The sequence below is a fragment of the Polaromonas sp. AER18D-145 genome (genome assembly GCF_002379095.1).
In the GTDB taxonomy this organism is placed as follows: Bacteria; Pseudomonadota; Gammaproteobacteria; order Burkholderiales; family Burkholderiaceae_C; genus Polaromonas.
On the sequence record NZ_NBZV01000043.1, the window covers coordinates 1 to 41496 of the forward strand.

32 protein-coding genes are annotated in these 41496 nt (G+C 62.5%); 27 read left to right on the forward strand and 5 right to left on the reverse strand.

The genetic code is table 11. From position 1 onward, the window contains the following. Window positions 1–90 precede the first annotated feature (90 nt). From B7G52_RS18165 to hppD, 3 genes are all read right to left on the reverse strand, one after another. A complete protein-coding gene (locus B7G52_RS18165; RefSeq protein WP_170954801.1) occupies window positions 91–1842 on the reverse strand; it encodes an adenylate/guanylate cyclase domain-containing protein in 1752 nt (583 codons plus the stop codon). Between the two features lie 137 nt (window positions 1843–1979). Then, window positions 1980–2942 (reverse strand): phenylalanine 4-monooxygenase, encoded by a 963-nt coding sequence (gene phhA / locus B7G52_RS18170; RefSeq protein WP_205853085.1) that lies wholly within the window; start codon window positions 2940–2942, stop codon window positions 1980–1982. 8 nt (window positions 2943–2950) lie between these two features. Further along, on the reverse strand, window positions 2951–4087 hold the full coding sequence (gene hppD, locus B7G52_RS18175; protein ID WP_096698965.1) for a 4-hydroxyphenylpyruvate dioxygenase: 1137 nt from the start codon (window positions 4085–4087) through the stop codon (window positions 2951–2953). Between the two features lie 124 nt (window positions 4088–4211). On the opposite strand from hppD, the gene B7G52_RS18180 reads away from it, so the two are divergent. The 4 genes from B7G52_RS18180 to lnt all read left to right on the forward strand — a co-directional run bounded on the left by B7G52_RS18180 (window position 4212) and on the right by lnt (window position 8392). Next, window positions 4212–4685, forward strand: a complete 474-nt coding sequence (locus B7G52_RS18180) for an Lrp/AsnC family transcriptional regulator (RefSeq protein WP_096698939.1) — start codon at window positions 4212–4214, stop codon at window positions 4683–4685. A gap of 245 nt (window positions 4686–4930) precedes the next feature. Next, complete coding sequence (locus B7G52_RS18185; RefSeq protein WP_096698940.1) at window positions 4931–5656, forward strand: GNAT family N-acetyltransferase; 726 nt, start codon at window positions 4931–4933, stop codon at window positions 5654–5656. A gap of 301 nt (window positions 5657–5957) precedes the next feature. Beyond that, window positions 5958–6740, forward strand: coding sequence for an HlyC/CorC family transporter (locus B7G52_RS18190; RefSeq protein ID WP_370692371.1), 783 nt, complete (start codon window positions 5958–5960; stop codon window positions 6738–6740). Window positions 6741–6763: 23 nt separating this feature from the next. Then, window positions 6764–8392, forward strand: coding sequence for an apolipoprotein N-acyltransferase (gene lnt / locus B7G52_RS18195; RefSeq protein WP_096698942.1), 1629 nt, complete (start codon window positions 6764–6766; stop codon window positions 8390–8392). Here the strand turns inward: lnt and B7G52_RS18200 are convergent. Then, window positions 8372–10132 (reverse strand): amidohydrolase family protein, encoded by a 1761-nt coding sequence (locus tag B7G52_RS18200; protein ID WP_096698943.1) that lies wholly within the window; start codon window positions 10130–10132, stop codon window positions 8372–8374. The genes lnt and B7G52_RS18200 overlap by 21 nt on opposite strands. After that, window positions 10113–10988, reverse strand: a complete 876-nt coding sequence (locus tag B7G52_RS18205; RefSeq protein WP_096698944.1) for a bile acid:sodium symporter family protein — start codon at window positions 10986–10988, stop codon at window positions 10113–10115. The genes B7G52_RS18200 and B7G52_RS18205 overlap by 20 nt, the downstream gene beginning before the upstream one ends. A gap of 118 nt (window positions 10989–11106) precedes the next feature. Here B7G52_RS18205 and glyQ point away from each other — a divergent pair, with 118 nt between their 5' ends. The 23 genes from glyQ to B7G52_RS24500 form a co-directional block, all read left to right on the forward strand. Next, window positions 11107–12012 (forward strand): glycine--tRNA ligase subunit alpha, encoded by a 906-nt coding sequence (gene glyQ, locus B7G52_RS18210; protein WP_096698945.1) that lies wholly within the window; start codon window positions 11107–11109, stop codon window positions 12010–12012. Window positions 12013–12014: 2 nt separating this feature from the next. Further along, a complete protein-coding gene (gene glyS / locus B7G52_RS18215) occupies window positions 12015–14144 on the forward strand; it encodes a glycine--tRNA ligase subunit beta (RefSeq protein WP_096698946.1) in 2130 nt (709 codons plus the stop codon). A 10-nt stretch (window positions 14145–14154) separates the two neighbouring features. Next, complete coding sequence (gmhB, locus tag B7G52_RS18220) at window positions 14155–14712, forward strand: D-glycero-beta-D-manno-heptose 1,7-bisphosphate 7-phosphatase (protein ID WP_096698947.1); 558 nt, start codon at window positions 14155–14157, stop codon at window positions 14710–14712. A gap of 83 nt (window positions 14713–14795) precedes the next feature. After that, window positions 14796–15551, forward strand: coding sequence for a 1-acyl-sn-glycerol-3-phosphate acyltransferase (locus B7G52_RS18225; RefSeq protein WP_096698948.1), 756 nt, complete (start codon window positions 14796–14798; stop codon window positions 15549–15551). Window positions 15552–15592: 41 nt separating this feature from the next. Next, the gene (locus B7G52_RS18230) at window positions 15593–16606 is read left to right on the forward strand and encodes a M48 family metallopeptidase (protein ID WP_096698949.1); all 1014 of its coding nucleotides are present in this window, start codon (window positions 15593–15595) and stop codon (window positions 16604–16606) included. Window positions 16607–16771: 165 nt separating this feature from the next. Beyond that, the gene (locus B7G52_RS18235) at window positions 16772–17212 is read left to right on the forward strand and encodes a response regulator (protein ID WP_096698950.1); all 441 of its coding nucleotides are present in this window, start codon (window positions 16772–16774) and stop codon (window positions 17210–17212) included. Window positions 17213–17453: 241 nt separating this feature from the next. Further along, on the forward strand, window positions 17454–22139 hold the full coding sequence (locus B7G52_RS18240; protein WP_096698951.1) for a PAS domain S-box protein: 4686 nt from the start codon (window positions 17454–17456) through the stop codon (window positions 22137–22139). 115 nt (window positions 22140–22254) lie between these two features. Continuing rightward, window positions 22255–22896 (forward strand): response regulator, encoded by a 642-nt coding sequence (locus B7G52_RS18245; protein ID WP_096698952.1) that lies wholly within the window; start codon window positions 22255–22257, stop codon window positions 22894–22896. Window positions 22897–23193: 297 nt separating this feature from the next. Further along, the gene (locus tag B7G52_RS18250) at window positions 23194–24669 is read left to right on the forward strand and encodes an ATP-binding protein (protein ID WP_240523518.1); all 1476 of its coding nucleotides are present in this window, start codon (window positions 23194–23196) and stop codon (window positions 24667–24669) included. A gap of 149 nt (window positions 24670–24818) precedes the next feature. Further along, window positions 24819–26021, forward strand: coding sequence for an EAL and HDOD domain-containing protein (locus tag B7G52_RS18255; RefSeq protein ID WP_096698953.1), 1203 nt, complete (start codon window positions 24819–24821; stop codon window positions 26019–26021). Between the two features lie 293 nt (window positions 26022–26314). Then, the gene (locus B7G52_RS18260) at window positions 26315–27514 is read left to right on the forward strand and encodes an EAL and HDOD domain-containing protein (RefSeq protein ID WP_096698954.1); all 1200 of its coding nucleotides are present in this window, start codon (window positions 26315–26317) and stop codon (window positions 27512–27514) included. Window positions 27515–27789: 275 nt separating this feature from the next. After that, window positions 27790–28986 (forward strand): EAL and HDOD domain-containing protein, encoded by a 1197-nt coding sequence (locus tag B7G52_RS18265; RefSeq protein WP_096698955.1) that lies wholly within the window; start codon window positions 27790–27792, stop codon window positions 28984–28986. 193 nt (window positions 28987–29179) lie between these two features. After that, entirely contained in the window at window positions 29180–30049 is an 870-nt protein-coding gene (locus B7G52_RS18270; protein ID WP_096698956.1) for a CheR family methyltransferase, read from the forward strand. Then, window positions 30046–30705 carry a chemoreceptor glutamine deamidase CheD gene (gene cheD, locus B7G52_RS18275; protein WP_096698957.1) on the forward strand — a complete coding sequence of 220 codons (660 nt, stop codon included), beginning with the start codon at window positions 30046–30048 and terminating at the stop codon, window positions 30703–30705. Before B7G52_RS18270 ends, cheD begins: the two co-directional genes overlap by 4 nt. Beyond that, window positions 30702–31787 carry a chemotaxis response regulator protein-glutamate methylesterase gene (locus B7G52_RS18280; protein ID WP_096698958.1) on the forward strand — a complete coding sequence of 362 codons (1086 nt, stop codon included), beginning with the start codon at window positions 30702–30704 and terminating at the stop codon, window positions 31785–31787. Before cheD ends, B7G52_RS18280 begins: the two co-directional genes overlap by 4 nt. Window positions 31788–31865: 78 nt before the next feature. Next, window positions 31866–32264, forward strand: coding sequence for a chemotaxis response regulator CheY (gene cheY / locus B7G52_RS18285; protein ID WP_096698967.1), 399 nt, complete (start codon window positions 31866–31868; stop codon window positions 32262–32264). A gap of 1 nt (window position 32265) precedes the next feature. Further along, a complete protein-coding gene (gene cheZ, locus B7G52_RS18290) occupies window positions 32266–32907 on the forward strand; it encodes a protein phosphatase CheZ (RefSeq protein ID WP_096698959.1) in 642 nt (213 codons plus the stop codon). Between the two features lie 129 nt (window positions 32908–33036). Beyond that, on the forward strand, window positions 33037–34179 hold the full coding sequence (gene flhB, locus B7G52_RS18295; RefSeq protein ID WP_096698960.1) for a flagellar biosynthesis protein FlhB: 1143 nt from the start codon (window positions 33037–33039) through the stop codon (window positions 34177–34179). Further along, a complete protein-coding gene (gene flhA, locus B7G52_RS18300) occupies window positions 34176–36266 on the forward strand; it encodes a flagellar biosynthesis protein FlhA (protein WP_096698961.1) in 2091 nt (696 codons plus the stop codon). The genes flhB and flhA overlap by 4 nt, the downstream gene beginning before the upstream one ends. Then, complete coding sequence (gene flhF / locus B7G52_RS18305; RefSeq protein WP_096698962.1) at window positions 36263–38668, forward strand: flagellar biosynthesis protein FlhF; 2406 nt, start codon at window positions 36263–36265, stop codon at window positions 38666–38668. Before flhA ends, flhF begins: the two co-directional genes overlap by 4 nt. Before the next feature lie 10 nt (window positions 38669–38678). Continuing rightward, window positions 38679–39377, forward strand: a complete 699-nt coding sequence (locus B7G52_RS18310; RefSeq protein ID WP_205853086.1) for a hypothetical protein — start codon at window positions 38679–38681, stop codon at window positions 39375–39377. A gap of 55 nt (window positions 39378–39432) precedes the next feature. Further along, a complete protein-coding gene (locus B7G52_RS18315) occupies window positions 39433–40188 on the forward strand; it encodes an RNA polymerase sigma factor FliA (RefSeq protein WP_096698968.1) in 756 nt (251 codons plus the stop codon). Between the two features lie 91 nt (window positions 40189–40279). After that, on the forward strand, window positions 40280–41496 hold a 1217-nt coding region (locus B7G52_RS24500), incomplete at its 3' end, for a methyl-accepting chemotaxis protein (RefSeq protein ID WP_141397493.1).

A 41496-nucleotide genomic window follows, 5' to 3' on the forward strand; every position in this document is an offset into this window, starting at 1 on the left:
CCCCCGCCGAACCCGCCACCAAACCCGCCACCGAATCCGCCACCATAAGCACTCATTTCTCTCTCTCTTTCTTCATGTTGAATCGAGGTATTACTCTTCAGGTAAGCCAAGTTTGCGAAGCGCGGCAGCACAACGTTGACGCGTCACGCTGCTAGAGCTACCCATTGACAAATATGCGGAGACAGTCAGGTGCGGCTCTTCTTTATGTAGTGCTCGCAAGGTATCTCCTGCCTCCGCGAGGAGGCCAACTTCCGTCTGCGCCGTCAATAGGACGCGTAGCGTTGGTGAGTGATGTCTATTCAATTTCAATGACCTTTTCGCATAGTCGATAGCACGTTCATGTGCGTTGTCTGCTAACAGCGCAGCAGCCGTGAGCAGATCAAAGTAGTACCCCAATGGGTCTATCGGCGAAAGTGCACGCGCATACTCCGCTTCATTCACAGAGTCTGGTGCTGAACCCCACATAGAAGAAGCTACGCTCTTGAATAACCAAGCCATTGGTTCGTTTGGATTTGCTTGAATAGCGCGAGCCAACCTAGAATTCGTTTCCTCGACATTACCTAGAAGTTGGCAATGCGCATAACCTTCTACTGCCAGCGTCAACGCATTTTCCGGTTCGCTATCGAGGGCTTTCTTCGTCTGCTCAAGGGCGAGCTGAGTGTCGCGGTGCGGAGAATCGCTTAACCCCCGGATGATGCGCATGATGTACCACTTGGCCAGCCAGGCGCGCGGAGTAGCTATTCGACCATGCCTCTCTATCAGGGCATCAAGGGCCTGCCGGCTGCGGTCGAAGTCGCGGACCGAGGACCGGTGCATCATCGAAATTCCACCGAGCAGCAACGAGCTGCTATCCAGCCGTGGCATGGGTTGCACCAAAGACTGCTGGATTTCAGCATCGATCAGTGCGCGAGATGTTGACGCTGCCAAGCTGTTAAGTAACTCACTTTGGGCTTGTAGCAAGTCGTCCGTATCGCCGGACACACGTTCAGCCCAGACGATTTGAGTAGTCCGCGCATCTGCTAACTCGGCAATGATCAGAATCTTGCCGCCGCTAGCGATGTAGCTACCAGACAGAACAAACGAAGCGCCCAATCGCGATTCCACATCCTGCATGACGCTGGCCCGTCCTCTGAACGCAGTGGTAGACAGACGAGAGATGACGCGGATATCGGGGCTGCGCGAAAGTTGCGCGATGACTCCATCGGCAATGAGTTCTCCGATAACGAAATGTTCTGGCTCGTTGCTGCGTGCTTCGAATGGGATGACCGCGATGGTCGGTCGGAAGTCGGGCGGCAACGCATGGGGTGCGGGAATAATGGGCGCGTGGCCAACAGGGCCGACCCGATAGGCGCGCACTGGCTTTTCAACATGCTTGAGATGGCAGTCACCCAAGTCTTCGACGTCGGCGTCCAGTCCGACTGCGAGTTCATCGCGTAGCTCGGAGGAAACCACCATTTCCCCCGGTCCGGCCAGCGTGCTCACGCGCGAGGTCAGGTTGACGTCGGTGCCGTAGATGTCGTGCTGGTCGGTCACGAAGCTGGCGAGGTGGCCGCCCATGCGCAGGTGCATCTGATGCTCGGGCCGCAAGCCGCTATTGGCCTGCCGCGTGAAACTGTGCAGGGCAAAGGCGGCTTTGACGCAACTTTGGGCGTTGGAAAATTCGAGCATCAGGCCATCACCCAGGCTTTTGACGATGCGGCCGCCATGCAGCGGCAGCACGTTCTGCTCCGCTTCTTCCACGAGTTGTTGCCACCGCCGTACAAAGCCATCCTGGTCCTGCTCCATGATCCTGACCGACTCCACCACGTCCATGACCAGCAACACTTTCGTGCTTCTTGTCATGTTGGCAGGTAGTTCAATCAACGGGAGCCTCATCGTAGACGGTGTAACAAAATTTTACCTCCTCATTTTGTAGGAGGAAACCGTCCCGCCGTCCATTCAATGGCTGTGGCGCCCCTGTTGCGCCCCGCGATGTTGTTTCAGTGTTGAACGATTTCTTCTTCTTCAGCCGGCCTTGCTCCGGTGGCGATGTCGGGCAAGCCCTGGAGGCGCTGGTAGATGGATGTGAAATCCGGCGCGGTTTTGTCGAATAGCTCCTGGAAACTGTTGATGACGAAGTAGGTCTGCTGGTAGCTGTCGATCTTGTAGCGGGTGCGCATCACGCGTTCAATGTCCAGCGGCAGGCGCTGCGGTTCTGGGCTTTGGACCGCATGCTGCAGCTCGCCGGATGAACTCAGGATGCCGGCACCGTAGGCGCGCAGGCCGCCTTTCTGCTGGATCAGGCCGAACTCGACGGTGTACCAGTAGAGCCGGCTCAGTTGTTCGCAGGCGCCCAGGCCGTGCGCCTTGAGCCCGCCCTTGCCGTATTCCTGCATGTGGTCGGCAAAAATGGGGTTGAACAGCAGCGGCACATGGCCGAACAGGTCATGAAAGACGTCGGGCTCGACGATGTAGTCGAACTCTTCCGGCTTGCGTATCCAGTCGGTCACCGGAAACTTGCGATTCGCCAGCAGCGTGAAGAAGGGCACCTCGGGGATCAGCCCGGGCACCGTGACAATTTCCCAACCGGTGGCTTGGCGCAGGCGCTGGTTGATGTCCTCAAAACGAGGAATGTGGTCGCTGGCACCCAGCGAGGGCAGGGCAGCAATGAATTCGTCGCAGGCCAGGCCCGGCAGCAGCGCGGCCTGGCGCGCGTACAGGCGCCGGTAGGTGTCGTGGTCGGCTGCCGTGTAAGCCGCGTAGTTTTGCGGGCAGGTGTAGTCTGCGCCGGCGCGCGTGTAATCGCCGCGCGGCGGGCGCTCGCTGGCGCCGTAAACAACCGGTGGAGCAGCCCCCACGCTCCCCACTGCGTGTGGTTCGCTGCCCCCCGAGGGGGCCGTCGCTTGCTCGGGGCGGCCCTTCTCGGCGCGGGCTGCGTCACCGCTGATCGCTGCGTGTGACATGGTGGTTGTCAGGCTGTCTGCAGCACGCCGCGGCGCATCTGGTCCAGCTCCATGGTTTCAAACAGCGCCTTGAAGTTGCCTTCGCCAAAACCCTGGTTGCCCTTGCGCTGGATGAACTCGAAGAAGATCGGGCCGAGCTGGTTTTCGCTGAAGATCTGCAGCAGCAGCTCGCCGGGCGTGCCGTCCACCAGGATGTTGCGCGCTCTCAGCTCGGCTACGTTTTCGCCGTGGCCCGGAATGCGTTTGTCGAGCAGCTCGTAGTAGGTCTCGCTGGTGTTGAGCAGCTTGATGCCGCTCAGCTGCAGCGCATCCACCGTGGCGTACAGGTTGTCCGAGCCCATCGCAATGTGCTGGATGCCTTCACCCTGGTAGCGGTCCAGGTACTCCTGGATCTGGCCGGCTTTTTCATTGCCTTCCTCGTTGATCGGGATGCGGATCTTGCCGCAGGGGCTGGTCATGGCCTTGCTCTTGACGCCGGTGGCCTGGCCTTCGATGTCGAAGTAACGCACCTCACGGAAGTTGAACAGGCGCTCGTAAAAGCCCGACCACTCGGCCATGCGGCCGCGGTGCACGTTGTGCGTGAGGTGGTCGATGTAGGTCAGCCCATGGCCGACCGGGTTGAGTTCCGCACCCGGCAGGGGTTCGAAGTCCACATCAAAGAAACCGATGTTGCCGATGTCGCCTTCCCTGGCGCCGTTTTTGCCGCGCCAGCGGTCGATGAAATAGATGATGGAGTCGCCAATGCCCTTGATCGCCGGGATGTTCAGCTCGCCGGGGCCGGCGGTGTGGGCATAACCCCAGGCGCCCAGGGAAATGGCGCGTTCGTAGGCGGCTTTGGCGTCCTGCACGCGGAAGGCGATGGCGCAGACGCTGGGGCCGTGCTGGCGCGCAAAACGCTGGGCAAAGGAGTCGGGCTCGGCGTTGATGATGAAGTTGATGCCGCCCTGGCGGTACAGCGTCACGTTTTTGTGGCGGTGTTTGGCAATCGGCTTGAAGCCCATGCGCTCGAACAAGGCGCCCATGGCGGCCGGCTCCGGCGCGGCGTATTCAATGAACTCGAAGCCGTCCGTGCCCATGGGGTTGTCCCAGGCAGCTGCGGCGGGCGGCGCTGAAGAAGGGGCGGGTTGGGTAATGGCGGCGTTCATGCGTGTCTCCATGCGGTTCAGAAAAATAGCGGCACATCCACTTTAAACGCGGCGCGCATCAATTTTTATGCAAAACACGGCGCCAAACTTCATAAGCACGCATCAAACCTGCATAATACGAGTCATGGAAGCACTCGACAAGCTGGACAAGCTCATACTGCGCAGCCTTCAAGCCGACGGACGGGCGACTTACGAGCTGATCGCCGAGCAGGTCAGCCTGTCGCCCAGCGCCGTGCTGCGGCGGGTCAAGCGGCTGGAGGAAAGCGGCGTGATCGACCGCTATGTGGCGCTGGTCAAGCCCGAGTCGGTCGGGCTGGGGCTGACCGCCTACATCAACGTGCGGCTGGAAAAACACACGGAATCGCACAAGCGCAACCCCATGGACCTGTTTCGCGCGAGTGTGCAGACCTGGCCCGAGGTGGTGGAATGTGCGGCGCTGACCGGCGAGATGGATTACCTGCTGCGTGTGGTGGTGGCCGACATGGGCCACTACAGCCGCTTCATCATGGACACGCTGCTCAAACACCCCAGCGTGCAGGACTGCAAGACCAGTTTTGTGCTGGACCGCGTGAAGTCGACCACGGCGGTGCCGGTTTGATGCGGGGTCGCCAAAGCGGGCCAGGTCAGGGGCTGATTTAGGGGTTGGCCCCCCTTTCGATGTCGATTCATGCCGGTTCGGCAGGCGCCTGGCGGGGGAAATTGCTACCGTATTCATAGCTGCTGGCGCCCATTTCTAAAGGGCAAAAAGCCTTTTTGACTATAAACTTGAGCGACTCCCCCGGTCTGTCGGATTAAATAGCCTTCAGGGCTGGACATTCTAGGGAAAACCCTTATATTGAACCCATGGTTACCCCCGGCACATTGATCAAGGCGTCCCTTTCTGCGGGCAAGGAGTTTTTCCGCCCACCGGTGGACGATGCAACGCGCGCGCCGCACAGGCCGCCTGTGCTGGTGCCCATCCGCTCCATCGGTCCCACCCACGGCGAACGCATCGAAAAACATCTGCTGGCGCTGGATCCGCATGACCGTTACCTGCGGTTTGGTTACGCCGCCAGCGACGAGCAGATCCGCCGTTACGTGGCCGGCCTGAACTTTGAGCGCGACGAGATTTTCGGCATCTACAACCGCAAGCTCGAGCTGATCGCCATGGCGCACCTGGCGCTGTCGATCGACCCGGAGTTGAAAAGCTGCGCGGAGTTTGGCGTCTCGGTGCTCAAGCACGCACGCGGGCGCGGCTACGGCGCGCGCCTGTTCGACCGCGCCGTGATCCATTCACGCAATGAGGGGGTGAGCATGATGTTCATCCACGCGCTCAGTGAAAACACCGCCATGCTCAACATCGCCCGCAAGGCCGGCGCCGTGATCGAGCGTGACGGCTCGGAAAGCGAGGCCTACCTCAAGCTGCCACCGGCCGACCTGGACTCGCGCATGACCGAGATGGTCGAGGAGCAGATCGCCCAGACCGACTACCGCCTGAAAGTCCAGGCCAAGCAGTTCTGGGACATCCTGGCCGTGGTCCAGGAGGTGCGGCAGGGCGTGCGTGACAGCCGCGAGCGCAGGCCGATGTGAGTGTGGCCCCCACGGTCGCTCACTGCGTGTAGCTCTCTGCCTCCCGCCGGGGCGCTGGGCCTGCGGTCTGGCAAAGCCAGTCCCGCGACCCCCTGCTTGAACATAGATGCCTTCACGGCCGCCCTGTTAACCCGTTCATCCTGAGCCTGTCGAAGGATGCGCCCGAGCGGCTGCATCGCCTGATTGAATTACGTTATCCTTGGCAACTTGCCAACTACCGAACACCTCCGTGTCCGACACCCCTCCCAGTAGACCGCCCAAGCCCGAAGACAAACGTGGCTTCCTCCAGAAGCTGGCTGAAATGCTTCACCCCGGGCCCGATTCCAAAGACGAGCTGATTGAAACCCTGGTCGAGGCGCAGGACAACGATGTCATCGGCGCGCAAAGCCGGGAAATGCTCGAAGGCGTGATCCGCATGGCCGACATGACGGCCGGCGACGTGATGGTGGCAACGCCCCGCATGGACGTCATCAACATCGATGCGCCGTTTGACGAGTTGCTGCACCTGGTGATCGACACCGCTCACTCGCGTTTTCCCGTTTACGAAAACGAAAAAGAAAACATCATTGGCATTCTGATGGCCAAGGACCTGCTCAAGCTGCAGCGTGCGCCCGAACTCAACATCCGCGCGCTGCTGCGGCCGGCGGTGTTTGTGCCCGAGAGCAAGGGCCTGAACGACCTGCTGCGCGAATTCCGTGGCAACCGCAACCACCTGGCCATCGTCATCGACGAGTTTGGCCGGGTCGCCGGACTCATCACGATTGAAGACGTGCTCGAGCAGATCGTCGGCGAGATCGAGGACGAGTTCGACATCGCCGAGGACGAGGGCGACATCTTCGGCCTGACCGACCACACCTACCGCGTCAGCGGCGACACCTCGATCGAGCGTGTGAACGAGGCCTTTGGTGTGCTGCTGCCCGAAACCGACTTCGAAACCATAGGCGGTCTGGTGGCTCACGAGATGGGCCATGTGCCCAAACGCGGCGAACTCTACGCGCTGGCCGGCCTGCAGTTCACCGTGCTGCACACCAAAGGGGGCGCCGTGCGCTGGTTCAAGGTTTCGCCCGTCGCCACGGGCACCTGAGGCGCGGCGGGCAGAAGCAACGGATGGCACGGAACTCGCTCCACAGCATGATCTCGGTGCTGCCGACGCTGCCAGCCCTGCTGGAGCATATCGGGCACCCGCAAGCGCGCCGGGGCCTTTCCTTTCTCGACATTGCTATTGTTTTAATAGCTGGCTGCGCCCACGCCTTGAGCGTTGCGTGGCCTTTTTCTTCTGGATTGGCGCAGGGCCAGCCGGTCTGGTGGCTGCAGCTGCTGGCCCTTGCCGCGCTGGTCCGCTCGCTGGACCGTTGCGCCCGCTTCAAGCAGGGGCTGCTGCTGGGCTGGCTGTTTGGCGGCGCCTGGCTGTGCGGCATTTTCTGGTGGCTGTTCATCTCGCTGCATGTGTACGGCGGCCTGGCCGCGCCGCTGACGGTGCTGGCCGTGGGCGGTCTGGCGATTTTTTTGGCCACCTATTACGCCGTGGCCTGCGCGGCCTACGTCTCCCTGGCCCCCGCAGGGCGAACGCGCCGGGCGATTGTTTTTGCGGCTCTCTGGCTGCTGGCCGAGCTGGCCCGGGTGGAGTTTTTCACCGGCTTTCCGTGGGGCGCGGCCGGTTACGCGCACCTGGACGGCTGGCTGGACGGTTATGCGCGCTGGATCGGGGTGCACGGCATCACCTTCCTGGCCGCTTTCTTGGCTGCCAGCCTGGCCGGCCTGGGCCGGTCACGGCGCCAGCTGGCCGTGTTCCCGGTGTTGGTGGCGCTGATCGTGGCGGGGGCGCTGGCGGCGGGAAAGCAGACCTCCACCTCGGCCGGCAGCCTGCAGGTGACGCTGCTCCAGGGCAACATTCCCCAGGATGAAAAATTCCAGCCCGGCACCGGTCTGCCCACGGCGCTGCGCTGGTACGGCGAGCAGCTGCAGGGCGCTAAAACCGCGCTGGTGGTGGCGCCGGAAACTTCGCTTCCCCTGCTGCCGCAGCAACTGCCCGACGGTTACTGGCGCGCCGTGCAGGCACGTTTTGCCTCGGGCCAGCAGGCGGCGCTGATCGGCATGCCGCTGGGCAGCTACAGCGCGGGTTACGCCAATTCGGCGGTGGGGCTCAAGCCGGGGGAGGCCCAGGCCTTCCGTTTCGACAAGCACCACCTGGTGCCCTTTGGCGAGTTTGTCCCGCCGGGCTTTCGCTGGTTCATCAACCTCATGAACATCCCGCTCGGCGACTTCAAGCGCGGCCCGCTGGGCCAGCCTTCGTTTGACTGGCAGGGCCAGCGGCTGGCGCCCAACATCTGCTACGAAGACCTGTTTGGCGAAGAGCTGGGCGTCAGTTTCACCAACGCAGCCACGGCGCCCACGGTGCTCGTCAACCTCAGCAACATCGGCTGGTTCGGCAACACCATCGCCATCGACCAGCACTTGGCCATCTCGCGCATGCGGGCGCTGGAGTTCGAGCGGCCCATGCTGCGCGCCACCAACACCGGCGCCACGGTGATCATCGACCACCGCGGCAAGGTCACCCACGAACTGCCGCGCCACACGCGCGGTGTGCTGGTCGGCGAGGTGGAAGGCCGCAACGGCATTACGCCTTACGCCTGGTGGGTGTCGCGTTACGGCCTGTGGCCGCTGTGGACCCTGGGCCTGGGTGTGGCGGGGCTGGCGCTGGCCTTTCGCCTGCGTTCAGGCCGTTCCCTGGCCTGAACGCACGAGCCGGCCCGGCCGCGCGGCCGTGACCTCGCCCTCGCGGGCCACACATTCGCCCGCGACCCAAGTGCCGAGGTAACCCTGCGCCTTTTGCAGAAAACGTTTGCCGCCGGCGGGCAGATCGCGCACCAGCTGCGGCAGGCCGACGCTCAATCGCGAGGGGTCGATGACGTTGATGTCGGCACGCAGGCCGGGCGCCAGCAACCCGCGGTCGCCCAGCCCCAGGTAGCGCGCATTGCGCGAGCTCATCATTTCCACCGCCTGCTCCAGCGGCAGGCGGCCTTGCGCCCGGCCCTGCACCCAGTGCGTGAGCATGAAGGTGGAAAAACTCGCGTCGCACACGGTACCCACATGCGCGCCGGCATCGCCCAGGCCGAACAGCGCGCGCGGGTGGCCCAGCATCTGGCGCACGGTGTCGAGCGAGCCCTGGTTGTAGTTGAAGATCGGGAAGTAGACGAGTTGGCTGCCGTCGCCTTCGCTGAAGTAGTCGTACAGCGCCTCCAGCGCGGTGACGCCGCGCTGTTTGGCGCGCACCAGAAAACTCTGCATCACGTTGGGTTCATAGTTGAGCGCGGCGTCCAGCGGGAACATGCGCCCGGCGATCATTTCGATCCGTGCCAGCAGCATGTCCACCAGCGGAGGGATCGGTGTGCCGTCGCCCGCCAGGCGTTCGGACTTCTCGCTCAGTATGCGGGATTTTCGTGCTGGTTCCCTCATGGCGGCTGCGCGGTCTGCTACTGAAAGCGTAGCAATTTCCTTGTAGCCGGGAAACCCCATGAAGGGGTGAAAACTCGCGTCCAGCCCGTTGATGACGCCGATGCCGCGCGCGGCGGTCTGCAGGTACAGCGGCAGGCCGCGCGCCACGGCCGCTTCCACGCGGGCCTGCATGGCCAGGTACTGCTCGCCGCCAGGGTCGCGCTGCAGCCAGCTCATCGAGAGTGGTCGCCCGCTGGCCGCTGCCAGCTGCTCGACCAGGTCGAACTCGGCATCGAAGTTCTGCGGTCCCTGCATCAGGTCGAAATCGCTGACCACCTGCACCACGCCGTGGCTCAGTCCTTCAAAGGCGCGGGCAATGCCGGTCAGCTCGGCCGCGCTGGCAATCGAGGCCGGCGTGTCATGCCCCTCGGCCGTGCGATGGTTGTCCGAGCGGCCGGTGGAAAAACCCACCGCTCCGGCGGCCAACGCCGTGCGCAGGTGGCCGCGCATGGCGGCAATGTCTTGCTCGTTGGCAGCTTCACGTGCCTCGGCGCGTTCGCCCATCACCAGCATGCGCAGCGGGTCGTGCGGCACCATGGCCATGAAGTCCAGGCTGTGTGGCATGGCGTCGAGCGCGTTCATGTAGTCGCCAAAACTCTCCCATGAAAATTTCACGCCTTCGGTCAGGGCCACGCCGGGGATGTCTTCCACGCCCTCCATCAGCTTGATCAGGCGGTCCTCGCTGCCCGGTCGCAGCGGCGCGAAACCGACGCCGCAGTTGCCCATGACCACGGTCGTCACGCCGTGGTGGATGCTGGGGCTGAAGGTCTCGTCCCAGGTGGCCTGCCCGTCGTAATGGGTGTGGATGTCCACAAAGCCCGGCGTGACCCAGGCGCCGCTGGCGTCCACCGTGTCGCGCGCCGCCGTGGTGATGGGGCCGATGGCCACGATGCGGCCATCCTGCACGCCGACGTCGGCCACAAAGGGCGCGGCGCCGCTGCCGTCGATCACGGTGCCGCCTTTAATGAGCAAGTCGAGCATCTTTTTTCCTCCAGAAGTAGGCCAGCGACAGGCCGCTGACGATGTGCCACATGCCCCACAGGCTGGCAATGAGGACCATGCCGAGGTCCGAATTGAACTGCACGGCAATGATGCCCAGGGCCAGGCCCGAGTTCTGCATGCCGCCCTCGATCATCACGGCGCGGCGGTCGCGTTCGCTCACGCCCATGGCCTTGCTGGTGGCCCAGCCGAACAACAGGCCGCTGGCGTTGTGCGCGATCACGATGGCCAGCATGGGCAGCAGGCCCAGCGTCAGCAGCTGGCGCTCCTTGATCAGCCCCAGCACGATGAAGGCCAGCAGTGCCAGCAGCGAAAAGTTGCCCAGCGGCTTCTGGATACGCGCCGTCAGCGCAGGCAACTGGTGCGAGAACACCAGGCCCAAGGCCATAGGCAGGGCCAGCAGCAAAAACAGGCTGATCCAGATGCCCGAGGGGTCGATGTCCAGGGTCTTGAGCCAGCCGGCCGTGGCCGGGTTGGCCGCCACCATCCAGCTGAAGTTGAAGGGTGTGGCAACCAGCGCAATGATGCTGGCCACGGCTGACACGCTGACCGACAGCGCCGTGTTGCCGCGGCCCAGGTGGGTGACCACGTTGCTCAGGCTGCCGCCGGGGCAGGCCGCCACCAGGATCATCGCGGCCTCGACGTTGGGTGGCAGGTCCAGCGCCAGGGTGGCCAGCCAGGTGCCCACGGGCAGCAGGATGAACTGCGGGATCAGCCCGCAGACCACCGCCTTGGGCGTTTGCGCGACGCGCCTGAAGTCGCTCACCTTGAGCTCCAGCGCGACCGAAAACACCATGGTGGCCAGCACCAGGCTCAAAATCCATTGTTGGGTTGTCATGACACTTTCCTTGTGTCTCAGGGTAACCCGGTGAAAGCTCCGTAAAATCAAGGGTTTTCGCGGGTTCAGGCCCGTGCGGTCCCTTACCCGCGGCCCTGCGTCGCCGCACACCCTATTTATGTTGACCTTTCAGCAAATCATCTTGAAGCTCCAGTCCTACTGGGATGCCCAGGGCTGCGCACTGTTGCAGCCTTATGACATGGAAGTGGGCGCCGGGACGTCGCACACTGCTACGTTTTTAAGAGCGCTGGGCCCGGAGCCGTGGAAGGCCGCCTATGTGCAGCCGAGCCGCCGGCCGAAGGACGGCCGTTACGGCGAGAACCCGAACCGCCTGCAGCACTACTACCAGTACCAGGTCGTGCTCAAGCCCGCGCCCAGCAACATCCTGGCGCTCTACCTCGGCTCGCTCGAGGCGCTGGGGTTTGACCTGAAGAAAAACGACATCCGCTTCGTGGAAGACGATTGGGAGAATCCGACGCTGGGCGCCTGGGGCCTGGGCTGGGAGGTCTGGCTCAACGGCATGGAAGTCACGCAGTTCACCTACTTCCAGCAGGTCGGCGGCATCGACTGCCGGCCCATCACCGGCGAGATCACCTACGGCCTGGAGCGTCTGGCCATGTACCTGCAGGGGGTGGACAACGTCTACAACCTGCAGTGGACAGACAGCATGAGTTATGGCGACGTCTACCTGCAAAACGAAAAGGAACAGTCGGCCTACAACTTTGAACACAGCGACGCCGATTTCCTGTTCACCGCCTTCACCGCGTACGAGAAGCAGGCCAAACACCTGATCGACGTGCAGCTGGCGTTGCCGGCCTACGAGCAGGTGCTCAAGGCCGCGCACAGCTTCAACCTGCTGGATGCGCGTGGCGCCATCAGCGTGACCGAACGCGCCGCCTACATCGGCCGCATCCGCAACCTGGCGCGCGCCGTCGCGCAGAGTTATTACGAATCCAGAGAGCGCCTGGGCTTTCCGATGGCGCCGCGCGAGTGGGTGGAACAGATGACGAAGAAGGCCGCATAACCATGACAACGCAAAACCTTCTGGTCGAACTGTTTGTGGAAGAGCTGCCGCCCAAGGCGCTCAAAAAACTGGGCGATGCCTTTGCCGGCGTCTTGTTCGAGCAGCTCAAGGCCCAGGGCCTGGCCAGCGCCGACGTCTCGGTGGTGACGGCGTATGCCTCGCCGCGCCGCCTGGCTGCGCATGTCACGCATGTCTGGCGCAAGGCCGCCGACAAGGCGGTGCAGCAAAAACTCATGCCGGTCTCGGTGGGGCTGGACGCTTCCGGCAACGCCACGCCTGCGTTGCTGAAAAAGCTGCAGGCCCTCGGTGCTGACGTGTCCGACCCGGCCGTGGCCGTGGCCGCCCTCAAGCGCGCGCCCGACGGCAAGGCCGAGGCGCTGTTCTACGACAGCCTGGTGACGGGTGCTGCGCTGGATACCGGCCTGCAGAAAGCGCTCGAAGAAGCCATCGCGAAGCTGCCGATTCCCAAGGTCATGAGTTACCAGCTCGAGACCGACTGCGCCTTGCCCGGCTGGAGCAGCGTGAACTTCGTGCGTCCGGCGCACGGCCTGGTGGCGCTGCACGGCAGCACGGTGGTACCGGTCACGGCGCTGGGCCTGAAGGCGGGCAACACCACGCAGGGCCACCGCTTTGAAGCCAGAGTGTCGCCGGTGGTGATCAAGGATGCCGACGCATACGCCCAGACCCTGCTGGGCGACGGCGCGGTGATTGCCAGCTTCAACGACCGCCGTTTTGCCATCGTGCAGCAACTCGCGCAGGCGGCCGAGCGTCTGGGTCCGGGCTACGAGGTGCTGATGGACGAGGACCTGCTGAGCGAGGTGACCGGGCTGGTCGAGCACCCCAATGTGCTGGTGTGTGCGTTCGAGTCGCAATTCCTCGACGTGCCGCAGGAGTGCCTGATCCTCACGATGAAGGCCAACCAGAAATATTTCCCGCTGGTCGACGCGAAGGGCAAGCTCACCAACAAATTTCTGGTGGTCAGCAACATCAGCCCGGATGACGCGAGCGCGGTGATCGGCGGCAACGAACGCGTGGTGCGGCCACGCCTGGCCGACGCCAAGTTCTTTTTTGACCAGGACCGCAAGAAGACGCTGGCCTCGCGCGTGGCGGGGCTGGACAAGGTGGTTTATCACAACAAGCTGGGCTCCCAGGGTGAACGCGTCAAACGCGTGCGCGCGATTGCCGAAACGATTGCCAATCGGCTGGGTGCCGATGTGGCCGACGTGCAGCGCGCTGCCGAACTGGCCAAGACCGATCTGGTGACCGACATGGTGGGCGAATTCCCCGAGTTGCAGGGCATCATGGGCCGTTATTACGCGCTCAACGATGGCCTGAGCCAGGACGTGGCCGACGCGATTGAAGATCACTACAAACCGCGTTTTGCCGGCGACGAGCTGCCGCGCAACACCATCGGCGTGATCGTGACGCTGGCCGACAAGCTCGAAACCCTGGTGGGCATGTTCGGCATCGGCAATGTGCCGACCGGTGACAAGGACCCGTTTGCGTTGCGGCGCCACGCACTGGGCGTGATCCGCATGCTGGTCGAGAAAGACCTGCCTCTGAAGCTGGCCGAACTGGTCGAGGACGCGATGCCGGTCTTTGGAGACAAGATCACCAACGCTTCCACCGCATTGGTCGATTTTATTTACGACCGCCTGGCCGGTTCGCTGCGCGAACAGGGCTTCAGCGCGCAGGAGGTTGATGCCGTGCTGGCGCTTCAACCCCAGCGCCTCGGCGATGTCGCCAAACGTCTGTCGGCCGTGCGCGCCTTCGCCGCGCTGCCCGAAGCCCCGGCCCTGGCCGCCGCCAACAAACGCATCGCCAACATCCTCAAGAAGGCTGGCGACGTCGATGCCCATGTCAGCGAGGTGCTGCTCCAGGAGCCCGCTGAAGTCGCCCTGTACGCCGCCATGAAAGAGGTGGCACCCAAGGCCAACACCCAGTTCGAGGCCGGCGACTACACCGCTTCGCTGCAGACGCTGGCCGCGCTGCGTGCGCCGGTCGATGCCTTTTTCGACGGCGTGATGGTCAACGCCGAAGAGATGGACTTGCGCCTGAACCGGCAGGGCTTGCTCAAGAGCCTGCACGATGCCATGAACCGCGTCGCCGACCTGTCCAGACTCGCCAGCTAGGCGACATGTCATGAAACTCGTCATTCTTGACCGCGACGGCACCATCAACAGCGACAGCGAGGATTTCGTCAAGACGCCTGACGAGTGGGTGCCGCTGCCCGGTGCGCTGGAGGCGATTGCGCGGCTGACCCACGCCGGCTGGCATGTGGTGATTGCGTCCAACCAGTCGGGGCTGGGGCGCGGCCTGTTTGATGTGGCTTCGCTCAACGCCATGCATGCCAAGATGCACAAGATGCTGGCCGCTGTGGGCGGGCGCGTCGATGCGGTGTTTTATTGCCCGCACAGCCCGGAAGAAACCTGCACCTGCCGCAAGCCCCTGCCCGGGTTGTTCGAGCAGATAGGCACGCGTTTTGGCGTGCCGCTCAAGGGTGTGCCGACCGCCGGTGATTCGGTGCGTGATCTGCTGGCGGGTGCTGCCGCGGGTTGCGAGCCGCACCTGGTGCTGACCGGAAAATCGGCAAGGTACCGGGACGGCGGCCAGCCGGAAGGCTTGCCGCCCGGCGCGCAGCTGCATGCCGACCTGCCGGCCTTTGTGGAGTTCCTGCTGGCGCGCAGTGCCTCCGCCTGATGCTATAGAAAAAGTAGCTCCCTGCGTCCTGTTTAAAAGGGATGTGGCCATGTGTTGCTTGAAAATCGACTGAAAAACACACCATGCCCCTGATTCGCTCCGTCCTGCATCTTCTGTGGATGATCGTTACCGTGATTCCCTGGGGGCTGGCTGTCCTGTTTTTTTCGCTGTTCGGCAGCAGCACGCAGATCTACTGGATGTGTGCCGGCTGGCTGCGCCTGGCTGTCAGCGGTGGCACGGTGATCCTCGGCATCCGCAACCGCGTGACCGGCATGGAAAACCTGCCGACCGGCGAGACCAGCGCGGCCGTCCTGCTGCTCAAGCACCAGAGCACCTGGGAGACGTTTTCAATGCCGACATTGATGCCGCACCCGCTGGCCTATGTCTTCAAGAAGGAGCTTTTGTACGTGCCCTTTTTCGGCTGGGCCATGGCGCGCATGGACATGATTCATATCGACCGCAGCCAGCGCACGCAGGCCTTCAACAAGGTGGTCGAGCAGGGCCGCCGGCTGATGCGCCAGGGGGTCTGGGTCATCATGTTTCCCGAGGGGACGCGGATCGAGCGCGGAAAAAAAGGCGTCTACAAGTCCGGTGGCACGCGGCTGGCCATCGAGACGGGCGCGCCGGTGATTCCGGTGGCCGTGACATCGGCCAAGTGCTGGCCGCGCAAGGCCTTCATCAAGAAACCGGGCATCGTCGACATCTCGATCGGCAAGCCCATCAGCAGCGTGGGCCGCAAGCCCGAGGAACTGATGCGTGAGGTCGAGACCTGGATCGAAGCGGAAATGCGCCGGCTCGACCCCGAGGCCTATCCGGAAACCGCCGGCGCCAGCGCGTAGGGCCCGCCCCGGGCAAGCCGTCACAGCGCTAAACTGTTTGCATGCAACGGCTTCTCCAGTTCACGCTTGACCTTTTTGACCTGGAGCCTGCCAGGCCTGCGGCAACTCCTCCTGGAAAGCGTGCCGGACCAAGGTCAAATCAGCCTCCAGCCCATGCCGGTCCTGCGGGTGTCGCTATAAAAATAGTAGCAAATGACGCGCCGGACGCGTTAGCGCCCCAAACCCTGGCGCAAGTGCTGGCGCCGGCCACCTACCGCCACCCTGCGGCCACACGCGAGGCCCTGCTGGAGGGCGCCGTGGTGGCTTACCAGTTCCGGCGCGGCAAGCGGCGCACCATCGGGTTTTCAGTCGGAGCCGAAGGGCTGGTCGTCAGCGCGCCCAAATGGGTGCCGCTGTATGACATCGACAAGGCCGTACAGGAAAAATCCGGCTGGATCGTGCGCAAGCTGCAGGAAACCCGCGCCCGTCATGTCCGGCTCGAGTCGGCGCGCATCGAATGGAAAGACGGGGCTACCCTGCCTTTTCTCGGTGAGCCCGTGACGGTGGTGATTGACCCGCGGCATGCCTTTGGTGCGGTGGGCGGTGAACTCAAGAGCCTCGCTGGGCCCGGGTCTGTACTGCACACCGGCGCCGACGCGCCCGACAGCAGCCTGCCAGGCGAGGTGGGTCTGAGCTTGCACATCGCCTTGGCGCACGATGCGACGCCGGAGCAGATCCGCGACTCCGTGCAGGCCTGGCTGATGCGCCAGGCCAAGCGCCTCTTCACCGAACGCCTCAACCACTTTGCGCCCCACCTGGGTGTGCAGTGGCGAAAGCTGAGCCTGAGCAGCGCCGGAACGCGCTGGGGCAGCGCCAGCGCCGATGGTGCGATCCGGCTGAACTGGCGGCTGATTCACTTCAAGCAGTCGGTGATCGACTATGTGGTGGTGCACGAGCTGAGCCATTTGCGGGTGATGGACCACAGTCCGCGTTTTTGGGACACTGTGCGTACGGTGGTTCCTGACTATGCCGAGCTGCGCAGCCAGTTGAAGGAAGAGGCGGTCCCGAGGTGGTAGCAATGCAAGGGCGGACCAATGCGTCCCTCAGGGCGCTTTGGGAGCATCGAAAAAACGGTCACAAGATGCTGGACAAATATGTAAATTTCTGTAATATATCAAATATATCAAATATATCAAATATGATAAAAACACCAAAGAATGCGATGAACATAAAGGTTTTTTATGCATGACAAACCCATTCTCGTGGTGGAGGACAACCCCGACCACCTGGAGCTCACTGTCCTGACCTTGCAGGAGCAGGGTGCGGACACGGCCATCGTGACCGCGCGCGATGGCGCCGAGGCGCTGGATTACCTGTTTGGCCAGGGCGCCCACGCAGGGCGAGATACACAGAAGCAGCCAGCCTTTGTCCTGCTCGACATGAAGCTGCCCAAGCTGTCTGGCCTGGATGTTTTGCGCAGCCTGCGCAGCAACCCGTTGACGGCGCTGGTTCCGGTGGTCATGCTGACCTCGTCGAGCGAGCAGTCCGACATCATTGCCTGCTACCAGAGCGGCGCCAACGGCTTTGTGCGCAAGCCGGTCGATTTCGGCGACTTCACGGAAAAGCTCAATCGTCTGCAGGACTACTGGCTGCGGGTCAACGAGTCCATCGCCGCCGCTTGACCGCCGCTTGGCCAGCCCTTGCGACCAGGCGGGTCCCGTCGGTGGAACAAGGCGGGAGGGCTGTCGCAGATGACTTACAGTCGGGTGAGTCCATCTGAAAGCGGCCGCTGGCGGCCTGCTTCAGCAACACCGACCGAATGAACACCGACCTGATTCCTTTTCAAGCCCTTCAGCCCCGTCTCATGTGCGCCTGTCCGGGCGCGTCCCGCCCCCGTTGGCCCATGCCGCAGCGGGTCACCGCATGAAAGTGAACGTCAGCCTGCGCACGCGCATTGTCGTGCTGGTGCTGGTGGCGATTGTCCCGCTGTTCGGCCTGTCGATGTTCAAGGCGCTGCATAACGCTGACGCTGAGGTGGAACGCGCCAAGGCCAACCTGCAGTTCGCCGCTTCGCTCGCCGCTGCGAGCCAGGAGCGGGTGGCCGACTCCGCCCGGCAGGTGCTGACCCTGCTTGCTTCGCTGCCGGAAGTGCAGGACGGTAACAACGCCGACTGCGACCACCGTTTTTCAAGCCTGACCCGCCATCTTCCCGAGTACGCCAATCTGGGCGTTCTGGGGCTGGACGGACAAACCCGCTGCCACGCGCTGGGGAGCACCAAGAAAGTCTTTTTGGGTGATCGCACCTATTTCCGCGATGCCATCGCCCAGCGCCGCTTTGTGGTCGGCACCTATGCGATCGGACGGCTGACCGGCACGCCGGTCCTGACATTTGCACTGCCGGTCATGGGGGCTGATGACAAGGTAACCGGGGTGGTGTACGCCTCCTTCGATCTGGCCCGGATGGCCGACACGATTGCGGGCATACAGCTGCCGTCGGGGGCTGCACTGGGCGTTCAGGACCGCGAGGGTGCCCTGCTGGCGGGCAGACCGGCCCTGCCTATCCGCGTGGGCGAAAAGGTTCGCAGCCCTGTCTTGCAGGAAGCAGTCAAGTCCATGAGCACCGGGGTGCGCGAAGGCCCGGATGGCGGGGGCCATGAACGTTTGTGGGCGTTCATGCCGAGCAGTCCGTACACGGAAGCCGCGGTTTTTGTGTCGGTCAGCATGGACCGCGACCTGATCGTCGCGCCTGTCCGGCGCCAGCTGTGGCTGGAGCTGGCGGCGCTTGCGCTGGTGGCGCTTCTTGGCGGGGGACTTGCCTGGTTGATTGCCAGCCGTTCGATTGTGGCGCCGGCCCGCCAGCTTCTTCACGCCACGCGGGAGCTGGAAAAGGGCTTCCTGGACGCGCGTGTACCCATGCGACCGGGTGAGGTCCAGAGTGAATTCTCCAGAATCGCGGCGGGCTTCAACCTGATGGCTGACTCGCTGCAGCATCGCGAAAGGGCTCTGGAAAATGAACTGACGCGAAACCGGCAGGCGTATGCCGCGCTGGAGCTGACCATTAACAGCATGCAGGAAGGCCTGCTGGCGGTGGACGCTGCCGGACGGGTGATCCTGGTCAATCAGACCGCCTCCCAGTTGTTCGGCATTGATGACACCTCCATGGTGCTGGCGCCGCTGTGGCCCCAGCGCCAGGGGCTGTTTGTCCCGGACACGCAGCGCCTGTATGGTTTCGAGGACCTGCCCCTGCACAAGGCCCTGAGCGGCGAGAGGGGCGGCCCCCTGCCCATGCTGGTGCGCAACGAGCGCGAGCCGGTGGGCCGCCTGATCAGCTGCACCTACCGTCCGATGCAGGGCGCGGACGGCATTGTGGGCGCCCTGATGGTGTTTTCAGACATCACCCAGATGCAGGAGTTGCAGCTGGAGCAGATGCGCAGTTACGAGCAGCTCAGCGAGGTCCAGCGCAAGCTGCTCAACGCCCAGCGGCTGGGGCGGATCGGCAACTGGGAACTGAACCTGGTCACCGGCCGGCTCTGGTGGTCCGACGAGGTGTACGAACTCTTCGGGTTGACCCGGGCGGGCTTTGACGGGCGACCGGACACCGTGATTGCGATGATCCATCCGGAAGACCGTGACGGCTACATCCGCGTGCGGGAGGCTGCCATGCAGGAGGGCCAGCGCATGGACGTGGAGTACCGCATCCGCACCGTGGACGGCCAGATCCGCTGGATACACCAGCTCGGGGAGTCCCATGCCGACGGCAGCGGCCAGATCGTGTGGCGTGCCGGCGTGGTTCAGGACATCACGGCCCGCAAGCAGGCGGAACTGGCCGTGGCCCGCCACACGGAGTTGCTGCAGCAGACCGGCGAGATGGCGCGCATCGGGGGGTGGGAGTTCACCGTCGAGACCATGACACCTTACTGGTCCGCAGAGGTGTACCGGATTCTTGACCTCGATCCGTCCGTGCCACTGGGAACGGCGCAGGTACTCGAGTTTCACCCGCCGGACATGCAGCCCCTGGCGCGCGCCGCGCTGGCCGCGGCGCTGGCCCACGGCACGCCCTGGGACATGGAGGTGCCGTTGGTCACGGCGCGGGGACGCCGCATCTGGGTGCGCACGCGGGGACATGCCATGTTGAGGGACGGCAAGGTCGTGCGCCTCATGGGGGTGCTCCAGGACATCACCGACCAGCATGAATCCCAGGCGCAACTCCGGTTGCTGGAGACTGCCATCTCCCGGCTGAACGACATCGTGCTGATCACAGAAGCCGATCCGCTGGATGAGCCGGGGCCGCGCATCGTGTTTGTCAACAACGCGTTCGAGCGGCGCACCGGCTACAGCCGCGAGGAAGCGCTGGGCCGGTCACCACGTTTTCTGCAGGGCCCGCAAACCCAGCGCGCCGAGCTGGATCGCATCGGTTCGGCGTTGCGCAAGGGAGAGTCCGTGCGTGCGGAATTGATCAACTACAAGAAGAGCGGTGAAGCGATCTGGCTGGACCTGGACATGGTGCCCATTGCAGACACGCAGGGGCGGGTGACCCACATCGTCGCCGTCGAGCGCGACATCACCCGGCGCAAACTCGCCGAGCAGGCCATGATCGACAGCGAGCAACGTTATGCGGCCCTGTTCAAGGCTGCGCCGGTACCAATGTGGATCGTCGACGCCGAGACCTCCCGGTTTCTCGCGGTCAACGAGGCTGCGGTCGCGAACTATGGCCACTCCCGCGAAGAGTTTTTGCAGCTGACGCTATTCGACATCCGGTCCGAGGGGGAGCAGGCCCGGTTGAGGCAGCATCTTGCCCTGGGCGTCATCGGCCAGCCTGGCCGCTGGCTGCATCTGCGCAAGGACGGCATTGAGTTTCCCGTGGAGACCGTGGCCCGGGCCATCACCTACATGGGACGCGATGCGCGGTTCGCGGTCGCTCTGGACATCACCGCACAGGTCAGGGCCGAAAAAGAAGTACAGGATTACCTGTTCACGCTGCAGCGTGCCGCCGACGCGACCCACGCGATCACGCGCCACCGCACCGTCGAGGCAACGATGCAGGAAACCGTGGACCAGGTCCGGGCCGTGGTGGGCGCCCACCAGGCCGTGGTAAGCCTGACGGTTTCCGGAGAGCAGGCGCGGACTGTCAACGCCGTGTCGCATTCGGACAAATATGCACACTGCCGCGACCTGGTGCGATTGACTCATGCCTGTGGCCTGGATACGGCCGTCTGCGAGACCAACCGGCCGATGCGCTTGACCCAGTCCGGGCTGGAGGCGGATCCGCGCTGGATCGGTGCTGGCGATGGCACCGGGGCAGGCCTGTCCGGCTGGCTGGCTGTTCCGCTGACCGGCCAGAGTGGCGAGAACATCGGGCTGCTGCAATTGAGCGATAAATACGACGGGGAGTTCACCCTGCAGGACGAGTATGTGGGTGTCGAGCTCGCGCAACTGGCGTCCATCGCCATTGAAAACAGCCAGCTTTTTGAGCAGGTTCAGCAGCTCAACCAGGGGCTGGAGGAAAAAGTCGTGGAAAGGACCGCCGCCCTGGCGCGACAGGAGGCCCTGTTTCGGGCACTGGCCGAACAGGCTCCGCAGATCATCTGGAATGTCGATGACGACGGCAAGGTGACCTACCTGAACCGCAAGTGGTATGAGTTGATGGGTGGGACACCGGCTGACTGGCTCGGATACAAGTGGGTCGCCGTGGTGCACCCCGATGACCTCGCTGACATGTCTGCCAAATGGAAGATGTCCCGCCAGAGCCTGACGGCTTACGTGGGGATGCGGCGACTGCGTGCGGCGGACGGCACTTACCACACCATGTCTTACCGGGCTTCCCCGGTGCTGGACGATCAGGCTAACGTGATGTTCTGGGTCGGCATCGACGCAGACGTGACCGAAATCAAGGACATTGAGTCAGCCCTGCGCCTGTCCAACCAGGAACTAGAAGCCTTTTCCTACTCGGTTTCGCATGATCTGCGTTCACCCTTGAACACGGTGGACGGCTTCAGCCGCCTGTTGGCCAAGCAGCTCAACGCCGGCCGCCCGAACGAAAAAATCCAGCACTACCTGTCGCGTATCCATGCGGGTGTGGCCCAGATGGGGCGGCTGATCGAGGACCTGTTGTCCCTGGCGCAGGTTTCGCGCATGCAGTTGCGCCATGAAACGGTGGATTTGAGCGTGATGGCGCGGGAAATTGCCGATGAATGCCAGGGACGCAACCCGGAGCGCGTGGCCAGCATCACCATCGAAGAGGGCTTGCAGGCCCAGGGCGACGGGCGACTGATCCACGTGGTGATGGAAAACCTGCTCGGCAACGCCTGGAAATTTTCTTCCGGGCGGTCACATACCGATATCCGGGTCGGACGAACGACCGACGCTGCCGGGCTGTCTGTGTTTTTCGTGCAGGACAACGGCGCGGGCTTTGACATGGCCTATGCCGACAAGCTATTCCATACTTTTCAGCGGCTGCATGCGGTGACCGAGTTTCCAGGCACCGGTGTGGGGCTGGCCACCGTCAGCCGGGTGATTGGCCGCCATGGTGGCATGGTCTGGGCTCAGGCTGAACCCGGCAAGGGCGCCACCTTCTTTTTTACCCTGCCCGGCAGCGGGGCCGTTGCGTGAGCAGGGCGCAGGCGCCAATTGTAAAAAGTGTGTATGAATTGATGGTTATTAAATCCAATTGCTTAAATTCATTAAATTGTTTAAATTGCAGATGTAGTATTCAATAGGTGTTTTTATGTCCCGCGAACCCCAAACTTTCGAAAAGACCATCACTGCGAGCGATTTTTCCAGCGATGACTATTGCGGAACCACCTATGCCGCCAAACTGCTGGGTTTGTCGGTAGCTACCGTGCAGTCACTGGTCGAGAAGGGCGAGATTGAGGCTTGGAAAACCCTGGGAGGCCACCGCCGGCTGTCCCTGCGTGCCATCAATGCCTACCTCCAGAAACACAGTCCGCAACGTGCCCAGGTGGACGCAGATCCCCGCAATCGCCTGAGCGTCCTGGTGGTGGAAGACGACGAGGCCACCTGCGAGCTTTACAAGGCCCATTTCGACGGATGGGACATGGCGGTGGATTGCAGCTTCATGCCGTCTGCGCTGGAGGCCTTGATGGACATTGCCAGCATGCGCCCGGACCTCCTGATCACCGACCTGAACATGCCTGGCGTGGACGGCATGGAAATGCTGCGGGCCCTCAAGCGCAACCAGCAGTTGCTGGCCATGCAGATCCTCGTCATCAGCGGCTTGCCCCGCGAATCCATCACGGAAAGAGGCGGCCTGCCACCCAACTCCTACTACCTTGAGAAGCCGATCAATTTCGACTGGCTGCATGGGTACGTCACGGCGCTGCTGGTGGCCAACCGCAAGTGGCGCTAGGACGCCGCCCGGACCTGTCGACACATGAAGGCGTACCCTCGCTCTTCCGTCCCTGGTAAATCCTGGCCAAGGCTGCGTCTGTGGTTGGCGTCTGACCCCGGGCGCGAATCAATCGGTTTCATCGTGTGCAGGTATTCCTGGAACGACGCACCAGGGCAGCATCCCCCCCGCGTTTGAAGAGGCCTGGTCTTGGCCCCGCTGACCCATTTCAAAGCATGGCTGAAGTCGCTGAGGGGAAGCCGACGGGCACTGCTTCCAGGAGCCCAATCCGGGCAGGCGTGCGCCAACGCGGAGGCCTTGCAGGCCGGCCTCGATCTGTCGTCCGACGGCATTGTCTTGCTGGACAACACCGGCCGGGTGGTGGCCTTCAACAGTTGTGCCCAGGTGCTCATGCACTCCGCGCTCGGCAATCTCCGGGGGATTGATTTCTGGGATGCGGTACCGGAAGAAATTGCAGATGAGTACCGCGGCGCCACCGAGCAGGCGCTGCTGGAAACCGGAAGCCACACCTTTGTCGTCTGGCATGCGTTTGAGGAGCAGTGGGTCGAGTACTGCCTGCGCCAGCATGACGACGGCTTGCTGGTAACGCTCAGGGATATCAGCGCCATCCAGCAGGCCTCGCGTTCGCTGCGATACAGCGAGTCCTGCAACCAGACCCTGTTCGACGCCCATCCGCAGGCGATGTGGTTGTTCGATGCCGGCTCACGGCACATTTTGGCTGCCAACAACGCTGCTGCCGTGCTGTATGGCATGGTGCCGGCAGCGCTGAAGGCGCTTTTCGTTGAAGCGCTTTCCCCCGAGGGTGAAGGGGCATCCCTGCTGGACTCGCTGCCGCCGGGTGACTTTCAGCAGGAAATGCGGCTGTGCACCCAGAAGAGGGCAGATGGCGAGCTCATGCTTGTTGAACTGGCCTGCTCCAGCGTGCAATGGACGTTGCGGCCGGCCGTGCTGGTCAGTGTGACTGACGTTGGTGCGCGTCACCTCGCCGATGCCCATCTGTCCAGGCTCAATGAAGAGCTCGAGATGCGCATCGCGCAATGCACCGGCGAACTGCAGCGCAGCCAGGGTGAACTGAAGGCTTTCACGAGCGCGATGCTGCACGACCTGAAGGCGCCGTTGCATGTTATCGATGGTTTTGCCACCACGCTGGCAGAGCGCCATGGCGCAGCGCTTGATGCGCAAGGTCAGCATTACCTCGCGCGCATTCAGGCGAGCAGCCTCCAACTGGCCAGGCTGATCGATGAACTGCGCACCCTGACCTATCTGCCGAGCATGCCCATGGCGCCGCAACGGGTGGACCTGGCCCCCGTGTGCCAGCGCATTGTGGCCGAGTTGCACAAGCGCGAGCCGGCCCGGCGTCTGGTGCTTGAGATGGAGCCTGCGCTGCCGCTTGTCTGTGACAAAGACCAGCTTTGCATTGCGTTGGCCTGTCTGCTCGACAACGCCTGGAAGTTCACCGCCAGGAAAGAGCAGAGCTGGATCAGGGTGGGCCTCATGCCGGGGGAAAACCCGACGGAGATCGTCCTGTCGGTCTCTGACAATGGGGCCGGTTTCGATACGGCCTACACCGACAAACTGTTCACGGCATTCGAGCGCCTGCATTCGTCGGTGGATTTTCCTGGCACCGGCTTGGGCCTGGCGATTGTCAAGCGTGTGGCCCAACTGCACGGCGGTGAGGTCTGGGCTGTTGCTGCTGACAAGGGCGGCGCCAGCTTCTTCATGTCGCTGCCGCAGGAGTCGGACTCTTCCAGCTGGCCTCCGCCAGCAGCCTGATTTTGAATCCGGAAAACAGAGGGATGATTCCAGGCTTTCTTGGATGATCAAGTTCATTTCCCAAGTTTATAGTTTCGGTTGGAAAGCCCGCTGTCTGCGCGATAGATCAAAGACGGGGATAACTTCTTCTCACCACTTGGCGCCAGAGATTGTCACGCGAAAATAGCTTTCTTTTCAGAGTACCGCTGCTGGACGCGAAGCAACACGTCATTGGCTACAGGCTGGCGTGCCAGAGCGACGGGGCCGTGAACGAAACCTCTGGCGGAGCTGGCGCGGATCAGCTGCTGGCCCTTTTGGCCGGGCGCTCCGGCGAGATCAAGTCGGGCCTGTTTTTTATGGAGACGGGTCCCGCGGGGCTGCCTGAGGAAGCAGTGCAAACCCTGTCGCCTCAAGCCACGGTGCTGGTCCTTAAACCGTCCGACCTGATCGCTGACAGCCATCTTGCTCTGGCGGCGTCCTTTCGGGACAAGGGCGGTGTCCTGGCGCTGCGCGATGCTGACCTTGCCTTTCTGAAGGCCAACGAGCAGCTGCTTCCTCACCTGAGCTACATTTTTCTCCCCCATGGCCATCCAGACCTGGGCGAGATAGCCGGTCTGGCCCGACGCAGGCAGCCGGACATGGCCCTGGTTGTGGACAACATTTCAGGCTGGCAGGAGTTTGATGCCTGCACTGGTTCCGGCGTCCACGGCATCTTCCGGAATTTGTGTGCCGCTCGCCGGGCGACGAGCTCGCCGGGGAAACTGGGTCCTCAAGCGCAACAGATTCTGCAACTGATGCACATGGTTCAGGGTGATGCCGACATACGTCACCTGGAAAAAGTGCTCAAGAGCGACGTGGCCCTTTCCTATAAATTGCTGCGGTATATCAACTCTGCGGGGTTTGGCCTGGAGTTTGAAATCGATTCGCCGCGACATGCCGTTGCCATGCTAGGTTATGCGCCCATGTTCCGCTGGCTTTTGCTCCTGCTGGTGAGGACCAATACCGTGGCGTTTTCCCCGGCACTGATGCAGGCCGCCATGGTTCGCGGGCGGTTTGCAGAACTGCTGGGGCAAGGTTTTTTATCCAGGAGAGAGGCGGAAAACCTGTTTGTGGTCGGCATGTTTTCGTTTCTCGATCATTTGCTAGGAATTCCGGTACAGGAAGTACTCAGGCAACTGACCTTGCCCGAAACAGTGACGCAGGCCTTGCTTTCGCGGGAGGGCGTCTACGGGCCGGTTCTGGCACTGGTCGAGGCGAGCGAGCAGGTGGATGGCCGTGCTGCGCATTTTGCCCAAGCCCTGTCCATGACGGCAACCCACGTGAACGAGGCGCATTTGTCGGCGCTTGCCTGGGCGCAGAACATCAAGCTTTAGCCCGCACGGTGAGCACGCGTTCCGGTACCGCTCCGGCCATGCTCCGTCCGGCATCATCGTCGCGGCACCGACGGAGTCCAGCACCCTGCTAGACGGTAAACGCGCCGCCACCGCGGCCGGCTTGCGTTGGCCAAGAGGCCTGCCGTTTTCTTTTCCTAATCGGGAAAATGAAGGGGAATTTTCATTCTTCTCCGGCAATCGACATCGCCTCTCACCGCTTACAGTAAAAAAATGAAAAAGACCGTTATGAAAAAGTGCCGGGTCGTGTTTGTGTCAGCGAGGCTTGGCGTCTGATGGCTGCCGACAGCTACCTTGTTCGAGCCCCCCTGCTTGATCCCAAGCAGAAGGTTATTGGCTACAAGTTCGCATGGCAGAAAACTGGCGAAAGCGACGACATGCCCGGTGAGGCGGAGCTGCGTCACCTATTGACCTTTGTTGCCGAGCATGTGGTCGATGCCAGGCTGGGCCTGCTCTTTCTCGACGCCGTTCCTGCCGTCCTGTCTGCTGCCGCGCTGCAGTCCTTGCCGCCTGCAAGCACGGTGCTGGTGCTAAGCCGTGCCGACCTGGTGGAGGAGGACCATCTGGCGCTCGCAGCGGGGCTGCGCAGACGGGGCTTTGGCCTGGCGTTGCGTGATGCGGACCTCGCCTGCCTGGAGGCAGACGAGACGCTGTTGCCTCTGGTCACCCACGTCGAGCTTGGCGCGAATCATCCGGAATTGGCCGCGATCAACAAGCTCGCCAGGAACAGGAAAATCCCGCTCTCCGTGGTGGTGAACCAGTTCCCCGGATGGCGGGAGTTTGATGCCTGCGCCCTCATGGGGTTGAATGGGATTTTTGGGAATATCTGCCTGACGCCGCGCCCGCCGAACCCGGGAGAAAAGCCAAGCCCCCAAGCCGTGCTGATTCTGCAGCTGATGCAGCTGGTTCAGGACAACGCCGACATTCGTCATCTCGAGAAAATCCTGAATCAGGATGCGACGATTGCCGAAAAATTGCTCCATCACATGAATTCCGCGAGGTTCGGCCTGGACGGCCGCATCGAGTCCATGCGCCAGGCGGTAGCCATGCTGGGTTACAAGCCGTTATTTCGCTGGCTTTCGCTGCTGCTGGCCATCACCAGCAAATCCGGGTTCTCTCCTGCATTGTTGCAGGCCGCCATTATTCGCGGGCGCTTTATCGAGCTGCTTGGTCAAGGGCTGCTTCACAAGAGTGAGGCGGATAACCTGTTTGTCGTCGGCATGTTTTCCCTGCTGGACCAGCTGCTGGGTATTCCTGTCGACGAGGTATTCCGTCTGGTGGTGTTGCCGGAGCCCGTCGCGCTGGCGCTGCGCTCCCGCGAAGGGGTGTACGGGCCGTTTCTTGCGCTGGCAGAGGCGTGTGAGCGAGGCGAGGGGGGGGCGGCGGCGCTGGCCAGTGCGCTGTCCATGGACGCCCAGCGCGTCAATCAGGCACATCTCGCTGCGACGGTCTGGGCGCAGAACATCAAACTCTAGAAGTTTTTCGAAAATAAATTGGCACCGGGTCGCAGGCCGGACCGGTGCAGGGAGACCCCCGCAGTGGGAGCTTGGGCCGGAAAAAAGCAAGGGCGGTTATCCGGATTTCAGAGTAAGCGCAGTTTTTTGAAATCAAAAACAAAGGGATCATTTCTTGTCTTCTTTCAGGAATCAATCCCGCCAGTTGTCCTTACAGTTACTTCAGGAAAGGCCCGCTATCGGCACGCCGACGCAAGGCGGGTTTATCTTTGTCATCCCACCTGGTTAGAAGCTTGATGTTTGAAACCAAATACCTTGTGCGCGCTCCCCTGCTTGATCCCCGGCAAAATGTCCTGGGCTACAAGCTCGGATGGCAGAAAAAGGAAAAAAGCGACGCTCCGTCCAGCGAGGCCGACCTGCGCCAACTGCTGGCCTTTGTCGGCGAACATGCCGCCGACGGGTTGGGTTTGTTGTATATGGATGCCGTTCCTGCGCTACTGTCCACCGAGGCGCTGAAAACCATTTCCCCGGCCACGACGGTGCTGGTTCTCAAGCAAGGCGACCTGCTGGGCGCCCGGCACCTGACTTTTGTCGCGTCGTTGATCGAGCGGGGTTTTGGCGTCGCGCTGCGGGATGCAGAGCTTGGCTGCCTGATCTCGAATCCGGCCTTGCTGTCCATTGTCACGCAGGTGGAGGTCGCGCCCGATCACCCGGATCTGGCTGCAATAAGCCGGCTGTCCCAGCACAGCGACTCGTCGTTTTCCGTGATCGTGAGGCAGTTCCCGGGATGGCGGGAGTTTGACGCCTGCGCGGCACTGGGTTTGACCGGTTTCTTTCCGAATCTTTGTCTTGCGGCTCGCGAGTCGAATCCCCATGGGGAACTGGGACCCCAAACGGCACTGATTCTCAAGCTGATGAAAATGGTTCAGGACAATGCCGATGTACGTGAGCTTGAGAGGGTGCTCAAACACGATGCAACCATTTCATACAAACTGTTCCGCTACATCAACTCCGCTGGTTTCGGCATCGAGGTCGAAATCGAATCGCTTCGGCTGGCGGTGGCCATGCTCGGCTACAGGCCGCTGTTTCGCTGGCTCTCGCTGTTGCTGGCAGCGACCAGCAGCACCGGATTCTCACCGGCGCTGATGCAGGCCGCGATTGTCCGCGGGCGCTTTGCGGAGTTGCTCGGCCGGGGGACGCTCCCGAAAAGCGAGGCTGAAAACCTCTTTTTTGTCGGCATGTTTTCCCTGCTTGACCGTTTGCTGGGAATTCCTATGCAGGAGGTGCTGAGCAGGATACTCCTGCCTGAAGCAGTGGTGCAGGCCCTGCTTGCCCGTGAGGGCGCGTATGGACCGTTTCTTGCGCTGGTGGAGGCCTGCGAGCAGGAGGAAGGGTGCTCGGCCCTTCACGCAGATGCCTTGTTCATGACGGCTGTGGACGTGAACCAGGCGCATGTGTCGGCATTGGCATGGGCGCAGAACATCAAGCTTTAGTTTCAGGCCGTTGCACGTTCGCCGGCCAAGGACCGCCTTCCTGTTGCGGATTGTCCCGGCATACCAAAAAGAGCAGGGTGTTTGGAGTGCTTTTCCGTGTATCGATACAGGCGGGGGCTGGATACATTGAAGCGTATGCCGTTGACACGATGCACAAGGGATCTACCCGGCGCGCGCGATGGCATCAAAGAACATGACTACAAACACGGATTTCGCTACAGCTGCACCGGTCGGACCGGACTTTCTCCTGACTGACCACGATTTCTCGCGAATACGCGAGCTGATCCATCAGCGGGCGGGAATAGCGCTGAGCGTCCAGAAGCGGCAAATGGTCTATAGCCGCCTTGCGCGGCGCTTGCGGGAGCTGCGACTCAAGGAGTTCTCTACCTACCTTGGCTTCCTGGAAGCCAATCCGGACGGTGACGAGTGGCAGCTGTTCACCAATGCGCTGACCACCAATCTCACGGCGTTCTTTCGTGAGGCGCACCACTTCCCGGTGCTGGCAGAGCACGCCAAAAAATGCCCGCAGCCATTGACGGTCTGGTGTTCGGCCGCGTCCACGGGGGAGGAGCCCTATTCGATCGCGATGACGCTGATCGACGCGCTGGGCTCCCGGGCGGGCGCGGCCAGTGTTGTGGCCACCGATATCGACACCCAGGTCCTGGCCAAGGCGGCGACGGGTGTATTCACTGCCGAACAGGTCAGCAAGCTTCCGCCTACCTACCTCAAGCGGTTTTTCCTCAAAGGCACGGGAGCGCATGAAGGCAGGGTCCGCGTGCGGCCGGAGGTGGCAGCGATGGTGAAGTTCGAACGGCTCAACCTGCTCGATCCAAAGTGGGCACTCAAGGATCCGTTTGACGCGATTTTCTGCCGCAATGTCATGATCTATTTTGACAAACCCACCCAGGGAAAAATCCTGCAGCGGTTTGCACCCCTGATGAAACCGCATGGACTTCTGTTTGCCGGACATTCAGAGAACTTTTCATTCGCCAGCCAGACTTTTCGGTTGCGTGGGCAGACGATTTATGAGTTGGTTGGCAGCAGCACCAAGGCGGTGACATGAGTTCGGCGCACATGGAGACGGTCGCCACCCATCACTATTTCGATCGTGAGTTTGGCATCTCAGCGGTGAAGTTGCTCCCCGGTGAGTACTTCGTCACGTCCAGCGACATGGTGCTGACAACCGTGTTGGGGTCGTGCGTGTCCGCCTGCGTGCGTGACAGCACAGCAGGCGTGGGTGGAATGAATCACTTCATGCTGCCGGAGGATGCCGACCCAAGGTCTCGTGGTGCAGCCTCTGCCATGCGTTATGGCGCCTATGCCATGGAAATGCTCCTCAATGAATTGTTCAAGGCTGGCGCAAGGCGTGAGCGGCTGGAGGCCAAGGTCTTCGGCGGCGGAGCGGTCCTGGCCAATATGACCATGCTCAATATAGGCGAGCGCAACGCCGATTTTGTGCTGCGTTATCTCCAGATGGAGCAGGTCCGGATAGCGGCCCAGGATCTGCGGGGAAAGCTGCCACGCCGCATCAACTATTTCCCGGCGACCGGTAAAGTCACCATGCGAAAGCTCAGTCAGCAGGACGACCTTGCGCAGGTCGATCGCGGCGAACAGGCCCTGGCACAGGCCTTGTCAGGACGGCAAGGACGCAGCAAGGTAGACCTCTTCGACAGGGACGCCGTCCGCGACGCCGCCAACAAGAATGCGTGGGCTTTATGAGCGTTCCAAAAATCAGGGTGTTGTGTGTCGACGACTCGGCGCTGATACGCAGTTTGATGACAGAAATCATCAACAGCCAGCCCGACATGGTGGTGGTGGCGACCGCTTCCGACCCTCTGGTTGCCCGCGACCTGGTCAAGCTGCACAACCCCGACGTGATGACGCTGGATGTGGAAATGCCACGCATGGACGGGCTCGAATTTCTCGAAAAACTGATGCGCCTGCGGCCCATGCCCGTGGTGATGGTGTCCTCGCTGACAGAACGTGGCTCGGAAGCCGCGCTGCGTGCGCTGGAGCTGGGGGCCATTGACTTTGTCACCAAGCCACGCCTGGGCATACGCGATGGCTTGTTGTCTTACACCGACCTCATTGCGGGGAAAATCCGCATCGCTGCCACGGCCCGGCTGCTGCCCGCGAAGCGGGTTGCAACACCAGGAGGCATGGCGACCGCGGCGGAAGTGCTGCCGCTGCACAGTCCGCTGCTGAGTACTGAAAAACTCATCATCATTGGTGCATCAACCGGTGGAACCGAAGCGATTCGCGAGGTCCTGCAGCCGCTGCCCCCGGACAGCCCGGGCATCATGATTGCGCAGCACATGCCCGCAGGTTTTACAAATTCCTTCGCGCAACGCCTCAACAGTCTGTGCCGCATCGCTGTGTCGGAAGCCATTCATGGCGAGCGAATTCTGCCCGGTCACGCCTACATCGCGCCGGGCGGCTTTCATCTGTCTCTCACGCGCAGCGGCGCCAATTACGTGGCGCAGGTCCACCAGGAGCCGCCTGTGAACCGGCATCGTCCTTCGGTGGATGTGCTGTTTGATTCGGCGGCAATACACGCCGGCAAGAATGCCATCGGCGTGATTCTGACCGGCATGGGACGTGACGGTGCCGAAGGCCTGCTGCGCATGCGGCAGGCCGGCGCTCATACGCTGGCACAGGACGAGGCCAGTTGTGTGGTTTTTGGCATGCCGCGCGAGGCGATTGCCATCGGCGCAGTGAGTGAGGTCGCCCCGCTGCAGGAAATGAGCCAGCGCGTGATGACCTACCTGAGGTCCCTCGGTGCGCGGAGCAATCGGGTGTAGGCGAAGTGGAAGAGCGCTTGGGTGGCGCCTTGTGAGCCGCCCGTTGATGTGTGTTGGTAGTCAAAATTTGGAGTGAACGTGGTCGACAAAAATATCAAAATTCTGGTCGTGGACGATTTCCCGACCATGCGAAGAATTGTTCGCAACCTGCTCAAGGAGCTGGAGTTCGTCAACGTGGATGAAGCCGAAGATGGCGCTGTTGGCCTGGAAAAAGTCCGCAACGGCAACTACGGTTTTGTCGTCTCGGACTGGAACATGCCAAACATGGACGGCCTGGCGATGTTGCAGGCGATTCGCGCCGATCCCTCGTTCGCCAAGCTGCCGGTGCTGATGGTGACGGCGGAAGCAAAGAAGGAAAACATCATTGCAGCAGCCAAGGCGGGAGCCAACGGGTATGTGGTCAAGCCGTTTACAGCCATCACGCTGGAGGAAAAGATCACCAAGATCTTCGAAAAAATAGAAAAAGAAGGTGCTTGACATGGCTCACGACACAATCTCCCCTGCGGCCGTGGGCGATTCCACCGAACAGCTGGTCAATCGCATCGGGCATCTGACGCGCCAGATGCGCGAGGGCATGCGCGAGCTGGGCCTGGACAAGGGCATTGCCCGGGCGGCCGAGGCCATTCCCAATGCGCGTGACCGCCTGAGCTATGTCGCCCAGATGACCGAACGTGCGGCGGAACGGGCGCTCAACGCAATCGATGTGGCTCAGCCTATCCAGGACAACCTGTCGAAACAGGCCATCACCCTGTCCCAGCGCTGGGACGTGTGGTTTGCCAGCCCGCTGGAGCTGGACGATGCACGTGACCTGGTGAGGGACACGCGCAGCTACCTGGCGGCCGTCCCGCAGCAGACCAGTGCGACCAACGCGCAGCTCATGGAAATCATGATGGCCCAGGACTTCCAGGACCTGACCGGTCAAGTCATCAAGAAAATGATGGACGTGATCAAGGACATGGAGACGCAGCTGCTGCAACTGTTGATTGACAACGCCCCCATTGACAAGCGGCAAGAGGCCGGCCACGGCCTGCTCAACGGCCCCCAGATCAAGCTGGGAAACACCGATGCGGTGGACGACCAAGGCCAGGTCGATGACCTGCTGGCCAGTCTCGGCTTCTAGCCCGCGGCGGTGGCTGATTGCCCAAGGAACAGGCCTATCCCCGGCCTGTTTGCCTGATCGGTTCAGGGGGCTTTCCCCAATAATCTTCGAGATGCGGCGCCTTCCGGCGTCTGTCGCTCCGGAGCATTGATGGCGGAAGAAAGTGATCTCGAAAAAACCGAACCGGCCTCGCCCCGGCGTCTGGAAAAGGCGCGCGAGGAGGGGCAGGTCGCCCGGTCCCGGGAGCTGGTGACCTTTGTCATGCTGACCACGGGCGTTGGCGCCCTTTGGACCCTGGGAGACATGATAGGCGGGCATTTCGACAGCGCCCTGCGCAACGGCCTGCAATTCGAGCGGGCGTCGGCCTTCGATGCGTCACACATGATGGTGCAGGCAGGGACGGCCGTCCTGCACGCGATGCAGGCGCTGATGCCGGTACTTCTCATGATGCTGGTGGCGGCGCTGGTGGCGCCGATGATGCTGGGCGGCTGGCTGCTCTCGGGTAAGTCACTGGCGCCCAATTTCTCCAAGTTGAATCCCGTGGCCGGCATCGGGCGCATGTTTTCGGCCGAGTCACTGGCCGAACTGGTCAAGACCATCGTCAAGTCGCTGCTGGTCGGCGGCGTGGCCTGGTGGGTCATCTCGGGCAAGCTCGATGCCATCATGGCCTTGATGAACGAGCCGGCGCGCGCTGCGCTGCCGCATGCCCTGTATCTGGTGGTAGGCAGCTGTGCCCTGATCATCGCTTCGCTGCTGCTGGTGGCGCTCATCGATGTGCCCTACCAGCTGTGGAGCCATGCCCGCAAGCTGCGCATGTCGCGCGAGGATTTGCGCCAGGAGCAGAAGGAAAGCGACGGTGATCCGCAGGTCAAGGCCCAGATCCGCAGGCAGCAGCAGCAAATGGCCAGGCGCCGCATGATGGCCGAGGTGCCCAAGGCCGACATCGTTGTCACCAACCCCACCCACTTTGCGGTCGCGCTGAAATACCACGACAAGGACATGCGCGCACCGCGCGTGGTTGCCAAAGGTTCCGACCTGGTGGCCCTGCGTATCCGCGCCATGGCGGAAGAACACAAGGTGCCGGTTCTGGAGGCGCCGCCTTTGACCCGGGCCCTGTTCCGTCACACCCAGCTGGGCGATGAAATCCCGGCCGCCCTGTATGCCGCCGTGGCCGAAGTGCTGGCTTGGGCCTACCAGCTGAACCGCGCCGGCACGGATGGCGGCGCGCTGCCCCGCACCCCGCGTGACCTGCCGGTCCCCGAATCACTCGATCCTCTTGGAAGTCCCGCATGACACTGGCGAATTCGTTGTTGCGTCTGCCCAGGCAGATGCTGGCCGGCAACCAGGGCAAGGGGCTGGTCGGCCCCATCCTGATCATCCTGATTCTAAGTATGATGGTGTTGCCGCTGCCGCCGTTTTTGCTGGACCTGCTGTTCACGTTCAATATCGCGCTGTCGATCATGGTGCTGCTGGTCAGCATGTACACCATGAAGGCGCTGGATTTTGCGGCTTTCCCAGCCGTGCTGCTGTTCACCACGCTGCTGCGGCTGTCGCTCAATGTCGCGTCCACCCGCGTGGTGCTGATGGAGGGCCATACGGGTCCGGATGCCGCCGGCAAGGTGATCGAGGCGTTCGGACATTTCCTGGTCGGCGGCAACTTTGCCGTGGGTGTCATGGTCTTCATCATCCTGGTCGTGATCAACTTCATGGTCATCACCAAGGGCGCCGGGCGTATTGCCGAGGTGGGCGCTCGTTTCACGCTCGACGCGATGCCGGGCAAGCAGATGGCGATCGACGCGGACCTCAATGCCGGCCTGATTGGCGAAGACGTGGCGCGCAAGCGCCGTGCCGAAGTGGCACAGGAGGCCGACTTCTACGGTTCGATGGACGGCGCCAGCAAGTTCGTCCGCGGCGACGCCGTTGCCGGCCTTCTCATCCTGGTGATCAACATCATTGGCGGCCTGATTGTCGGCATGGCCCAGCACGGCCTCGGTTTTTCGGAGGCCGCCACGACCTACACCCTGCTGGCCATCGGCGACGGCCTGGTCGCGCAGATTCCGGCCCTGGTCATTTCCACCGCGGCGGGTGTCATCGTCTCACGCGTGACGACTGACGAGGACGTGGGCGGTCAGCTCACCGGCCAGCTGTTTGCCAATCCCCAGGTCCTGTTCCTGACGGCGGGCGTGATTGGCCTGATGGGCTTGATCCCCGGCATGCCGAACCTCGCCTTCCTGATCATTGCGGGCGGCCTGGTCTGGCTCGGCCGGCGGGTCACGCGAGGCGACGGGAAGCGCGCCGATGCCGCGGTGGCGGCGCCTGCGCCGGCGGTGAACGCCGTGGAGTCGCAGGAGGCCACGTGGGACGATGTGGCGCTGGTGGATCCGCTTGGCCTTGAGGTGGGCTACCGCTTGATTTCCCTGGTGGACAAAACCCAGAACGGCGAGTTGCTGGGGCGCATCAAAAGCATACGTAAAAAATTCGCGCAGGACATTGGCTTCCTGGTGCCCGTGGTGCACATCCGCGACAACCTCGAAATCAAGCCGAACGCGTATGTGGTCAAACTCAAGGGCGTACAGATCGGCCAGGGCGAGGCGTTCCCCGGGCAGTGGATGGCCATCAACCCGGGTCAGGTCAGTGCCACCCTTCCAGGAACGCAGACGCGGGACCCGGCCTTCGGCCTGCCGGCGATCTGGATCGACAGCAGCCTGCGCGAGCAGGCCCAGATTTACGGCTATACGGTTGTGGATGCCAGCACGGTTGTCGCGACCCACCTCAATCACCTGATTCACGCGCACGCCGCCGAGCTGCTGGGGCGGCAGGAAGTCCAGCAACTGCTTGATCGCATCGGGAAAGAGTCGCCCATGCTCATTCAGGATCTGGTTCCCAAGACCCTGACCCTCACGACGCTGCAGAAGGTGCTCCAGAACCTGCTCGACGAGAGCGTGCCCATCCGCGACATGCGCACCATTCTTGATGTGCTCGCCGAGCACGCACCGACGGTGACAGACACCACGGAGCTGACGTCGCTGATCCGGCTGGCGCTGGGCCGTGCGATTGTCCAGCAGATTTTCCCGGGCAACGAGGAGCTGCAGGTGATAGGCCTCGACAGCTCGCTGGATCGTGTTTTGCTGCAGGCGCTGACCAACAGCAGTGGTCTTGAGCCGGGCCTGGCTGACAGCCTGCTGAGGGAAACCCAGCTGGCCATGGACCGCCAGTCGCAGTTGGGTCTGGCGCCCGTGCTGGTGGTTCAGCACCCGTTGCGTGTGTTGCTGGCCCGCTTTCTGCGCCGCAGCCTGCCGCAGCTCAAGGTGCTTTCCCACGCTGAGATACCCGACACCCGCACCATCAAGGTGACTGCCACCATTGGAGGAAAAGCATGACTACCCATCTAACACCCGGCACCCAGAACTATCGTTTTACAGCGCCATCCAGCCGTGAGGCGCTGCGCCTGGTCCGCGAGGCACTGGGCCCCGACGCCATAGTCCTGTCCAACCGCGTGACGGCAGACGGCGTTGAGGTGGTGGCGACCATGGACGGCCTCGTCGCGAGGGACGCGGCCCCGGTGGCGCCGCTGCCGGTACCGCTCCCGCCTCCGGCCCTTCCCCTGCAGGCGGTGGCGCCACTGCCGTTGCCGGCTCTGGACGACGGCAACAGCCTGCTGCGGGAAATTCACTCGATGCGCGGGATGATCGAAGAGCAGCTTGCCGGCATGGCCTGGAACGAGCATCAAAGGCGTGACCCGGTGCGTGGGCACTTGCTGCGCACACTGCTGGGCGCAGGCTTCAGTGCACGCCTGGCCAAGGACATTCTGGAAGACCTGCCAACAGGTCTGAGCCATGCCTGCGGCATGGACCATGCCAGGGCGGAGCTGGCACGCCGCCTCCCCGTGCTGGAAGACGAAAACACACTGATGGACGAGGGTGGTGTTTATGCCCTGATGGGCCCGACAGGCGTCGGCAAGACCACCACGACCGCCAAGCTGGCCGCGCGTTGCGTCCTGCATTTCGGTGCAGACAAGCTGGCGCTGGTGACCACCGATAGCTACCGGATTGGCGCCTACGAGCAACTGCGAATTTATGGCCAGATCCTCGGTGTATCGGTGCATGCGGTCAAGGATGCGGCTGACCTGGCGCATGTATTGGCAGGTTTGCGCGACAAACACATGGTGCTGATCGACACCGTGGGCATGAGCCAGCGCGACCGGGCCGTGTCCGACCAGATCGCCATGCTTGGCGGTGCCAGCCGGCCTGTCAAGCGCCTGTTGCTGCTCAATGCCTCCAGCCATGGCGATACGCTCAATGAGGTGGTCGAGGCCTACCGCCATGGCGGCAAGTCGGCGAAGGGGTCCGATCTGGCGGGGTGCATTTTCACCAAGGTGGACGAGGCCACCCACCCCGGTGTGCTGGTGGACATGGCCATTCGCCACCAGTTGCCAGTGCACTACATTTCCAGCGGACAGAAGGTTCCCGAGCACCTGATGCTGGTTGATCGTCTGGCGTTGGTGGACAGTGTGTTCCATGCCAAAAGCCGAAGCGCCTTGTTCGTGCCCGGCGAGGCAGATCTTGACGAGCGGCCAGCGCCTCTGAGCAACGAGGCCGAAGTGGCTGCGGCAGAGGCTGTCAACGAACGCTTGCGCACGCAATGCCAGCAACTGATTCGGGCGCTGACCCACAACGCCCAGGAACTGGCGTCCAATGCCAGCGCGCTTGCCCATGGCCAGATCGGCTTTGAGGAAACCCGCGCGCTCTGGCGCAAGCTTGGCGACGCCAAGCTTGGGGAGCAGGCCATTAGTCAGACATTGCACTCCCAGGCTTTGACCGACATCTATGCCGACTGCAGCGACTATGTCCTGGCCGTGACTGGTGATACCAGCCTCGCAGGCGAGGACGACGCAGACCCCCGGGTGCTCACCAGCACCGTGCTGTTGTCGGATCGCACTGGCCGGCCCTTCGCTGCACCGCAGCAGATTCTGGCTGGTCCGGGGCAGGCTGGCATTTCGCTGCCGGGCGACTGGGCACAAAAATCCGGAAAACCGCTTGTCCATTTGCTGGCCCGCCTCCCTGGCGCCGCGCTGATCGAACAGTGGCGGTCCAGCGGAAATCAATGGGCGGCATCTGCAACCGCCGCCCTTCGCATCCTGGACACAGGAAATGGAACGCCAGGAACACTCGCCAAGCTGGCTGCCGGGCTGACCTTCAGTGCGCCGCAAGCGACGACATATCGCAGAAAACCGGCGTGGGTGTCGGTGGCAGAAGCGCAGGTTGTTGTCCGGCCTCCCGTCGGGGACGATGCGCCGGGCGCGCAGGCAGTGGTTTCCAGTCTGCGCTGCGTGGTGCGGCGCATTGTCGACGTGGACAGCGGCAAACCGCTGGCGCACAGCTACATGCTGGCCAGCAACGGCATCCAGGCGACAGCACTGCAAGTGGCGAAGTGGCCCGGCTGGCGGATCGCGGCCGAGCCGTATTTCAAACTGCTCAAGCAGGGCATCGGGCAGCTCGCGAGTGATGTCCAGCCAGACGACGCGACCATGCGCAAACAATGGCTGATTGCCGGGCAGGTTTCAACCACGGTTTTTCGCCTGCAGTATGTGCAGGACGCCTGGGCTGACGCGGCACGCAAGGTGCTGGCGCGGCTGGCTGGACGATCGGTGCGCCCGGGCCGACCGGTGCCGGGCCCGGTGCTGCTGGAAGGCCTGAGCAAATTCTTTGTGCTGCTCGACGCGCTGGAGTCCGACGGCGCCGATCTCTCGCCCCAGCCCCGCAGGGTGACGGCGCAGGCATGAGGAATCTACCGTGAAGCAAGTGATTGCCGATCAGGCGGATGGCCTGCGGCGCCTGATGGCTGGCAGCAGCGGGCGGCTGGTGGCTGTGGTGGGCAGCGGGCCGGCTGTGGGCGCCACAAGCGTTACGCTGAACCTGGCGGCAGCGCTGATGCAGCAGGGCAAGGATGTGCTGCTGCTCGACGAGCGCAGCGCCTTGGATTCCACCCCGGCCCTGCGCCAGGGACGGCTGGTGTTGGTCGACACCGTGCTTGACAAGGATGGCGCACTTTCACCGCTGGCTGCCCAGGCAGACCATGTTTTCGTGGTGTTGCAGCCCAATGCGGCGTCCATCACGGCGGCTTATGTCTGTATCAAGCGGCTTTGCCACGCGCATGCGTTGCAGCACATGCGCGTGCTGGTCAATCATGCGGCCGGTGCGGCGGAGGCGCAGCGCATTCTGTCGAACCTCGCGCTGACAGGGAACCGCTATCTTGCCGTGGCGCTGGAGCCCGCCGGGTGTGTCAGGGCGGACCCGCGTTTGCCCCAGGCGCAGCGACTGAACCTGACGGTTGTTGAGGCATTTCCGACAAGTCCTGCAGCAATGGATTTTTGCCGGATCGCAGCTGATTTTCTGCATTGGCCCCAGCCGCCACGGGGTGGCCATGCGCCGTGGCTGGCTCGCGCTCCAGTGTTCATGCAGGGCGAAAGTCCCATGCTGGAGGTGCATTGATGCGGCTGCCGAATTCCGAGTTCCACGAGTGTTAAAAATGCAGGAGGGTTCCTCGATGTACACATCCCAGGGAAAAATCGAAAAGTCCGGCCCGTCTGACTTGCTGATGCAGTACGCGCCGCTGGTGCGACGCCTGGCCCTGCAGCTGATTGCCAAGTTGCCGGCCAGCGTCGAGTTGGACGACCTGATCCAGGTGGGCATGATGGGGCTGCTCGATGCCGGCAATCGCTACAAGGACGATCAGGGAGCCAAATTTGAAACCTATGCCAGTCAGCGTATTCGCGGCGCGATGCTCGATGAGCTGCGTGCCAATGACTGGGTGTCGCGTGGTTTGCGGCAGTCCTCCCGCGGTGTTGCCCGGGCGGTCCAGGCCCAGGAACAAAAACTGGGTCGGCCGGCCACTGAAGGCGAAATTGCCCGGGAATTGGAGCTCTCGCTCGACGCCTATCAGCACCTGCTGCAGGAGATCCAGGGTTGCCAGCTGGTCTATTACGACGACTTTGACCAGGGCGATCAGGAGAACAGCTTTCTGGACCGGCAAGCCCTGGGTGCCCAAAGCCTGGCCGACGAACCGCTGACACAGCTGCTCAGAGGCGACTTTCGCCGCCAGTTGATCGAAGCCATCGAACTCATGCCCGAGCGAGAGCGCCTGTTGCTCAGTTTGTATTACGACGAAGAACTGAATCTGCGGGAAATTGGCGCTGTGCTGGAGGTGACACAGTCGCGGGTTTGCCAGCTCCACAGCCAGGCCATCAGCCGCCTGCGCGCCAGTCTGGGCGACTCGCTGGATGCCCTGAAGAACTCCCTTTAAGCAGGCTGCGAGCGGTCTGCGAATAACCCATCAACCATCCCGAGTGCATGTCAAAGAAAGGCCTATAGTGCGCAGCAATTTTCCCGTGACGATGACCGAGTACGAACTTCCGGAGGATGCCACGCTGGTTTCCAGGACGGATCTACAGGGTCGCATTACCTATGCCAACCCTGCGTTTGTGGAGGTTAGCAATTTCACCAAAGAAGAGCTGATTGGAAGCGCGCATAACATCGTGCGCCATCCCGACATGCCGGAAGAAGCGTTTGCAGATCTCTGGACCACGCTGGGCAGGGGACTCTCCTGGACCGGCCTTGTCAAAAACCGGCGCAAAAACGGCGATTTCTACTGGGTGCTTGCCAACGTGACACCGATTCAGGTCGACGGCAGGACACAGGGGTTTATGTCGGTGCGCAGCAAGCCGGAACGGAGCCAGATCCTCGAAGCCGAGCAAATCTACCGACAAATCAGGGAAGGCGCGTCAGCGCATTTGACCATTCGGCAGGGCAGCGTGGTGCGGCGCGGCTGGCGCGATGTCCTCACCTTGGTCAGGCTTGTTTCGATCCGGAAACGGATCGCATGGACCACGGGCATGGGTGCTGCATGGGCGCTGCTTCTGGGGGCATTGGGCTGGTGGCAGGCAAGCGCGCTGGTCAAGACCGCAGGAGAACCCAGCTGGTTGCCGGCGCTGATCGCAGCGGCGTGCGGGCTGGCGGCGCTTGCATTGGCAGGGTTCGGCTATTTCATTGTGCAGACAATCCTGAAACCCCTGGACAAGGCCAGTGGGGTGGCGCATGCCATTGCCGGTGGTGCCTTGCTTCTCAAATTTCCGACGGCGGCCACCGATGAGACCGGGCAGTTGATGCGCGCGCTCAATCAGATGAGCGCCAACCTTGTGGCCGTGGTATCCGATGTGAGTGCCAACGTTGGCTCCATTGCAACGGCCGCTACCGAAATCGCCGCCGGCAACCACGACCTGTCGTCCCGGACCGAAGAGCAGGCCAGCTCCCTGGAAGAGACCGCCGCGTCGATGGAAGAGCTGACCAGCACCGTCAAACAAAACGCCGACAACGCCCGCCAGGCCAACCAGCTGGCGGTGACCGCCTCCAGCGTGGCCGTCAAGGGCGGCAGCGTGGTCGCCGAAGTGGTGGGCACCATGGGGGCCATCAACGCCTCGTCCAGAAAGATCGTCGACATCATCGGCGTGATCGACGGCATCGCCTTCCAGACCAATATTCTTGCTCTGAACGCCGCGGTCGAAGCGGCCCGGGCCGGGGAACAAGGCAGAGGCTTTGCGGTGGTGGCCGCTGA

Coding starts and splice junctions, on each gene's coding strand:
- B7G52_RS18180 (WP_096698939.1), top strand. CDS start 4,212: ATGGAAGCACTCGACAAGCTGGACAAGCTCATACTGCGCAGCCTTCAA.
- B7G52_RS18315 (WP_096698968.1), top strand. CDS start 39,433: ATGTACACATCCCAGGGAAAAATCGAAAAGTCCGGCCCGTCTGACTTG.
- B7G52_RS18265 (WP_096698955.1), top strand. CDS start 27,790: ATGTTTGAAACCAAATACCTTGTGCGCGCTCCCCTGCTTGATCCCCGG.
- B7G52_RS18270 (WP_096698956.1), top strand. CDS start 29,180: ATGACTACAAACACGGATTTCGCTACAGCTGCACCGGTCGGACCGGAC.
- hppD (WP_096698965.1), bottom strand. CDS start 4,087: ATGAACGCCGCCATTACCCAACCCGCCCCTTCTTCAGCGCCGCCCGCC.
- B7G52_RS18225 (WP_096698948.1), top strand. CDS start 14,796: ATGCCCCTGATTCGCTCCGTCCTGCATCTTCTGTGGATGATCGTTACC.
- B7G52_RS18230 (WP_096698949.1), top strand. CDS start 15,593: ATGCAACGGCTTCTCCAGTTCACGCTTGACCTTTTTGACCTGGAGCCT.
- glyS (WP_096698946.1), top strand. CDS start 12,015: ATGACAACGCAAAACCTTCTGGTCGAACTGTTTGTGGAAGAGCTGCCG.
- lnt (WP_096698942.1), top strand. CDS start 6,764: ATGGCACGGAACTCGCTCCACAGCATGATCTCGGTGCTGCCGACGCTG.
- B7G52_RS18240 (WP_096698951.1), top strand. CDS start 17,454: ATGAAAGTGAACGTCAGCCTGCGCACGCGCATTGTCGTGCTGGTGCTG.
- B7G52_RS18245 (WP_096698952.1), top strand. CDS start 22,255: ATGTCCCGCGAACCCCAAACTTTCGAAAAGACCATCACTGCGAGCGAT.
- B7G52_RS18190 (WP_370692371.1), top strand. CDS start 5,958: ATGCTTCACCCCGGGCCCGATTCCAAAGACGAGCTGATTGAAACCCTG.
- cheD (WP_096698957.1), top strand. CDS start 30,046: ATGAGTTCGGCGCACATGGAGACGGTCGCCACCCATCACTATTTCGAT.
- flhB (WP_096698960.1), top strand. CDS start 33,037: ATGGCGGAAGAAAGTGATCTCGAAAAAACCGAACCGGCCTCGCCCCGG.
- phhA (WP_205853085.1), bottom strand. CDS start 2,942: ATGTCACACGCAGCGATCAGCGGTGACGCAGCCCGCGCCGAGAAGGGC.
- B7G52_RS18280 (WP_096698958.1), top strand. CDS start 30,702: ATGAGCGTTCCAAAAATCAGGGTGTTGTGTGTCGACGACTCGGCGCTG.
- gmhB (WP_096698947.1), top strand. CDS start 14,155: ATGAAACTCGTCATTCTTGACCGCGACGGCACCATCAACAGCGACAGC.
- B7G52_RS18185 (WP_096698940.1), top strand. CDS start 4,931: ATGGTTACCCCCGGCACATTGATCAAGGCGTCCCTTTCTGCGGGCAAG.
- flhA (WP_096698961.1), top strand. CDS start 34,176: ATGACACTGGCGAATTCGTTGTTGCGTCTGCCCAGGCAGATGCTGGCC.
- flhF (WP_096698962.1), top strand. CDS start 36,263: ATGACTACCCATCTAACACCCGGCACCCAGAACTATCGTTTTACAGCG.
- B7G52_RS18260 (WP_096698954.1), top strand. CDS start 26,315: ATGGCTGCCGACAGCTACCTTGTTCGAGCCCCCCTGCTTGATCCCAAG.
- B7G52_RS18235 (WP_096698950.1), top strand. CDS start 16,772: ATGCATGACAAACCCATTCTCGTGGTGGAGGACAACCCCGACCACCTG.
- B7G52_RS18165 (WP_170954801.1), bottom strand. CDS start 1,842: ATGACAAGAAGCACGAAAGTGTTGCTGGTCATGGACGTGGTGGAGTCG.
- cheZ (WP_096698959.1), top strand. CDS start 32,266: ATGGCTCACGACACAATCTCCCCTGCGGCCGTGGGCGATTCCACCGAA.
- B7G52_RS18200 (WP_096698943.1), bottom strand. CDS start 10,132: ATGCTCGACTTGCTCATTAAAGGCGGCACCGTGATCGACGGCAGCGGC.
- glyQ (WP_096698945.1), top strand. CDS start 11,107: ATGTTGACCTTTCAGCAAATCATCTTGAAGCTCCAGTCCTACTGGGAT.
- B7G52_RS18205 (WP_096698944.1), bottom strand. CDS start 10,988: ATGACAACCCAACAATGGATTTTGAGCCTGGTGCTGGCCACCATGGTG.